At 37.9% G+C, this 57,671-nt stretch carries 56 protein-coding genes, 8 tRNA genes and 1 pseudogene (2 of these 65 running past the window's edge); 42 read left to right on the top strand and 23 right to left on the bottom strand.

Features of this window, described 5'->3' with window-relative positions:
- The 5 genes from BUB03_RS15795 to BUB03_RS15775 form a co-directional block, all read right to left on the bottom strand.
- On the bottom strand, positions 1-450 hold the 5' end (the start) of the coding sequence (locus tag BUB03_RS15795; RefSeq protein ID WP_073064910.1) for an NAD(P)/FAD-dependent oxidoreductase. Its footprint begins 819 nt before the window's first position; only the first 450 of its 1,269 coding nucleotides appear in the window; the start codon lies at positions 448-450; the stop codon falls past the left edge of the window.
- A gap of 252 nt (positions 451-702) precedes the next feature.
- Positions 703-1,527 carry a GLPGLI family protein gene (locus BUB03_RS15790; RefSeq protein ID WP_073064908.1) on the bottom strand — a complete coding sequence of 275 codons (825 nt, stop codon included), beginning with the start codon at positions 1,525-1,527 and terminating at the stop codon, positions 703-705.
- Positions 1,528-1,662: 135 nt separating this feature from the next.
- Positions 1,663-1,935 carry a hypothetical protein gene (locus tag BUB03_RS15785; RefSeq protein ID WP_073064905.1) on the bottom strand — a complete coding sequence of 91 codons (273 nt, stop codon included), beginning with the start codon at positions 1,933-1,935 and terminating at the stop codon, positions 1,663-1,665.
- 343 nt (positions 1,936-2,278) lie between these two features.
- Positions 2,279-2,352: transfer RNA gene (locus BUB03_RS15780), tRNA-Arg, on the bottom strand.
- 31 nt (positions 2,353-2,383) lie between these two features.
- A tRNA-Pro gene (locus tag BUB03_RS15775) sits at positions 2,384-2,458 on the bottom strand.
- Positions 2,459-2,792: 334 nt separating this feature from the next.
- Here BUB03_RS15775 and BUB03_RS15770 point away from each other — a divergent pair.
- From BUB03_RS15770 to BUB03_RS15745, 6 genes are all read left to right on the top strand, one after another.
- Positions 2,793-3,380 (top strand): Crp/Fnr family transcriptional regulator, encoded by a 588-nt coding sequence (locus tag BUB03_RS15770; protein WP_073064902.1) that lies wholly within the window; start codon positions 2,793-2,795, stop codon positions 3,378-3,380.
- A 54-nt stretch (positions 3,381-3,434) separates the two neighbouring features.
- On the top strand, positions 3,435-4,121 hold the full coding sequence (locus BUB03_RS15765) for an MBL fold metallo-hydrolase (protein WP_073064900.1): 687 nt from the start codon (positions 3,435-3,437) through the stop codon (positions 4,119-4,121).
- Positions 4,122-4,373: 252 nt separating this feature from the next.
- A complete protein-coding gene (locus tag BUB03_RS15760; RefSeq protein ID WP_073064897.1) occupies positions 4,374-5,048 on the top strand; it encodes a hypothetical protein in 675 nt (224 codons plus the stop codon).
- Between the two features lie 64 nt (positions 5,049-5,112).
- Positions 5,113-5,784 (top strand): hypothetical protein, encoded by a 672-nt coding sequence (locus BUB03_RS15755; RefSeq protein ID WP_073064895.1) that lies wholly within the window; start codon positions 5,113-5,115, stop codon positions 5,782-5,784.
- Between the two features lie 235 nt (positions 5,785-6,019).
- The gene (locus BUB03_RS15750) at positions 6,020-7,852 is read left to right on the top strand and encodes an HsdM family class I SAM-dependent methyltransferase (RefSeq protein ID WP_073065324.1); all 1,833 of its coding nucleotides are present in this window, start codon (positions 6,020-6,022) and stop codon (positions 7,850-7,852) included.
- The gene (locus BUB03_RS15745; protein WP_073064892.1) at positions 7,849-8,916 is read left to right on the top strand and encodes a BsuBI/PstI family type II restriction endonuclease; all 1,068 of its coding nucleotides are present in this window, start codon (positions 7,849-7,851) and stop codon (positions 8,914-8,916) included. The genes BUB03_RS15750 and BUB03_RS15745 overlap by 4 nt, the downstream gene beginning before the upstream one ends.
- Before the next feature lie 347 nt (positions 8,917-9,263).
- Here BUB03_RS15745 and BUB03_RS15740 read toward each other — a convergent pair whose 3' ends face one another.
- Positions 9,264-9,512, bottom strand: a complete 249-nt coding sequence (locus BUB03_RS15740; protein WP_073064889.1) for a hypothetical protein — start codon at positions 9,510-9,512, stop codon at positions 9,264-9,266.
- Between the two features lie 634 nt (positions 9,513-10,146).
- Here BUB03_RS15740 and BUB03_RS15735 point away from each other — a divergent pair.
- From BUB03_RS15735 to BUB03_RS15710, 7 genes are all read left to right on the top strand, one after another.
- Positions 10,147-10,692, top strand: a complete 546-nt coding sequence (locus BUB03_RS15735) for a hypothetical protein (RefSeq protein ID WP_073064886.1) — start codon at positions 10,147-10,149, stop codon at positions 10,690-10,692.
- Between the two features lie 125 nt (positions 10,693-10,817).
- Entirely contained in the window at positions 10,818-11,429 is a 612-nt protein-coding gene (locus tag BUB03_RS15730; RefSeq protein WP_073064883.1) for a DUF4142 domain-containing protein, read from the top strand.
- Between the two features lie 27 nt (positions 11,430-11,456).
- Positions 11,457-11,582 carry a hypothetical protein gene (locus BUB03_RS22195; RefSeq protein ID WP_262484340.1) on the top strand — a complete coding sequence of 42 codons (126 nt, stop codon included), beginning with the start codon at positions 11,457-11,459 and terminating at the stop codon, positions 11,580-11,582.
- 153 nt (positions 11,583-11,735) lie between these two features.
- Positions 11,736-12,254 carry a DUF2911 domain-containing protein gene (locus tag BUB03_RS15725; RefSeq protein WP_040999809.1) on the top strand — a complete coding sequence of 173 codons (519 nt, stop codon included), beginning with the start codon at positions 11,736-11,738 and terminating at the stop codon, positions 12,252-12,254.
- A gap of 159 nt (positions 12,255-12,413) precedes the next feature.
- The gene (locus BUB03_RS15720; RefSeq protein WP_073064880.1) at positions 12,414-12,983 is read left to right on the top strand and encodes a Crp/Fnr family transcriptional regulator; all 570 of its coding nucleotides are present in this window, start codon (positions 12,414-12,416) and stop codon (positions 12,981-12,983) included.
- A 75-nt stretch (positions 12,984-13,058) separates the two neighbouring features.
- On the top strand, positions 13,059-13,919 hold the full coding sequence (locus BUB03_RS15715) for an SDR family oxidoreductase (protein WP_073064877.1): 861 nt from the start codon (positions 13,059-13,061) through the stop codon (positions 13,917-13,919).
- A 312-nt stretch (positions 13,920-14,231) separates the two neighbouring features.
- On the top strand, positions 14,232-15,233 hold the full coding sequence (locus tag BUB03_RS15710) for an SDR family oxidoreductase (RefSeq protein ID WP_228417906.1): 1,002 nt from the start codon (positions 14,232-14,234) through the stop codon (positions 15,231-15,233).
- Positions 15,234-15,578: 345 nt separating this feature from the next.
- Here BUB03_RS15710 and BUB03_RS15705 read toward each other — a convergent pair whose 3' ends face one another.
- The 6 genes and pseudogenes from BUB03_RS15705 to BUB03_RS15675 form a co-directional block, all read right to left on the bottom strand.
- Positions 15,579-16,262 (bottom strand): GNAT family N-acetyltransferase, encoded by a 684-nt coding sequence (locus BUB03_RS15705; protein WP_073064872.1) that lies wholly within the window; start codon positions 16,260-16,262, stop codon positions 15,579-15,581.
- A 14-nt stretch (positions 16,263-16,276) separates the two neighbouring features.
- Positions 16,277-17,158 carry an AraC family transcriptional regulator gene (locus tag BUB03_RS15700; RefSeq protein WP_073064869.1) on the bottom strand — a complete coding sequence of 294 codons (882 nt, stop codon included), beginning with the start codon at positions 17,156-17,158 and terminating at the stop codon, positions 16,277-16,279.
- 38 nt (positions 17,159-17,196) lie between these two features.
- Positions 17,197-17,937 (bottom strand): annotated as a pseudogene (locus BUB03_RS22135) (MBL fold metallo-hydrolase).
- Positions 17,938-18,395: 458 nt separating this feature from the next.
- Positions 18,396-18,469, bottom strand: a tRNA-Arg gene (locus BUB03_RS15685).
- A gap of 32 nt (positions 18,470-18,501) precedes the next feature.
- Positions 18,502-18,576, bottom strand: a tRNA-Pro gene (locus BUB03_RS15680).
- A gap of 28 nt (positions 18,577-18,604) precedes the next feature.
- A tRNA-Ser gene (locus BUB03_RS15675) sits at positions 18,605-18,689 on the bottom strand.
- A 135-nt stretch (positions 18,690-18,824) separates the two neighbouring features.
- On the opposite strand from BUB03_RS15675, the gene BUB03_RS15670 reads away from it, so the two are divergent.
- From BUB03_RS15670 to BUB03_RS15655, 4 genes are all read left to right on the top strand, one after another.
- The gene (locus BUB03_RS15670; RefSeq protein ID WP_073064860.1) at positions 18,825-19,850 is read left to right on the top strand and encodes an N-acetylmuramoyl-L-alanine amidase; all 1,026 of its coding nucleotides are present in this window, start codon (positions 18,825-18,827) and stop codon (positions 19,848-19,850) included.
- Between the two features lie 67 nt (positions 19,851-19,917).
- Complete coding sequence (aspA, locus tag BUB03_RS15665; RefSeq protein WP_073064857.1) at positions 19,918-21,318, top strand: aspartate ammonia-lyase; 1,401 nt, start codon at positions 19,918-19,920, stop codon at positions 21,316-21,318.
- 100 nt (positions 21,319-21,418) lie between these two features.
- Positions 21,419-22,273 (top strand): glycosyltransferase family 2 protein, encoded by an 855-nt coding sequence (locus tag BUB03_RS15660; RefSeq protein WP_073064855.1) that lies wholly within the window; start codon positions 21,419-21,421, stop codon positions 22,271-22,273.
- Positions 22,274-22,414: 141 nt separating this feature from the next.
- Positions 22,415-23,461 carry a hypothetical protein gene (locus tag BUB03_RS15655; protein WP_073064854.1) on the top strand — a complete coding sequence of 349 codons (1,047 nt, stop codon included), beginning with the start codon at positions 22,415-22,417 and terminating at the stop codon, positions 23,459-23,461.
- Here the strand turns inward: BUB03_RS15655 and BUB03_RS15650 are convergent.
- The 5 genes from BUB03_RS15650 to BUB03_RS15630 all read right to left on the bottom strand — a co-directional run bounded on the left by BUB03_RS15650 (position 23,454) and on the right by BUB03_RS15630 (position 30,626).
- The gene (locus BUB03_RS15650) at positions 23,454-24,932 is read right to left on the bottom strand and encodes a lipopolysaccharide biosynthesis protein (protein ID WP_073064852.1); all 1,479 of its coding nucleotides are present in this window, start codon (positions 24,930-24,932) and stop codon (positions 23,454-23,456) included. The two genes, BUB03_RS15655 and BUB03_RS15650, sit on opposite strands and share 8 nt — an antisense overlap.
- Before the next feature lie 9 nt (positions 24,933-24,941).
- Positions 24,942-25,736, bottom strand: a complete 795-nt coding sequence (locus BUB03_RS15645) for an FkbM family methyltransferase (RefSeq protein WP_073064850.1) — start codon at positions 25,734-25,736, stop codon at positions 24,942-24,944.
- 344 nt (positions 25,737-26,080) lie between these two features.
- Positions 26,081-26,908: an N-acetylmuramidase domain-containing protein gene (locus tag BUB03_RS15640; RefSeq protein ID WP_073064847.1), complete on the bottom strand. Its 828-nt coding sequence runs from the start codon at positions 26,906-26,908 to the stop codon at positions 26,081-26,083.
- 119 nt (positions 26,909-27,027) lie between these two features.
- On the bottom strand, positions 27,028-28,932 hold the full coding sequence (locus tag BUB03_RS15635) for a hypothetical protein (protein WP_073064845.1): 1,905 nt from the start codon (positions 28,930-28,932) through the stop codon (positions 27,028-27,030).
- Positions 28,933-29,024: 92 nt separating this feature from the next.
- Entirely contained in the window at positions 29,025-30,626 is a 1,602-nt protein-coding gene (locus BUB03_RS15630) for a hypothetical protein (protein ID WP_139258883.1), read from the bottom strand.
- Positions 30,627-31,007: 381 nt separating this feature from the next.
- Here BUB03_RS15630 and BUB03_RS15625 point away from each other — a divergent pair, with 381 nt between their 5' ends.
- The 21 genes from BUB03_RS15625 (at position 31,008) to BUB03_RS15525 (ending at position 47,443) form a co-directional block, all read left to right on the top strand.
- Positions 31,008-31,847, top strand: coding sequence for a hypothetical protein (locus tag BUB03_RS15625; RefSeq protein ID WP_073064841.1), 840 nt, complete (start codon positions 31,008-31,010; stop codon positions 31,845-31,847).
- 166 nt (positions 31,848-32,013) lie between these two features.
- Positions 32,014-32,787 (top strand): ParA family protein, encoded by a 774-nt coding sequence (locus tag BUB03_RS15620; RefSeq protein WP_040995517.1) that lies wholly within the window; start codon positions 32,014-32,016, stop codon positions 32,785-32,787.
- A gap of 70 nt (positions 32,788-32,857) precedes the next feature.
- Complete coding sequence (locus BUB03_RS15615) at positions 32,858-33,748, top strand: ParB/RepB/Spo0J family partition protein (RefSeq protein ID WP_040995519.1); 891 nt, start codon at positions 32,858-32,860, stop codon at positions 33,746-33,748.
- On the top strand, positions 33,748-34,407 hold the full coding sequence (locus BUB03_RS15610) for a DUF5683 domain-containing protein (protein ID WP_073064838.1): 660 nt from the start codon (positions 33,748-33,750) through the stop codon (positions 34,405-34,407). The genes BUB03_RS15615 and BUB03_RS15610 overlap by 1 nt, the downstream gene beginning before the upstream one ends.
- A 58-nt stretch (positions 34,408-34,465) precedes the next feature.
- The gene (dapB, locus tag BUB03_RS15605; RefSeq protein WP_040995523.1) at positions 34,466-35,167 is read left to right on the top strand and encodes a 4-hydroxy-tetrahydrodipicolinate reductase; all 702 of its coding nucleotides are present in this window, start codon (positions 34,466-34,468) and stop codon (positions 35,165-35,167) included.
- 131 nt (positions 35,168-35,298) lie between these two features.
- Entirely contained in the window at positions 35,299-36,939 is a 1,641-nt protein-coding gene (gene lepB, locus BUB03_RS15600) for a signal peptidase I (RefSeq protein ID WP_073064835.1), read from the top strand.
- A complete protein-coding gene (gene lepB / locus BUB03_RS15595; protein WP_073064833.1) occupies positions 36,939-37,613 on the top strand; it encodes a signal peptidase I in 675 nt (224 codons plus the stop codon). The genes lepB (BUB03_RS15600) and lepB (BUB03_RS15595) overlap by 1 nt, the downstream gene beginning before the upstream one ends.
- A 5-nt stretch (positions 37,614-37,618) precedes the next feature.
- On the top strand, positions 37,619-38,233 hold the full coding sequence (locus BUB03_RS15590) for a WbqC family protein (protein WP_073064830.1): 615 nt from the start codon (positions 37,619-37,621) through the stop codon (positions 38,231-38,233).
- A gap of 75 nt (positions 38,234-38,308) precedes the next feature.
- Complete coding sequence (locus tag BUB03_RS15585) at positions 38,309-39,994, top strand: S8 family serine peptidase (RefSeq protein WP_073064827.1); 1,686 nt, start codon at positions 38,309-38,311, stop codon at positions 39,992-39,994.
- A 125-nt stretch (positions 39,995-40,119) separates the two neighbouring features.
- On the top strand, positions 40,120-40,611 hold the full coding sequence (locus BUB03_RS15580) for a lipocalin family protein (protein WP_040995527.1): 492 nt from the start codon (positions 40,120-40,122) through the stop codon (positions 40,609-40,611).
- Between the two features lie 26 nt (positions 40,612-40,637).
- Positions 40,638-41,327 (top strand): YiaD family glycine zipper/OmpA-like lipoprotein, encoded by a 690-nt coding sequence (locus tag BUB03_RS15575; protein WP_040995529.1) that lies wholly within the window; start codon positions 40,638-40,640, stop codon positions 41,325-41,327.
- A 106-nt stretch (positions 41,328-41,433) separates the two neighbouring features.
- A complete protein-coding gene (locus tag BUB03_RS15570; protein ID WP_073064824.1) occupies positions 41,434-42,321 on the top strand; it encodes a decaprenyl-phosphate phosphoribosyltransferase in 888 nt (295 codons plus the stop codon).
- A complete protein-coding gene (locus tag BUB03_RS15565) occupies positions 42,318-43,637 on the top strand; it encodes an FAD-binding oxidoreductase (protein ID WP_073064822.1) in 1,320 nt (439 codons plus the stop codon). Before BUB03_RS15570 ends, BUB03_RS15565 begins: the two co-directional genes overlap by 4 nt.
- Positions 43,637-44,362, top strand: coding sequence for an SDR family NAD(P)-dependent oxidoreductase (locus BUB03_RS15560; protein WP_040995535.1), 726 nt, complete (start codon positions 43,637-43,639; stop codon positions 44,360-44,362). Before BUB03_RS15565 ends, BUB03_RS15560 begins: the two co-directional genes overlap by 1 nt.
- A 4-nt stretch (positions 44,363-44,366) precedes the next feature.
- A complete protein-coding gene (locus BUB03_RS15555; protein ID WP_040995537.1) occupies positions 44,367-44,954 on the top strand; it encodes an HAD-IB family hydrolase in 588 nt (195 codons plus the stop codon).
- 23 nt (positions 44,955-44,977) lie between these two features.
- Positions 44,978-45,442 carry a hypothetical protein gene (locus BUB03_RS15550; RefSeq protein WP_073064820.1) on the top strand — a complete coding sequence of 155 codons (465 nt, stop codon included), beginning with the start codon at positions 44,978-44,980 and terminating at the stop codon, positions 45,440-45,442.
- A gap of 1 nt (position 45,443) precedes the next feature.
- A complete protein-coding gene (locus BUB03_RS15545; RefSeq protein WP_073064817.1) occupies positions 45,444-46,619 on the top strand; it encodes a cysteine desulfurase family protein in 1,176 nt (391 codons plus the stop codon).
- Positions 46,620-46,704: 85 nt separating this feature from the next.
- Complete coding sequence (trxA, locus tag BUB03_RS15540) at positions 46,705-47,022, top strand: thioredoxin (RefSeq protein ID WP_040995543.1); 318 nt, start codon at positions 46,705-46,707, stop codon at positions 47,020-47,022.
- Between the two features lie 134 nt (positions 47,023-47,156).
- A tRNA-Asp gene (locus BUB03_RS15535) sits at positions 47,157-47,230 on the top strand.
- Positions 47,231-47,263: 33 nt separating this feature from the next.
- Positions 47,264-47,337 (top strand) — tRNA-Asp (locus BUB03_RS15530).
- A gap of 32 nt (positions 47,338-47,369) precedes the next feature.
- A tRNA-Asp gene (locus tag BUB03_RS15525) sits at positions 47,370-47,443 on the top strand.
- A 95-nt stretch (positions 47,444-47,538) separates the two neighbouring features.
- On the opposite strand, the gene BUB03_RS15520 is transcribed toward BUB03_RS15525, so the two are convergent.
- On the bottom strand, positions 47,539-48,219 hold the full coding sequence (locus BUB03_RS15520) for an aspartate/glutamate racemase family protein (RefSeq protein ID WP_073064815.1): 681 nt from the start codon (positions 48,217-48,219) through the stop codon (positions 47,539-47,541).
- 218 nt (positions 48,220-48,437) lie between these two features.
- Here BUB03_RS15520 and BUB03_RS15515 point away from each other — a divergent pair, with 218 nt between their 5' ends.
- The 3 genes from BUB03_RS15515 to BUB03_RS15505 all read left to right on the top strand — a co-directional run bounded on the left by BUB03_RS15515 (position 48,438) and on the right by BUB03_RS15505 (position 53,044).
- On the top strand, positions 48,438-50,570 hold the full coding sequence (locus BUB03_RS15515) for a hypothetical protein (RefSeq protein WP_073064812.1): 2,133 nt from the start codon (positions 48,438-48,440) through the stop codon (positions 50,568-50,570).
- A 567-nt stretch (positions 50,571-51,137) separates the two neighbouring features.
- A complete protein-coding gene (locus BUB03_RS15510) occupies positions 51,138-51,896 on the top strand; it encodes a response regulator transcription factor (protein ID WP_040995618.1) in 759 nt (252 codons plus the stop codon).
- 113 nt (positions 51,897-52,009) lie between these two features.
- Complete coding sequence (locus tag BUB03_RS15505) at positions 52,010-53,044, top strand: L,D-transpeptidase (RefSeq protein WP_083538962.1); 1,035 nt, start codon at positions 52,010-52,012, stop codon at positions 53,042-53,044.
- On the opposite strand, the gene BUB03_RS15500 is transcribed toward BUB03_RS15505, so the two are convergent.
- The 3 genes from BUB03_RS15500 to BUB03_RS15490 all read right to left on the bottom strand — a co-directional run bounded on the left by BUB03_RS15500 (position 53,037) and on the right by BUB03_RS15490 (position 55,647).
- The gene (locus tag BUB03_RS15500; protein WP_040995620.1) at positions 53,037-53,564 is read right to left on the bottom strand and encodes a hypothetical protein; all 528 of its coding nucleotides are present in this window, start codon (positions 53,562-53,564) and stop codon (positions 53,037-53,039) included. The two genes, BUB03_RS15505 and BUB03_RS15500, sit on opposite strands and share 8 nt — an antisense overlap.
- 2 nt (positions 53,565-53,566) lie before the next feature.
- Positions 53,567-54,889: a retropepsin-like aspartic protease gene (locus tag BUB03_RS15495; protein ID WP_073064809.1), complete on the bottom strand. Its 1,323-nt coding sequence runs from the start codon at positions 54,887-54,889 to the stop codon at positions 53,567-53,569.
- A 119-nt stretch (positions 54,890-55,008) separates the two neighbouring features.
- Positions 55,009-55,647 (bottom strand): alpha/beta hydrolase, encoded by a 639-nt coding sequence (locus BUB03_RS15490; protein ID WP_040995624.1) that lies wholly within the window; start codon positions 55,645-55,647, stop codon positions 55,009-55,011.
- Positions 55,648-55,874: 227 nt separating this feature from the next.
- Here BUB03_RS15490 and BUB03_RS15485 point away from each other — a divergent pair, with 227 nt between their 5' ends.
- Positions 55,875-56,297 (top strand): hypothetical protein, encoded by a 423-nt coding sequence (locus BUB03_RS15485; protein WP_073064806.1) that lies wholly within the window; start codon positions 55,875-55,877, stop codon positions 56,295-56,297.
- 103 nt (positions 56,298-56,400) lie between these two features.
- Here BUB03_RS15485 and BUB03_RS15480 read toward each other — a convergent pair whose 3' ends face one another.
- Both BUB03_RS15480 and BUB03_RS15475 read right to left on the bottom strand, forming a co-directional pair.
- Positions 56,401-57,039: a response regulator gene (locus BUB03_RS15480; RefSeq protein WP_073064803.1), complete on the bottom strand. Its 639-nt coding sequence runs from the start codon at positions 57,037-57,039 to the stop codon at positions 56,401-56,403.
- A protein-coding gene (locus BUB03_RS15475; protein ID WP_073064800.1) for an ATP-binding protein crosses the window boundary here: on the bottom strand, positions 57,026-57,671 show its 3' portion. It continues 1,358 nt past the right edge of the window; 646 of the gene's 2,004 nt are visible here — the last part of the coding sequence; its start codon lies beyond the right edge, outside the window — the gene reads right to left on this strand; its stop codon occupies positions 57,026-57,028. Before BUB03_RS15475 ends, BUB03_RS15480 begins: the two co-directional genes overlap by 14 nt.

Here is a 57,671-nt window from a genome sequence, read left to right as displayed (position 1 = left end):
GGTTACATCTTTGTTACGGGCAGCTTCTTCAAGATTCAGCAGCATATGATTTCTAAGATAAAGGGCTTCTTCAATACTCTTCATAGGTAATGAACACCTTTGTACATTCTCCATTCCGAAGAAATTGGATTCTGTTCCCAGAGCAACTACCAGATAGTCGTAAGTTAAGCTTCCTGTGTCTGTTTCGATCGTTTTGCTTTCCGGAATTACCTTAAGAAGGCTTCCCATATGGAAATTCACGTTTTTATAATTAGAAAATAATCTTCTGAACGGATAGCTTATATTGGAAGCCTGGATAAAAGAAGTGGCTACCTGATAAATAAGTGGCGGAAAAAAATGATAGTTGTTTTTATCTACCAATGTAATGCGAAATCTTTTGTCGTTTTTTAAAGATTTGATCAGATTGATTCCGGCAAAACCTCCTCCGACAATTACAATGTGCTTTTTCATATGAATTGGTATTGGTGACCATTCATATTATTCAATAATAAGACCAAAAAAGCCTTTTTTATTTATAAATTTTAATATTATGTGAATGAAATTGGATTTTAAACCCAGGTAAAATAATAATTATTGTAATTGTTAGTTAAATGGAGTTTCTGGGCTGGAATTTAAAGAGGAAGATAACTGCGGATTTATGGTATAAAAAGGAGACGACTATCCTATAGCGCCCCCTTAATTAACTGTTATCTTTTACTGGTTTTACTCTAATTCTATTGGATTGTATCCTTTTTTTTCTGTTTCACTTATTTTTTGCTTGTTCTGATCATCTGAAAATACAGTACCCATCCTTTCTAACTCATATTTGGCATTTTCTCTGAAATTTTTTGTTGCCTGAATTAATTCTTCTTTTGTAACCAATTTAGCATTGTGATAGCGGGCTTCATTTATTCTTACCACCTTTCCCTTCAATTTGGAACTTGATACTGATTTGACCAATTCAAAATCATAATCTCCTGTTTTATCTGTTATTTTCACAATTAAGCCTGGCAGGCCGCTGAATTTGTATGGACCATAAGGAAATGGGATTTCGGTTGAATACCAGGCTGTCCATTCTCTTCCTTTATAACTCACTACCGCTTTTTTACAATTAATAGAATTAATTACTTTTGTCTCATCAATTAGCTTCCAATCACGAATTACAGGATTGTTATAGGATAGAAGAGTCATTCCTACTGCCTCATAAAATTGTGAATTATCATTTGTTTGGATTATTAAAAATTTAAATTTTGATGGTGGCAGCCCTCTCATATCAATATTAAAACCATTCCTTTTGCTGTTAAACTGTTCTGCAAAAATAGAGTCAAATTTCAATTTATTTTCGCTGGTAAAAAAGGCACGTTTATCACTGATCTGCAAGGAAAAAAGTTCCTTAGAAACATTCTCACGGCTTAGAGTATTTGGCCTGTACTGAAGTAAATAAGTAAATTCACCCCGTAACGAATCACTCGAAGTTGTTTGAGAAAATGAAATAGAGAAAAAGAATACAAATATAAATGCTAAAGTTTGTTTTTTTCTGAAATTCATAATTGTTTTTTTTATAAAATAGCAAATCGTCCAAACAAAAAATTATTATTTGAACGATTTCTTTATTGTTGATTAATAATAATCAGAGCTTATTCTGTTAGCTTAAAGCAATGATTAAGTTACAATACATAACAATTACAGTTGACAATAGTTTTCTTGGATTTGTTCCATCCAATGATACCATTGAGAAGGAGTCCAGTCCTGACAAGTATATGCTGATGTGCAGCTTGCCTGAAACACTCCACATTCCACTTGCTTTATTTTGGCTATTTTCTTAGCCTTTTTAGTGTTTTTAGTAACTGCAACTTCTTTTGCTTTAGGATTTACTTCTTTTTCTACATTTCCATTTCCATTTGCACTTGCTAAACCTGCTACACCAAGCGCAGCAATAAATAAGATTTTTTTCATGATTGTAATATTTTGAATTGGATAGCTAATATAAAAATATAAATCAATTGAATGGGAAAAATTTTATTATGTTAAACGCTTTCTGTATTGGGTAATATGAATGCCAAACTTCAAAACCGGGCAGAAAAATAGCTGTAAAGACTTAATTCGTGAACTTGCTAAAATTATTCAAACCCCATATGGATTTTATATTTTTTTATGGGAATATTTTCTGATTTTTCTCAAAAACTTGCAGCTATTTGTAGAAAAAAATCAACTTTAAATGTTCCGATAGTAAAGTTTGGATTACAGATTTTTATGGAGATAAAAAAAGGAGACAACTATTAAATAGTGTCTCCTTAAGTGAGCGCGAAAGGATTCGAACCTTTGACCGTCTGCTTAGAAGGCAGATGCTCTATCCAGCTGAGCTACGCACCCATTAAATAATTTTGAAAAATTACTAAAAAAGTCGGGGCGGCAGGATTCGAACCTGCGACCTCCTGGTCCCAAACCAGGCGCGATGACCGGACTACGCTACGCCCCGATTGATGGTCATCTAAGCGAATTTTACTTCGTTTTTGCGAGTGCAAAGATAGAAATTTATTTTTAATAAAAAAGAGAAAACTGAAAAAAATATTAAATTATTATTGAGTCTTATCAGCGATGATGAACTTATAAAATATAAAATTTTAAGATTCAATGGATATTGTCCTTTAGATATCAGTGTTTTAGATGATGAAATAGTTTATCGGTTGAGTTTTTGTCCCGATTAATATTATTTACCTTTTTTTGATATATAATAATTGTTAGATTTGAGCGCTGGATTGGGTATTTAGTCCACAGACGGTTAAAAAATTAAAGAACGAAAAGGTTGCGAAATGACTAATGTATTTGAAAATTACCTGTCCTCAACAGGAGGACTAACAACGGAGGAGATCAATTTTTCTTCGCAGTTCTTCAAACCTGTTCAATTAAAAAAAGGTGAATTTTTTATTCGTGAAGATGAATTGTGCGATCATATTGGGTTTATCGCTGGTGGTGGTGTAAAAGCTTACGCCATAGATGAAGAAGGAAAGGAAAATGTAACCTGTTTCAAGTTTGAAAATGAATTTGTGACCTCGTTTCCGGAATTTGTGGCGCAGGAAAAATCCAGAAGGAGTATCAGGACTATAGAAGATACTGTGATTTATAGGATAAACTATCCGGACTATCGGCATCTGCTTGGTCAGGTAACTGCTTGGAACAGTGTTATCAGATCTGTGATGGAGCAGGAATATAGCCAAAAGGAACAATATCTGCTGAATTATAATAATAAGTCGGCTGTGGATAAATACCGTCATGTCTTATCCAGCGAACCGATGCTCGTCAGGCGTATAGCGACGCAGGATCTGGCATCATACCTGGGCATCACACAGCGGTCGCTTACACGGGCGAAAGGACAAATACATAGACCCGGTGTATTATAGGACAAATGTCCTTATGGGGTCCGGATCAGCGGGGTAGATTTGCACAAAAAAATTATGCTACGTCAAATTGCTCCCGAAGTGTTCCAGATTTCACTGATGCCGCGAAACAGCATCAACTGCTATATCATCGAAGGTGTTTTGGTAGATTCCGGAATAAGAAGTTCATATACCACTATAAAGAAAGCTCTCCGGAAAATCCCTGTTTACCAGCATGTACTTACGCATGCGCATGCAGATCACCAGGGCTGCAGCGATCAGGTATGTGATGAGTTCGCAATACCCTTGCTCTGCCATCCTGACGAAGTTTTCAGGACCGAAACGGGAATGGTAACCAAAGACTATCCAACGCCGCAACATTGGGTGGCAAAGCTTCAACAAAAGTATTGGGCAGGTCAGGGGCATAAAGTCGATCGTACCATTGTTGAAAACGATAAGGTTGGAAGCTTTAGGGTAGTAGAGACGCCGGGACATTCGGCAGGTCATATTTCTTTATTCCGTGAGCGGGATGGCGTACTGATCATCGGGGATGTGGCAACAAATATGAACGTGATCACAACAGCAACCGGTCTGCGGCTTCCGCCCAATATGTTCACCTCGGATCAGCGGCGCAACATCCAATCGCTTCAGAAGCTGGCAAAACTGAACCCAGCCATTATCTGTTTCGGCCACGGACCGGTCCTGCGAAATACAGATCGCCAGTTTGAGCAATTTGTGGATGAATGCAGTGCGGCTATTAAATAGATTGACAATAACGTTTACTCCCAGGATTTATCATTTACTGAACAATATTTCTGTAGATGCGTAGAGGTTATTTTGTCAGATGTTTATATACCAGCTTCTTAATAAATTTTAAAACGGTAATACTGCGGCAGAGCATTATTATTAACAATACTATTTCCTATTTTTATAATAAGAAATAGAACACCAATATAAATTTATATATTAGAGGGGACTTCATTTCAATATAGCAATACACTTTAGCCAATATTAATCATGGAAAAAATCATCCTTATTTTAATCTGTTTGCTTTTTCTGACAAGCTGTGAAAAGGAAAAGGCCATAGAATTGCAGGATTTCAACTTTAATAATAAAACGTCAGCCTATTTTTCAGATAAAGATAAATACAAAACGTATGCCAACTATTATCAGATAAAGTCTGAGGTTATAGGTGTTGATACTATTGCTGACGGAGAGTTTATAGGAAGTGAAAAACCCATACGGATTGAATACAGGCAGGAAATTTTTTCTTATGAAGATGTTCTGGCGAGATTTGACGATTTTGATTTTAATGCCATCAATTTCGCCACCACTGTAGATGGCAGGATGATGGTTTTTAATGCGGTTGCGGGGAAGATTTCTTTAGAGGAAACTAAAAAGTTTGTAGAGCTGTTGGATGGAAAATATGGAAAGTCCAAAGTGAGCAAAGAAACCTTTATTAAGCCGTATGATATCTATACCTGGCATTTAGGAGACCGGATCATTAAATATTGTATAGTAGGCGACGATGGCAGCAATACCTTGAAAATTGAAGCCCGGCAGGCAAATAAGAATAGTAATAGCGGAGAAAAGGAATCTCATGTAAGAGCTTTCCTTTATCTTATTAAAAATGAGTATGCCAATCAGGTGATAGGGAAGATGAATTCCGGCGACCTTTTGTATTGCAAATGATCCTGGTAAGTTGAGGAAAAATTATATTAATAAGAAGTAATCAGTATATAACATAAAAAAGACAATGCCGATACCCCCAATACCTCCGGACGGAGGCATGTTATACAAAGAAACAGATATGGCTCAGTTGTTCCCTGAGCCGTTAAATGCTGTTACTGCCACATTTTTTTTAGCTATAGCCATTTTCTGGACTATCAAATTGAAGGGGAATTTTAAAGAATATCCCTTTTTAACTTACTGCCTGATTTTATTATATATCGGGGCCATAGGGGGAACTGTTTACCATGCATTCAGACAATGGCCGGTGTTTATCATGATGGATTGGCTGCCCATTATGTTACTCTGCCTGTCTGCCGGATTTTATTTTGTAGCCCAAAGTACCAGATGGTACTATGCGGTTGCAATGGTGCTGGGATATCTGGTTCTTATGTTCGCTTTGAGGAACTGGATTCTGGCAGATAACATTTCTCTCTTTATTAACGTCAATTATGCAATCATGGCCTCGTTTGTCCTTTTCTCGGTACTAAGGTATTTAATCTATACAAAATGGAAAGCCGGCCAATGGGTAGGCTTTGCTTTATTGTCGTTTGTTTTTGCACTGATCTTCCGTATCGCTGATCAATGGGGATGGTTCAGTTTCGGAACCCACTTTTTATGGCATACGTTTGGAGCGGCAGCGACGTTTTGTATGTTTAATTATATTAGTCTTACGGGGAATGTAATTTGGAAGAGATAGGTGGTTTATTTTCCTTTAAAATTGCTCCGAAGTTGGGAGTCTTCTTTAAGGGAAATCTTTTTATTTCAATATTGAAATCAAAAAATTAATTACATTAAAATTTAATACGACAAGATTTGTCGCATATAAGAAATAGCTTTGTTAAAAACAATTGTGACGAAGATTTTGCGTAAAAATTATAGTTTAATTATATTTGGGATATATTATGAGTACGACAATAAGTCATAAACGATCGATGGCAAAATCAACTATAACAAAAGAGATTTTAGCCGTTTTAAATAGCAAAGATACGGATCCTTCTAAAACTTTGCTTAGTGGTCGCATAATGGCAAAAGCTTGGGCAAAACAATTCAATGATGAAATAAGATTACATACAGTACAGTATTTTATGCATTGTGTGATTAGTTCTTATTGGAATTCTTCTCAGATTTTTTCTTTTGTGTCTTTTCCTTTACAACCTTATAATATTGAGCTATCTTATATAGAATTAGATGAAAGTATCATAGCTGTTGCGAGCGTTATTGGAAAAGCTGCTGCTGAGTTAGATGTGATAACAGCATCATATGAATTAGGAAATTTATATACCAGCATTCTTCCAGAGAAACTCAGATCAGATAATGGTGTATTTTATACTCCGCCAGCGCTTACAGATCGATTACTAAACTCTGTAGAAAATGCTGGAGTTGATTGGTCTACTGTTTCTGTAGCAGACCCTGCCTGTGGAGGAGGTGCTTTTTTAGCGCCAATAGCTCATCGAATAATTTCATCAATTCATTTTCTGTCACCTGAAGAACAATTACAACATCTGGAACACAATCTGAAGGGGTATGAAATTGATCCATTTTCTGCATGGCTAACAGAAGTGTTTTTACAAGTCGCAGTTAAGGATGTTATGAGCTTAGCTGGGCGTCGTATTAAATCTATGGTAACAATATGTGATACAATCGCATATTTTTCAGATAAAAAGAATCATAGAGAATTTGATGTTATCATCGGAAATCCTCCTTATGGTAAATTGACATTAACTAAAGAAATCAGAGAAGAATACGAAGAAAGCTTATTTGGGCATGCGAATCTATATGGATTGTTTACTCATTTGGCTATCAAGCTTGTTAAATCTGATGGGATTATTGGCTATCTAACACCTACTAGCTTTCTTTCTGGTGAATATTTTAAAAAATTGAGAATGTTCATCCGAAAAGAAACAAATCCTTTAACGATTGACTTTGTTGCCGGTAGGAAAGGCGTATTTGAAGATGTTCTTCAGGAAACTCTATTGGCAGTCTATAAAAAGAAGAATAAGCTATCATCAGAAAACAATGAAATAGAAATTAACGAAATTCATACATTAACCAACGGCAAATTAAAAATTTCTTCAGCTGGCAAATATAGATTGGCAGACGACACAAGCTCACCATGGATATTACCACGAGATATTAAGCATGCTAAAATTGTAGCATCAATGTCGAATATGAAAGATAATCTTATTACTTATGGCTATAGGATCAGTACTGGGCAGTTGGTTTGGAATAGACATAAGGAACAGCTTTCTGATAAACGAACTAGAAATTCTTATCCAATAATCTGGGCTGAAGCTGTTTCAAAAGATGGTACTTTTCAATTAAAGGCAGATAAGAAAAATCATAAAAAATGGTTCCAATTTAAAGAAGCTAATGATTTTTTATTGACCACGAAACCTTGTGTCTTATTACAGCGAACCACTTCGAAGGAGCAGAAAAAAAGGCTGATCACAACCGTACTTCCTGACGAATTGTTTAAAGAATATACATCGGCTGTTATTGAAAATCATTTGAATATGATTATTCCTACGAGCACTAATTCAAAAGTAAGTCTTGAACTGCTTTCAACTTTTCTTAATAGCAAAATAGTTAATGATGCATTCAGGACTATTAGCGGAAGTGTTGCAGTATCAGCTTATGAACTTGAATCACTGCCATTACCCAAGCCATCAAAATTAAAACGTTTACAAACATTAATTAACGAAAATGCAAGTCCTGATCTTATTGAGAAGGAGTGTACAAAAATTTATACGAAAACTAATCCATGAGTAAATTGCCTCCCTATGTAACAAGAGAGTTAATCCACGAACGCCTTCCAATAATATTCCCTGAAGGTACTACAAATAGAAATTATATTATTAGAGAGATGGCTGCTAGTACCATCTTTACTATGCTTTATATTGGTGCTGTTGAAGGGGAAGAAACTTTTATTGGACCAGTTCATGTCTATAGAATGACAACTGAACAGTCAACCTTGGCTGATGACGAAAGTCGTAAGGATTATGGAAAAAAAGCAATGTCTAAAGGTTTTCAGCCTGAAGGTAAGAGATGGTATGCTGATAACACTAGAGAACCCATCAGAGATGAAACTTTAAGAGAGGGGCTTATACAGGTGGGAGCTGTTATATCAAAAGTTGGTCTCCCAACTACGTCAAGCCGTCCAAGATATGCATTACAGAAAGACTTTGCTAAATTATTTGATCCTGATTTGTTGGATGAGGAGCTTGATAAAGCAATTAAAGACTGGCAGGATAAAAACTTATCTGCGGCTGCAAGAACAAGAATTTCCCTTGCATCAAGAACTGCTGATGAAAATTCTGAACGTGTTTTGGTAACCTTTCCGAACGGGGAAGCACGTAATCTCAGTGCAGGTCTTAGTTCAATAATTTCAAAGGCTGTGGTGGAAGTGTTTGCTCATAAGTTTCTTAAAAGGCCAGCTGTATTGTGGTTAAGTACCAGCGATGCAAAAGTTACTTTTGTCGATGATGTGGTAGCCAAAGCTATTGGTTTAGATATTGAAGCGGATAAAAACCTGCCGGATGTTATTTTAGCTGATCTTGGAACTCCTGAGCCTCTTTTAATTTTTATTGAGGTTGTGGCAACAGACGGTCCTATTTCTGAAAGAAGAAAATCTGCTTTATATGAAATAAGTGATAAAGCAGGATTTGATCGTAAACATATAGTATTTGTTACCGCTTATAGGGAACGACAGGTACAGCCATTCCGGAAAACGATTCCTGATTTGGCCTGGGGAAGCTTTGCGTGGTTTATGTCTGAGCCGGAGCATTTGATTTTCTTAAGTAATGATGACAGGAAATTGTTTGAATTTTAAGAGCGAGTGGTAATATTTAGTTTAATAAAGAACACTAGCCCACGAAGTGTGTAAGTTAAAAAGTTAGATTTGGATTTTATAATCTGAGCCTTTATTTTCCTTTTAAAACAATTCTGTTTAGTAAGTTTTTTAACTTTTTATCATGTTGCAATTTGCTGTCACAACTACTGCTTTCGTCTTTTATTTTTTTTGGACTTTCCCCTCATTGCCTTTAAAAAACTCTAAATCAAAACAGCCTTGAGATTTTCTTATTGATTTTAGGGTAAAATTCATTTTCCCAACTTTACAATTCCATTCTTAAAGGTTTCAAAAATTTCGGCATAAAAAATCCCAACTCTCGTCAGGATTTATTTTTTTATTTTTCCAAAAAATTCTTCTAAAGTGATTTCTTTCTTTCGACAAATTTTCGCCAGTGTTTTTATAGACATATTGTACTCCGTCTTTGCAGTTCCTAAGGCAATATTTTTAATTTTCCTAACTGTACTTTCTTCTATTTCGCATTTAGATGCAAAGTCTCTCTGCGATTTTGCTTTCGAAACCCAGTTTGTGTAAATGTATTTGCAGATGGCAATAGTTACTTCGTTTTCTTCGTTCATTAAAACAAATTACGAGAAAGAGGAAAAAATAATGCGGTTTTCTGTGCGCAATAATGAAATTATTATTACATTTGTACAATAAGCTACAAATAAAGTAGCTTTGCGATACTTCAAAGAATAATAGAAGCTATTGCTTAGAATCTTGTCATTGAAAACTGGTAATTTTTAGACACACAAGATGATAAGCAGGAAGCTCACGACCTAGGCGTGGGCTCTCTTATCTGTGTGCAAGGTATACCAGTGCCTCAATGACGGATATTGTAGAGTCTCATGCCGTTTTTATTTCATGTTGTTCTGCCTTTCTACAATCATTTGTCTAAGCCGCTTCACCACATAAAGTATCATGTACGATACAATGGAGTGTACAATCCATTGCGGCTTCAGGGCTTCCACGGGAACACAGATTTATTTCTATTAAAACTCAGCATATCTCATATGCTGAAAACTTTATTGTGAATAAAGGAGAAATATAAACCATTAAGAAAAATGAAGGTTTTAAGGAAAGTTAAGATCCATCAAAGATGGATTAAGCAGTTCGCTGAATAAATAGCTTCAGCTATGATCTTAATGTGTCTTAATCGCTTAAAAAATCTTAATGTTTAAGCAAAATTTCAACAATAAAAGATACAAACGCATGAAAAAGATAAAAACAGATTTCGATACCCGGCTTTTGGCAGGTAAGTGCTCCGGGTTGCAGCTGATAGAGACTTTCTTTCAGTTCAATGAGCTGGATGTTTCCAAAGAAAGGCTCAGCAACATGATGAATTATGCGGTAAAGAGAAATAGCTGGATTCATGAAGATCAGGCGGTTATCTTCCAGTTTCATCAATCGATGAGGTCGCTGATCCGGGCGGGATATCTCATGATGCTGAAGGACAGAAAATGGACGGTTGATACCCGGCCGGAGAAGATTTCCCCGTGGGTTCTTGGCCTGCTTTCGGAGAAGGAATACCGGAATCCTCTGCTGGTTTTCAGAAAAGCCTTCAGGGAATACACCCTCAAAGAGTTTGATTATTTTATGTCCGGAATCGTCTATTTTTCAATGGGCACCTATGAAAATCTGCCAGAAAGAAATATCGTGATGCCTTACATTCACACGGTGAAAATGCTGGATGCCGCACACCTTATTCTTCAGAGAAAAAGAGAAAAGAAGACAGCTGATACAAAATTCAGTGATTAAGCTGAGTTAAGGGGTAAGAGGGTAGACAAAAGTACATCTGTTACAATTTTGGCAAATAAATTGTTGTAATCACAGCGGGGGATAAAAATATATGCAATTTTACATTAACCATTTAAATTATATTTATGAAAAATTCAATTTTAGCCCTTTTAGCAATTGCTGCTATTGTGGCATGCAAAAAAAATGAAACGACGGCTGTTGATCGGAATACTGATAGTACTGAAATGGCAACCCCGGTTGATTCTGCCAGGAAAACCAGTGATTCTGCTACAATGTCCAATACTGCAAATGCAGCAAATTCTTTAAGCGATCAGGATAAAAAATTTGCAGACGCCGCCGCTCGTGGCGGATTGATGGAAGTAATGATGGGACAGCTTGCTGCAACCAATGCTTCCAATGCCAAAGTAAAAGCACTAGGCGAAATGATGGTTAAAGATCATAGCAAAGCCAACGATGAGCTTAAAAAATGGGCATCTGCCATAGGCTATACTTTACCTACCGGTTTAGACGCTGAAAAACAGAAAGAATACGACGATCTGAAAGCTAAAAAAGAAGCAGAATTTGATCGTAGCTACACTGACCTTATGGTGAGTGATCATAAAAAAGATATTGAAGAGTTCAAAAAAGAAGCTGCCGAAGGTAAAGAAACGTCATTGAAATCCTTTGCAAGCGGTACGCTACCAACTTTACAACATCATTTAATGGAATCTGAAAAAGCAAAAGCTGCCATAAAATAGCAGGGTAGAGTATAACAGTAATTTTTTATGAAAAAAATGCAAACAGCGGATAATGCATCCTTTGTTTCATTTTTACCATATAAAGCCATTGCTTTGCAATGGCTTTATAATTTATTAGGGGTTGCAATTTTAAATCCTTTTGATTTTATATAAATCTATTTTGTTCTTCCGAGAAAGAAAAGGACAGGGCTGACATCAATTCAGATGGGGGGGTAGAGGCATTCATTATATTTTCGGTAACCGGTTTAGTGTTTTATAAGTCAAAAGCAGTAAATTCGTAAACAAACAACAACAAACAAAAATAGTATGAAAACCATCATTAAATCTGCTGCCGTCCTTGTTGCAACCATGACGATCTCCCTGAATGCCTTTGCACAGGAAACTAAAAAACCTGCCAGTCCTCCGGCCACTGCTACAGGAAAAATTAAAGATGCCACTATTACAATAGCCTATAGCAGCCCTTCTGTAAAAGGGCGTACCATATGGGGCGGTTTAGAAGCTTATAATAAAGTTTGGCGTGCGGGGGCCAATGAAGCCACTACTTTTGAAACGGATAAAGACATTACCGTTCAGGGTAAACCGCTGCCTGCAGGTAAATACAGCTTTTTCCTGATCCCTAAGGAATCCGGAACCTGGACAGCTATTTTTAATAAGGAGCCAAAGCAATGGGGTGCTTTTAAATACGAAGAAGCAAAAGATGCTTTACGCGTTGATGTAAAAACAAAAGCTTTACCAACCAGACAGGAAAATTTAGTGTATAAAATAAACAATAACGGATTCACAATGGATTGGGATAAAATCTCAGTTCCTGTGGAGATAAAATAAATTTAAATTTAGAAATTAAATCCCGGTTAATCCGGGTTTTTTTGTTTGTTATATGCGGTTATATGTCAGAAAAACTGATACATGATGTTATTAAAATGAAAGATTTCTGTTTTTAACATTTGGTAATTGAGGGCTTTGCACTTTACACTATATTTACGTATGGAAGCGCTGATAAATTTTATCCTGCAATTTGGTGACCTGAACAAACAGCAGATCGATTTTTTGCTGAGCAAGGTTGAAATGCTCGAATTCAAAAAAAATGACTACCTGTCGGAAGCCGGGAAGGTACCCCGCTATGTGGCATTTGTGTTGGAAGGTGTGTTCCGGTTTTGTTATTATAACAACAAGAGTGAAGAGATTACTAATTATTTTGTGGACGAAGGGAATTTTGTAGTTGATAACGAGAGGTTCGAATCACAGATCGTGGCCTCGGAATATGTACAGGCTGTAACCGACTGCAAAGTTCTTGCTTTTAACAAAAAAGATTGGGACGAAATATCTGATACCATTGTAGGTTGGGAAATGATGAAGGCAAAAATGGTTAAAAAATGCCTTACGCTGGCTATGGAACGGCGCAGTCCGCTGGTTTCAGAAGATGCTACCACACGTTACCTATCGTTCATTGAGGCGTTCCCTAACCTTATTAACCGCATCCCGCTTTCATATGTGGCTTCTTATCTTGGAGTCACTCAGCAATCATTGAGCCGTATACGCCGTAATATCCGTTAACGTACTTTTTACCATTTGGTAAATGTTTTTTTGCTGCCATTTTCAATATTTGCATATTCATTAAATAATAAAAAGATGAGCAAAAAGATCGTATTAATAACCGGAACAAATAGCGGCTTTGGCTGGCTTACCGCCCACAGCGTGGCGGCTCTCGGACACAAAGTATATGCCACGATGCGCGACACTCAGGGGCGTAATGCTGATAAAGCTGCAGCGCTTTCGGCTGTAGAAAACATAACCGTTTTGGATGTTACCCTGACAGACGATGAAAGTGTAAAACAGGCAGTTGACACCATTGTAGAAAAAGAAGGAACTATTGATGTATTGGTAAACAACGCGGGCTACGGCATGACCGGCGTAGCGGAAAGCTTTACCGTGGCTGATGTTCATACCACTTTTGATATCAATGTTTATGCCCCTTGGCGACTGATGAAACAGGTGTTACCCGCCATGCGTAAGCAAGCTGACGGACTGATTATTAACGTAACCAGCGGCTTTGGAAGGGTATCATTCCCGTTTGCTACCATGTATGCAGCCTCCAAGTTTGCCCTGGAAGGAATAAGTGAGGGTCTGCATTACGAGGTCAAGCGTTTAGGCATTGATGTTGCCATTGTGGAGCCGGGTGCTTTCCCTACCGAAATGCAGCAGAAGAATAACCCTGCATCTGATCAGGGAGTATTTGAGGGGTACAGCGCTATTGCCGATATCCCAAACAAAATGGTAACCGCATTGGGTGGAGAGATGCATGCTAAAAAGCCTAACCCGCAGGACGTTGCCGATGCCATTGTAAAACTTATCGGCACCCCAAAAGGCACCCGGCCTTTACGCACCGTGGTAGACCCTATAACCGGTCAATATATTGAGGCCGCCAACCAGGCCGTAGCCGAACAATTTGCCAAAGGATTGACAGTGTTCGGAATGGGAGAGTTACTGTAACAAAATAGACTTAATGAGAACGGCAGGAGCGTGGGCTACTGCCGTTTTTTTGTTTGTTGTCGGCTCGTAGCTGGTCTGATGAAACTTTAGGAACGCGAGGGGCAAATCATAACAGTTAATTATGATCTGTATCATAAACTTTTGTTGAGCAGTCCAGTAACTTTACAAATGTTACTCATTAACAGATCCGGCTTATAGCCTGGTTTACAATATTTGAACAATCAGTAATGTGTTCAGTAATCGGCACTTACACAGACTTGTTGATCGTTTTATAATTTCAGAATTCTTAAACACCAAATAAATCATATGAATATGGAAAGTAAAATAACAAGGAGAGATGCTATCGGTAAAATAGCCGCAACCGTTGCCGTGGCAGCGGTTGCTCCAGGCGCTTTGGCGCAGTCACAGAACAGCAGTACAAAAAAAGCAAATGCAGAGCTTACTGATCCGCGTAACAAATATCCAAAACCGCCCTTTAATAAGCAATCACAACCTTTTCCCGGGTTGGCAGGCAAAATGACGCCGGTGCCGGATCATGGAGAGAAGAGCTATGTAGGTTCAGCAAGACTGCAGGGAAGAAAAGCATTGATCACCGGCGGTGATTCCGGTATAGGCCGGGCTGCAGCTATTGCGTATGCGAGAGAAGGAGCGGATGTAGCCATTAATTACCTGCCTGCTGAAGAAGAAGACGCCAGACAGGTGATCGAGCTCATCAGGAAAGAAGGTCGTAAAGGTATTGCCATTCCAGGGGATATCCGTAGCGAAGACTTCTGCAAAAAACTGGTTAGTCAGGCTGTACAGCAACTTGGAGGTTTGGATATTCTCATCAATAATGCAGGACATCAGAAAGCCAATGAATCTATACTCGATCTTAGCTCCGAAGACTTCGACTGGACCATGAAAACAAATATTTATGCACCTTTTTGGATCACAAAAGCTGCTTTGCCCCATATGAAACCCGGATCTTCTATTATCGGGCTGTCGTCCATTCAGGCTTACGATCCTTCTGCTGATCTTTATGATTATGCGCAAACCAAAGCAGCAACCACCAACTATGTAAAATCTCTTGCCAAGCAACTGGGTCCGAAGGGCATAAGGGTCAACGGAGTTGCACCCGGACCTGTCTGGACACCTCTTCAGGTAAGCGGAGGGCAAACACAGGAAAACCTGGTGAAATTTGGCGGTGATACACCTCTGGGACGGCCGGGACAGCCTGCAGAATTGGCTTCTATATTTGTTCAGTTAGCAGCTGACGATGCCAGTTTCGCGACAGGGCAGATCTACGGAGCAGCCGGTGGTAAAGGGCAGCCGTAGGGCCCTAAAGATTATATTGATTGGAATCTTAAATAAAGAATAATTAATTTGTATTGGTGATAATTTATAGACATTACATATTAAACCATATGAGTAATTTAAATGTAATGAGAATCTGTGGATTAGGAATAAAAAACCGACATCAGAGAAAAAATCTTCAGATGTCGGTTTTGTGAACCTCCTGATACAAAACTCGAACCTTTTATTAACAGATTTAAGGAAAAATTTATAACGGGGCAAATAATTACAGTTGACGGAGGCGGAGTTTTGATATAAGCAGAATTAGTAAACGAAAAATCCCGGTTGTGAAAATAGCCGGGATTTTCTTTTAGCAGAAATTGATCGTTACGTTTTGCTAATTACATAAACATACATTTCTTTCCTTTTCCTGAAACCTAATGCTTCGTAAATCTTTATGGCACCTACGTTATCAACAGCCACATGCAAAAAGGGAATTTCCCCATTTCCAATAATACGTTTAATCTGGCTTGCCATTAGCTGTATTGCATACCCACGACCTCTAAAATCGGGATGCGTACAAACTGCGCTTATTTCGGCGTAAGGAGGGACGTGCATGCGTTGCCCCGCTATCGCCACCAGTCGATTTTCATAAAATATCCCCTGATAATGCTGAAAATCAATTGTTCTTTCTTCAAACGGTCCGGGATTGGTCAGCTTTGCCAATTCGATCATTTGCGGTATATATTCTTCCGTAAGGTCAGTAATTGTCTCCTTGATTTCTTTGGGGACAATCGCATCATCGAACACCATCTGAAAAAGGGGAATTATGTGATTGACTTTCCACGGTTCCGATATATCCATTTTATTTTCAGAAACTAGTGCAAAAGATTCTGACTCTTTGCCAAGAAATCCATGTAAGGCAATTAAGTTTTCCTGTCTATTTTCGCGAAAACCTGCGAAGGGAGAAATATTTGGGCAATAATACTTTACTTGGTCATTCCCTTTTCCCAATTCTTTGTTTGCTGTATTTAATGCGTTCCATACAGGATTATCTAGAATATGTGTCATATTAATATAATTTGTCAATTTAATTCTGCCTTTCCAAAACCTACCGAATCCCTATACATTTGCGGTGATATATCAGTATTGGCTTTAAAAAAGCGGCTAAAATAATGCTCATCGCTGTATCCTAATTCCCAGGAGATTTCCTTTATTGATTTGTTCGTCAGGTAAAGTTCTCTTTTAGCCTCGATAATTATGCGCTCATTGATGAGATTGGTCAACGTTTTATTGAAATGAGATTTCACAATTTTAGCTAGTGCATTGGGAGAAATATTTAATAATGCTGCATAATCTCCAGGGGAATGTTTTTCTCTGAAATTTTCCTCGATAGCATTTTTTAGCTTGCGCAGAACAAATGGAGTGTTTGTTTCGGTATATATAGGTTCTTTGTTTTTAATTTTAGCTTTTTTACGTGCGATCGTTACAAGAAAAATAATTAAGGTAGGAACCAAAAGTTTATATGCCCCATCGGCACTTTCGGAAAACTCATCCTTAAACTGCTCAATAAGCTGTTCCAATTTGTTGGATGTTACATCATCCAGATATATGAAAGGTTGTTCGTAAATATTATTAAAGACCAGTTTGTCACAGTTCGTTTCTTGAGATATTTTATGAATGCAATAGAAATCGGAGTGAAACTGAATGGCTACACCGGAAAAAGTCTCATCGGTAGAAAACATAAACGGCTGATAAGGTGAAAATGCAAAAAGTGCATTTTCACTGAACAAGTATTCGTTGCAATCAGACCTTAATAATCCCCTTCCCTCCCTTACCCAGATCACTGTGTAGAAGTTATTATACGAAATATGGTCGAAAGAACTATTGTCGTCAAAATAAAACAGCTTAAACGCAAGATTTCCATTCTGCTTGTTTATAAGCGTATATGCACTATCTTTTTTCATTATATAAAAATATAATTTTTATCGGCAGCCAGCTTTGCTTACTTGTTAATTTTTGCACCCTCTATTGCAAGATTTACTGCATCTTCCATATCACCGGTCCAAGGCTTTCCGTGCCCTGTCAACAGTGTTACGCTTCCAATTTCACGAAGTAAATCAAGTGAACGGATGTTTTCTTGATAATCTTCCGATAGCCAGGGATTGGCGACCTGCGGTTTACCATACACGCCTGTTAACAAATTTCTTGTGTTAATTGTATCTCCGGCCAGCAGTATATTTCTATCTTCTAATAACAAGCATATCTCTCCAGAAGTATGTCCCGGAGTGTGAAGGATTTGAGGTCTTCCCGGAATATCAAGTGTTTATCCATGCTCAACTGAATTTACTTTGGTGAGGTGTGGCAGTGTAAATACTCCGTTTACAATGGCATGCCCTAGTACATTGACAAATGTGTTAGGACGCCAGGCATTTATAAAGAGTCCGAACCAAGGTAGCTGCAACGGCTTTTTGACCATTTCGGCATCATTTTTATGGACAAATACAGGAACACCTGTTTCTTTTCTTAAGCGCTCCGCAAACCCGGTATGGTCTCCGTGACCATGGGTAAGTACAATAGCCTCAAGATCCTTGCTCGTTTTGCCTAAAGTTTTGAGCCCTTCCTTATAAACTTTGTAATGTCCGGGAAATCCCGCATCTACCAGCGTTAAGCGACCGCTTTCTTCAATAAGGTACCAATTGAATGCTCCACAATCGAAATGATGAACTCCTTTTGCTATTTCCATAAGATTGTCTTATTAAGTTACCAATTATTGATACAAAATTCTGACAATTAATTTGAATATAAATTGGACGATTAATGCTTTTAGGTGGACTATTTTATATTGGTTCCTCCAATTTTTATTTCGAATTCCTATACGCACCAGTTCCTGTCGATCTTTAAGGCATAATCTAGTATAGTTGAATGTTGGTAAGTCTTCACTTAGATTTGAATGAAGTTTGAAAAATACTTAATAAACTTTGGAATGCATCAATTAGATAATTATAAAAAAGGTTAATTGCCGAAATTTTTTTTTACTTGAAAAATCTAATAAATTGGATAAATATTTGAATTTCAGACCAATGTATTATTGTTTATGGGAGAGTAGAATAAAATAAATAAAAATGAAAAAATACCGATAACCCAATGTTATAAAGAAAAATGACACCATTTGGCGTAAATTGTCCTAATGGTGTCATTAAGTGAGCGCGAAAGGATTCGAACCTTTGACCGTCTGCTTAGAAGGCAGATGCTCTATCCAGCTGAGCTACGCACCCATTAAATAATTTTGAGAAAATTAATAAAACAGTCGGGGCGGCAGGATTCGAACCTGCGACCTCCTGGTCCCAAACCAGGCGCGATGACCGGACTACGCTACGCCCCGAAGTATATTTTGATGTAAGAAAAAAATGCGGAGGGTAAGGGATTCGAACCCTTGCGACACTTTCGCGTCGACAGTTTAGCAAACTGCTCCATTAACCACTCTGGCAACCCTCCTTTTTTCTTATTTTTTAATGATCGTTGTTCCGTTATTGCGAGTGCAAATATAGAATAGATTTCTTTATTTACCAAATAAAATTCAAGAAAAATTTGTGTATTTTTGAGGTGATAAATGATTAAAAAATTAAACGGATGCGTAAGACATTATATATCATCGGATTAAGTACTTTTGTTTTTTCATGTACTTCCCAGCAAAATGTAAAGAAAAATACTTACAAGCCAAAAATCCCGGTATCACAGGCTAAACCGGCAGTTAAAACCCCGGTAGCCGAAACTCCGAAACCTAAAATCACCAACGATCACGGGGTGGAGTTTTTTACAACCAATATAGCTGATGCGACTAAAAATGATAATACTGTAAGCTACGGTTCTATTGTGTCAGCAAAACCGGCAGGATATAAAGTGGTAAAGACCTATTTTCCTGCGATAGGGCAGAATTTCAGACAGCGTTATCTTATACTGCATTATACAGCACTTCCGGACGATAAATCCATCACTGTTCTTACCCAGCAGGGGGTAAGTGCCCATTACCTGGTAAATAATACGGGTGATAACGAGATTTATCAGCTGGTGGACGAGAACAAACGTTCTTACCATGCCGGAGTAAGTAACTGGAGAAATGATAAAAACCTTAACGATACTTCTATAGGTATTGAAATCGTTAATGCAGGATATACATCAGACGCTACCGGAAAAAAGATATTTGCAGGTTTCAGTGATGAGCAGATTAGAAAAGTTGCGGCACTGGCGAAAGATATTGTCAACAGATATCAGATCCCGGCAACCAATGTACTCGCTCATTCAGATATTGCACCCACCAGAAAGCAGGACCCGGGACCAATGTTTCCCTGGAAAAAGCTTTATGATGAATACCAGCTGGGTATGTGGTATGATGAGGCAGTTAAACAGAATTTCCAGGCTTTAGCAGAGGAAGAAGTACCTTTAAAATATAATGATCCTTCCTTCATCTTTGCTATTCAGACAGCATTGCAAAAATTCGGGTACTATCTTGATCTGAGCGGAAAGTGGGATGATGGAACCAAAAGAACCATCGAAGCCTTACAGTACCATTTCCGTCCGCAGAATTATGACGGGATCATGGATGCTGAAACCTGGGCCATCCTTCAGGCTCTAAATCAGAAATATCCAGCGAAATAATAAATTAAAACGCATCGGTAAAGGTGCGTTTTGCTATATTTAAAAAATAAAAGTTAAACAATCTGTAATGGAAAATTTCAGAAAAGAAAGTGATCTGCTGGGTGAGCTTAATGTACCTGCAGATGCTTATTATGGAGTGCAGACGCAAAGAGCGATCGATAACTTCAAGATCTCAGGACAGCTTCTGTCAGCATATCCGGACTTTATTAAAGGCCTTGCCTTTGTAAAAAAAGCTGCGGCAAAAACCAATTATGAACTGGGACTGCTTGATGAGAATTTATATTTCAAAATAGCGGAAGCCTGTGATGAGATTGTAGCAGGAAAATACCACGATCAGTTTCCTGTAGATATGATCCAGGGAGGAGCCGGAACATCAATCAATATGAATGCAAATGAAGTAATTGCCAATATTGTCCTGGAAAAATTAGGAAAGAATAAAGGCGAATACGAATTCTGTTCACCAAACGATCATGTTAATCTTTCCCAATCGACCAATGATGCCTATCCTACAGCCATCAAAATGGGACTTTTGCAGATGAATACCGGACTTGTTGACCGGCTTGAGAAAATTGTTGAAGCTTTCCGCGCCAAGGGAAGAGAATTTCACGATGTGATCAAAATGGGACGTACCCAGCTTCAGGATGCGGTTCCGATGACTTTAGGCCAGGAATTTGAAGCTTATGCTGCTACTTTGGAAGAAGATATTTCCAAACTGAATAACAATGCTAGTCTTTTCGTAGAAGTTAATATGGGAGCCACTGCTATCGGGACAGGACTGAACGCTCCGGTAGGCTATGCAAGCCTTTGTGCGAAAAACCTCGCTCAGATTACAGGTTTTCCGGTTGTTTCCGCACCGGATCTTGTTGAAGCGACACCAGATACAGGTTCTTATGTGATCTATTCCTCTGCGACAAAACGTCTTGCTGTAAAGCTTTCCAAGATCTGTAATGACCTGAGGCTGCTTTCTTCAGGACCAAGAGCCGGATTGTTCGAGATCAATCTTCCGCCAATGCAGCCGGGATCATCCATTATGCCAGGAAAAGTAAATCCTGTTATCCCGGAAGTGGTGAACCAGGTATGTTTTAAAGTATTCGGAAATGATTTGACGGTAACTTTTGCAGCAGAAGCCGGACAGTTGCAGCTTAACGTAATGGAACCTGTGCTTTCCCATGCCATCATGGAAAATATCAATTTCCTTTGCAATGCCCTGGATACCCTTCGTGAAAAATGTGTAGTGGGAATCACGGCCAACAAAGAGATCTGCCTGAATATGGTGAAGCACAGCATAGGAATTGTAACAGCACTTAACCCATACATCGGCTACAAAAAGTCTACAGAAATTGCAAAAGAAGCGTTAGAAACCGGAAACAGTGTTTACAATCTTGTTCTGGAAAAAGGAGTTCTTTCCCAGGAAAAACTGGATGAAATTCTGGATCCTAAAAACATGCTGAAACCGCATAACAAATAGATCAAAATTGACAGATGATAAGTGATGAATGATGATTTCGTATCAATAGTTTATCACTTATCATTTCATTACCTATTAATATCTTACTCATAATAAAAGCTTGAGGTTTTTAATTATCATTCCTGCCCATAACGAAGAAGAAAATCTTCCGTTCACCCTGGATTCTTTACAGCAGCAGAGCTTTAAAGATTTCAAGATCGTTGTGGTTAATGACGGTTCTACGGACCAGACGCAGGAGATTATCAGGAAATATACAGATAGTGACCCTCGTTTTGAAACGGTGGATCTGCAGAAATCTGCCCACCAGCCGGGATCTAAAGTGGTAAATGCTTTCAAAAACGGATTGAGAACACAAAATACAAATGAATTTGATATCATCTGTAAATTTGATGCCGATATCATCCTGCCGGAAAATTATCTGGAAACAGTACGGAATGCTTTTAAAAACAACCCTGAATATGGACTTGTTGGAGGCTTGCTGTACGTAGAAAAGGAGGGAAGCTGGGTGTATGAAGGGAATTCAAACAAACATCATGTACGGGGACCTTTGAAGGCTTACCGTAGAGAATGTTTTGTTCAAATCGGAGGGCTGAGGGAAACCCTGGGCTGGGATAATATAGATTCCATTCTGCTGGAAAACCTTGGCTGGAAAGAAATTGTTCTTCCTGAACTGCATGTGAAACTGATCAAAGTGAAAGGAGCAGACTACACCATAAGGCCTGCGGATTACTACGGCAGGTATTTTTACTTTTTGGGTCTGAACCGTTTTCTGGCCTATGTTGCCTCTGCCAAAGAAGCGGCAAAAAGCAAATCCATTCCTTTTTTCTTTAAAATCATCAAAGCCTACGAAGCTTGTAAAGCTAATCAACTTGAGCTTAAAATCTCAAAAGAAGAACAGAAAGCCATCAACGACAAGCGATGGAAAATGCTGAAGAAGAAATGGCTCAAAATGTAGAAAGAAAAGGGCATTACAAAAAACAAAACTGAAAAAAGAATAGTAAAAAAACTAAAAAAACAGTTCTATTCAACCACACCCTTTACCTTTGTAAACCCGAAACCCGAAACCCGAAACCCGAAACCCGAAACCCGAAACCCGTTGAAAAAAATCGCCTACATAGAAATAGATACCCATGCCGAAATTGCACAGGCTTTCATGGATATTATGAAGGATTCTTCAGAATTCAGTGTAGATTATTATTTTTCGAAGAAGATAAAGGATCTGGTTCAGGAAAATGGGGAAACGGTGTTTTTATCGGATAGTTCTATGCTCCTGGAACAACTGAAGTTAAAGAAATATGACCTGATTATTATCGGAACGGTTCACCGGTATTTCAATACTTTTCATGCTGTCGTTCAGAAATATAAGTCATCTGTCATTGTTCACAATATCAATTTTTCAAAATCTTCAAAGGGAGCCTTGATGAAGAGTGTTTTTAAAGGCGATGTGATCTACAGATTAAAACTTTGGTGGAAAGAAGGATTGTTTTACAGTTCCAAAGTCTATAGGAATGCCCAAAAACTATGGGTGCTGGATGAAGAGATTTCATCAGAAAAATATCAGTTTTTGCCTCTGTTTTACAATAAATATTTTGAAAACCGGTCTAAAGACAGCCTTACCGTCGTTATTCCGGGAGGTGTTTCTCAGAAAAGGAGGGATTATCATCACGTTTTTAAAGCAATTGAGCATTTAAAAACAGAAGAAAAATGCGAATTCATATTCCTTGGAAAAGCTAAAGATAATGAGCTGAAACAGCTTGAAAGATTAGCTAAGAAACTTCCTGAAAATGTTTCCATCCAGTATTTTTCAGACAGGGTTTCGAATGATGATTTTGAAAAAGGGATGCAGATAGCAGATGTGCTGTGGTGCCCGATTCAGCAGAAAACAGAATTTTTCAGCAGGGAAGAAATTTATGGCCTTACAAAAATGACCGGAAACTTCGGAGATGCTGTGAAATATGGGAAGGCAGCCGTTTTTCCCAAAGATTATCCCTCAAAGTCAGAATTTATTATTCCTGAGAAAGAAGATATCCTTGAGCAGTTTAAAGCGCTTAAAAACACCCGTTTTGACTTCCAGAAAGACTACGGCAGGAAGTCAGTCCTCAAAAGGCTGGAAGACGCTCTTTCTGATGTTATTTCTATTTAAACTTAAAGATACTTTTAATAAACTTTACATTCAGGTAATCCTCGAGCGGGAATACTTTTGTGAAATGATTCCCAATATAGATCAGTATCAGGACCACAGCAGGTTTATACACCAGGTTGATAAAATTACTGTTGAAATTAGGCAGTACGATAGCTACTGTTATCGCTAAAGTACAGATAATAGATACAAAAATCATTTCAATCGTCAATGGAGAAACTTTAAAGACAAAGTAATTGAAAGCAATCTTGATCACATTATAAGTGGTGAGTGAAATCGCTGTGGATAAAGCAATTCCTATCAGTTTAAGATCCGTATTTTTAATGAAGTAATAATTCAGGCAGATGGTAAGCCCGGCCAGGAGAAGCATGATCAGGATATTAAACCTGTAATATTTGGAAAGCGAAATAATATTTCCGTTAAATCCGGTCGCCAGGTCAATAAGAACTGCAGATCCCCAGATCCATACAACAGGCTCATATTCTCTTAGCATGGTCCCGTTTTTAGGCATAAACTGAGTCAGATAAGGAAACCCGACCATGATGCATGAAAATAATACGGCTCCTAAAAAATATAGAGATAAAGAAGTCTTCTTGTGAAACCTGTCAAGTTCCTCCATATCACCGTCGGCCAGTGTTTTATTAATGATAGGGGCGGAAATATTGAACAACCCCAGCTGCGGAATAGAAATCAGAGAAATCAGAGCATAAAGAACCGAGTAAATTCCCACTTCCTCCATTCCCAGAAACTCGCCGATCATGAAGCTGTTAATGGCTAAATAATTTCCGAAAGTTCCCAGAAATCCAAAAAAGCTGTAATTGAAAAACTCTTTCCAGAAACCATCCTTTTTGAAATAATCCGTATTGAAATCAAGTTCTATCCTTTCAAGTTTATTCGTATAGTAAATGTATCCGAAAAGCATTAAAGCAAACATCCCGAAAAAGAAAGCAAACGCAATCTCCTGGGAAAGTAAAAAATAAGCAAAAAGGCAGAATGCCCCCAGGTTGGCTATTTTAGGAAAAAGATTGTCAAAGATATTGGAAACTACAATCCTCTTGTAATTGGAGGTATATTTATTAAAAATAGCACAGAAAGAAAGGATAAGGATCAGCGGGAGAATCATTTCCTTTAATTTCCACGCCTCAGAATACCTGAATTTAGGGAAAATATAGGGGAGTATAAAAAATACGCCCATAAAAATGATGAAATTAATGAAGACCGTAAGTAAAGACAGCGACAGCATGTTCTGCTTCTTGCCGTCCTTTTCCACTTTATGGAAAAACTTCACATTGGAATAGGAGATCCCCAGCACTACGGCAGGGACCAGCATTTCGGCAGTAGGAAGGATATACCGCAGCTTGCCATAAAATTCAAAATTGTATGGAAAAATAAAAATGGCGGATATGGTACCCAGCAGAAAACCAATATAACCTATGATGGAATATTTGAAGCCCTGTCTCGCTACTACACTCATACTGTTCTTTTAATGGTTTTTTGGCGTAAAAATAATATTGTTTATATAGCTGGTCTTGTTTTTTTCATCGTTGGTGTTATGTACTAAGATCTCTTCCGTCAGGAGTTCCAGCTTAAAACTGTCGCGGTTAAGATATTTTGCTTCGTAGCCCCAGCTTTTAACTTCAGAAATGTCTTTCCAGATAGGACTTTCATGATGTCTCTGCTCCATTTCGACCATCAGTGTCGGAAGGAACCTTCTGATGATATTCTGGGCTCCGGATAAAGTCTTCATTTCATTGCCTTCCACATCTATTTTGATAAAATCCAGCCGGTCAAAATGTTCTATAGCAGCCCACTCGTCCAGCTTGATCACTTTTACTTTTTCCGTATAGCTTCTCTCTTCGCCTTTTTCTTTATAAGACGTATTTAAAGTTCCGCGGGAAGCAATCAGTTTGCCATTAATGATCGGGACCTTAAATTCAGCGGTCGTGTTTTCGTCAGATAGAGCCAGGGGAAGTATCCTCATTCTCGGGAAAAGTCTTTTCAGCCGGCGGTAAAGCTTCTTATTAGGTTCAAAACCATAAATATGCTCATGGTTCAGCTTTTGCTCCAACTGATAAAGAAAAGTTCCCACATTAGCTCCTATATCAAGTATTACAGCATTTTTGGGAAGGTATTCCTTAATCCATACCAATTCCGGTTCTACATTACGTGCCGAAAAATTATCCTTAGTAAGATTGTTTAAATTCTTAAAATACCTTTTTTTGTAAAAACTCGGACTTATATATTGTAGTTTTTCTGCAATTTTTTGATATAAAGACATTCTTGGGTATTTGACGAAAAGCAAAGATAAACAAAAATGTTAAACTAATGTTAAAAAATAATAAATATAACCGTTTGATTATCAATATATAACTTTTGAATGCTGTTTTTAAGAAAAACCGAATTCCGGCATATTGATATGATGGTTACCATACGGAAGAGTTCTCCCTGAAGCCAATATAAACGGGAAAAGATTTGTCGGTCCGGAATTCCCCTCCTTTGGAGGGGTGGCAAAAATTCAAAGAATTTTTGACGGAGTGGTTTTATAGGCGTACAAAAATCCCACAAACTACACAGAATTCTCTCAAATCCATGCTGTCTGTGGGAATTGTAAAAACAACTTGTTTAGTTTTGCGAGTATTTTGCATAAGCCTTCGCCAGCTTTTCATCGTATTTATTTTCCTTATAGCCAGCGCCGTTATAAAGTCTGGCAAAGCCCGCCCAGTTCTTGCTTCTCAGATGAACCAGACAGCCGTTTTTCTCCAGGAATTTTCCAAATGCCTTTAAATGTTCGGCTTCATTCAGTTCCATTTTCGAAACAAACTCATCTACATCAGCATATCCTAAGCTTTTGGCATGATAACCCATGATCTGGAAACTTCCCCATGAGGCAGAAGACAGTGCTGCTTCTTTGAATTCAGGATTGGTATCCAGGCTGATGGCTTCATTAAGCCTGTCGTATTCTTTCACACCACCTTCATAGTATGCCCTGGTCCATTTCGGGTAAAGAACGTTCCGGCTTTCCGAATTGTAGTAAGAATTGGGATCAATCCCTCTTTTTTTAAGCTCATTCCAGAAAACATGACCTTCGAACAATATTTTAGGTTTATTATTGATCAAAAATCCCTTTCCGCTGCTTTCAATTTCATTAACTGCTTTTACTGCTGCCAATTCAAGGCTGTATTCATCCGCGAATTGCACAAGATCTGCTTCCTGCAGGAATTTTTGAGTCTGGCTTTCCGGTCTTTCATCCTTTTCAAGAAGAACAGCCCAGGTTTTTACCCCTACAATTCCATCTACGACCAAAGAATTTTTTCGTTGAAAATCTTTCACGGCTGCATCCACTTCCTGAGTGAACGAATCTGTAATTTTAAGGTCATATCCCAGCTTGTAAAGGATCTCGCATAATGTAAGCACTTCCGGTGCTTTGGTGTAATATTTTAAAAGTTTCATGACGATAGTTTTATAAATGATGAATGATATTTTTAATAAAGTACGATGAGTATTTATCTGGCATTTGAGCCTAATATCTGAGGTCTTACTCTTGGTTCTTGGTTCTTTTCTCTTATCAATTACTGATTAACCGGTATCTGCGGCATTCTCTCACAGATCATTCCGATCAGGAAAAATGATTTGAATTTCACTTCTTCCCTCTGGAGTTTGTATTCCAGATTAAGAGGCATGGCACTGTTAACACTGAAATTCTGATTTAAGACCGCATAATCATCAATTCTCAGCTCAATGCTGTATTCTCCAATTGGGATTGCCTGACTGACAATGCCTGCTTCATTGCTTTCAATCTCAAAAATCCTGTTATTGTTAGTTCCCTTAATGGAAATAGCACATTTATAGACAGGTTCGTTATTGATCTTATCAGAGATCCGGAACTGTACAACAGCATCTGTAGGTGGCTGCGGAACAGGGACTGGAATTGGTGTGGGAACGGGAGTAGGTACAGGGGTTGGAGTAGGAGTGGGAATAGTCGGAAACTTCGGACCCCATGATCCCCACGGTGTTTTAATAGGGTTGGCAGGCTGAGGAGCAGGCTGTACCGGGCTGGCTCCGTGTGGCACTAGATTCAGTGGGCTTAAATTCTTAATATTATTCAGAATATTTCCCATATTCGTTTTTCCGGCAAATGATGCATTGGCTGCAGTCTTTATATTTTCTGCCGGTTCAGGCTCAAGTGCTGTTCTGGCTGAAAAGTTATTGATGATATTTGCTTTTTGGGTCTCTGCAATAACTGTTTTTTTGGCTAAGTAATTCAGTTGGTCGGATTTGATCGTTTTTACATTGGTGATGGCTTTCAGGAACTTCTGGTTATTGTTTTTATTCACAAAAACCTGTTGCTTCATGACCATGGGCCCGAAATAAATCAGCTGTTCGGTATTGCTCACATTGGCGCTGTTGATGGAAGGATCCAGGATTACTTTCAGGTTTTTAATCAGGATCATTGTTTTCGGGAACGCAGGAAGTTTGAAATCGTTGGAAATGGTCTGCCCGTCCGATATTTTTTTAGGTTCTTTCCATTCAAAATAATCAGACAGCATAAAATTTTTATTGAACCAGTTTCTTTTGAGATGAACAAATGAATAATCCATTTCCACGGCCTGGATCATGCTTTCGTTATAATCTATCGATAAAATCTCTGAAGGAATGTTTTCATTGCTGTTTTTTGCCTCGGAGTGAAGTCCTTCGAGTTCGGATTTTTCAATGCGCATGCTGTTCCAGCCTGATTCATTTTCCATGAAATCATACGGAATAAAATTGATGTCGTGAATGGAAGAATTGCTTACCACGTCAGTTTTTTCTGCGGCTTCAAAAGTCTGTTTTGCATTTTGTGCCATGGCGAGATACAGGTCGGCATCGGAAGATTTATTGATCCTTGCCAGTTCTTTTTCAATATTATCCTTGCTGCCTTTCACCTTCCATTCAGAAAAGGCCAGTTCTTTCAGATTATTTAAAGTGATCAGCCGGTCGTTCCAGTTGCTTTTTTCCTCATCAGTTTCAAGGCTGTCGAACAGAAGCAGGTGATCTGTCACTTTATTCACGGCATCTTCGTGCAGTATTCTGTATTTTTTATAAGCTTTGAACTCCTTGGTGTCGCTGTTTTTGGCATCAAAAAGGATCGTGCTTTTGGTTTCAAGGACTTTATCAAGATTTTCTTCCAGGTCCTTCAGGTTATTTTTATCCAGGATATCCCTGTAAATATCAAACAGGGAATTATTGGGATTCAAATCCCAGAAGTTAGGCGAAATAGGAACTGAATTCAGCTCATACGCAACATTTTGCTTTTTAATGATCGAAAGGGCTTTCTTCTGCTCATCGTTCAGTAAGCTCTGGGGCTTCAGAAGCTCCAGTTCCTCATTGTCGTAGATGCGCAGGGAAGGGCAGATCATAGGAAGGTCATTTTCCATTGAGCTTTGGGACATATAAATGTTCTTCAGCTTCTGGTAGACGGCTACAAAATATTTCATGGTTATTGTTTTTAGTTTAGGTGAATAACCGGCAGAAAAGTCTTCCACCGGTTATTCTATTGAGAAGGATATAAGTAATCTAAGTTATCTGCCTATGATTTTCCGTCTGCCCACTTTTTAATTTCAGGGTTCGGGTTCGGAGACTTAGGTACGATGTGGCACTTGTAACCGATGATGTAAATTCCTTTTGAAACCAGCTTTTTACCGTCCCACTCGTAGCTGGATTTTACATTCTGATTATCGTAGCTGTAGTTTCCGCCGATGACGAAAGGTCCTATTCCTACGGCACCTCCTGCGGATACGGAATTTTTAACATCTGTATAAGCAGAGCTGCTGTCCTTGAAGTCCAGGGAAACGTCTTTGGCAATAATCAGTTCTGTGATGATGGATGGCATTAATCCTTTTCCGTTTCCATCGCTGATCATGTCACCGTTCAGTGTCTGTGGAGATTGCTCATGAAGCTTCCAGTATTTAGATTCTATAAACTGCTGGTTGAACCAGCCTCTTTCTACTTTTACCTTTCCGATTTTGAAAGAGATATTCATACTGGAATAATCAGAGTTGATCTGGGTTTTCTCATTTTTTCCTCCTCCTTTTGCTCCGATAGAGAATAGCCCCATGCTGAAACCTCCTGCGGCACTCCAGTTATGAATGGTTTTAGAATAATCGTAATTCGATTTTCCCTGTGATATGGAGATTTCCGGCCACCCTTTTGATTCTCTTAATGCATTGGCTGCTACCGGAATACATGGGGAATAGTTGGTGTAATCTAAAATTCTTGTTCTCTGGCTGTTTCTGAACTCTGCCTGGATTCTTTTCTTGATCACCAGCATATGCTTTTCTTCAATCTCGCTCAGGTAATTCTGAATTCTTTCTACAGCTTCTTTATAACCCAAAGATTGCCAAGCCTTTAAAGCAGCATCTTCACGCTTCTTCATATTTTTTCCGTCAATGGATATTTTGGCCATTGCATCGGTATCCCCATTGTCCGCAGCAGTTCGGATTTCATTATTGGCATCCACAATATCGTAATACTTCATCTGGTACTCTACATATTTTGCATAAGTAGGTGCTACAAACGTATGGATCAGTTCCGGCTTGTTTAGATCATCTACCGGAGCATTTTCATCAAAATCAGGATTTTTTACCTTTTTTATTTTGAATAATTTGTCTCTCAGGGAGTCCAGTTTCTTTTCTACTTTCTTATCGAAATCTGTGTCCACTACTACAGACCACTGCAAAAGATCCTCATATACTTTAGAAACCCTTTTTTCGGAATCGGTCATAATGGTAATGGCTCTTCCTTTTCCGTCTTCAGTAAGCGGCGGCAAATGAGAAGGTACTGAATCTACCATGGCGGCAAATTGTTCCATCTGAAGATATTTTTTGAATTTGCTGTTGGATAGGGCAGTCTGGTAGGCTTCCATGTCTATTTTAGGATTTCCGTTGGCATCCAGGATAGGTTTTCCTGTTCCGTCCAGCATGGGTTTTGGCGAAGGGGCATCACCGAACAATCCGTTCAGTGCATAATCGAAAGTGTCTTCCGATAATGTAATCCCTACCGGATCAAATGCTATAAAATCATTAGTTCCCAGGTACTCAGGATTTCCCCCGTTGGTTAATGTGTCATAAACCTGCTTTAAAAGCATGCTCATTAATGAAGTTGATTTTGCTTCTTGTGTTAAAGTTGGCATAATTATAAGTTTTTTTTAGTTGCTTACTCTTTATGGTTTTCAGCATCCCCGATTTTCTATGGTACAAATGTATTCTGGTTTTTAAATTAATTCATCAGTGATTTTCCTGTTTTTGGGTGGGGTTTTCACTGTTTTTAATTTTATGGTGCGTATTTTACAATTTAAAACTGATTTTTTGAGAATAATAAAATGAAATATAGTTTCCTTTTAAATATTTCTGCCTGATTAGAATGTTAAAGTTTTTATTTTCTTATAATATTTTTTAAAATATTGTTGTTTTGATAAAATTCTGGCAAATATTTTGATATCGAAACAATACTTATCGATAAGAACACAAAAACTAATAATCACTGATTTTAACAGTTTAAATATTTAATAGTGATGAAACACCTAAATCAAAACCAGGAATTTCGCTTCAACGAAGTTCTTTTTGAGCACCGTAACAAAGAATATGGTGCCTATGTATTAAGAAATGAATCAGATAAAATACTGACCAAAGCCCTTTTTGTAGGGGTTAGTTTATTGGCCGCTATTTCTATAACGCCTTTTGTGATTTCAGCATTTAGAAGCGAGCCTTCTGTACATGTGCCTAAGGACGGACCTCCATTAGTAATGAAATTAAAAAAAGTTGACCAGATAGAGAAGCCTCCTGTAGTAATTGTAAAGCCGATTCAGCCCGTTACACCTCCACATACGAAACAGGTTGATACTTCTGTCCCAACACCTGTCAAGGATGCGATAGAACCGATTAAGCAAACTAAACCTAAGGATGCCACACCAGGTCTAATAGACGACTTTAAAGGAGATCCGGTAAAACATGAAACATATCTTCCGCCGGCTCCGACAATAGTAAGCGGCCCGGTAACTACTGTTCCAACAACACCCACTGTTGATAAAAGTAAAATTGTCAGTGGGGGAGATTTGGCTGTAGAAGCTGCTTATGAAGGAGGAATTAACTCTTTCAGAAACAAAGTGATGAATAATTTTGACGGTTCAGGTTTTGATGGAGAAACCGGCGTGATGAAAACAACGGTTACTTTCGTAGTTGAAATAGACGGAACTATTTCCGGACTAAAAGCAAATGGAGGAAGTGCGGAGTTTAATAATGAAGCAATCAGAACGATCAAGAATATTAAAGGGAAATGGAAACCAGGCTTAAACAAACAAGGTGAAGCCGTAAGAAGTTATTTCAAATTTCCGATCACCATGAACTTTGAATAATTGGGTTTAAAACCAATCTTAAATAGTTATCCACAAAGAATTTTTTTTGTGGATAATTTTTTTAATCGTTAAACCGTTTATTAACAATACTTTAACTCAATTTTGGATTTCGCTACTCATCGGGAGCAAAGAAAAAAGTGTATTTTTGAAACCTAAAGTTCTAATAATGGCAAAAATCATAGGTATCGCTAATCAAAAAGGAGGAGTAGGAAAAACTACCACGGCTGTAAACCTTGCAGCTGCATTGGGGGTATTGGAAAAAAGAATATTGATCATTGATGCTGATCCTCAGGCTAATGCAACCTCAGGTTTGGGGGTGGAAGATGTTCAGTACTCTACATATAATCTTCTGGAGCACAGTGCAGATACAAGAACATGTATCAAAAGAACCGCCAGCCCTAATCTGGATATCATTCCGTCTCATATTGACCTGGTAGCAGCGGAAATTGAGCTCGTGGACAAAGAAAACCGTGAGTATATGCTGAAAAAAGCATTGGCAGAAGTGAGAAATGATTATGATTATATCATTATAGACTGTGCACCGAGTTTAGGACTTATTACGGTGAATGCCCTTACTGCAGCAGATTCTGTGATTATCCCGATTCAATGTGAATATTTTGCACTGGAAGGACTTGGTAAGCTTTTGAATACCATTAAAAATGTACAGAAGATCCACAATAAAGATCTTGGTATAGAAGGTCTGCTTCTTACCATGTATGACAGCAGGTTAAGATTATCCAACCAGGTGGTGGAAGAAGTGAACTCTCACTTCCCTGACATGGTTTTTGAAACCATCATCAGCAGAAACGTAAGGTTGAGCGAAGCACCTAGCTTCGGGGAAAGTATCCTGAATTACGATGCAGAAAGCAAAGGAGCAATTCAGTATATCCAGCTGGCTGAAGAGGTTTTATTGAAAAACGAAAATTTAGTAAAAAATTAATTTAATAATAAATGCACTCATAAGTGAATGAGCACCATCACTTATCAATCATCATTTATCAATTATATATATGAAGGACAAAAAAAGAGCTATGGGACGTGGTTTGGGCGCCATCTTGAGTGCTGAATCCAAAGCGAGTGTCAACTCCGCTACTGATGAAGGAGCAGACAAATTTGTAGGAAATATCGTAGAGGTAGCCCTTGAAGATATTTATCCGAATCCCACCCAGCCGAGAACTTATTTTGACGAAAAAGCGTTAAACGAACTTGCCCTGTCAATTAAAAACCTTGGGGTAATCCAGCCGATTACTTTAAGGAAAGACGGTGAGAAATTCGAAATCATATCAGGGGAAAGACGTTACCGTGCCAGTAAAATTGCAGGTCTTCCTACAGTTCCTGCTTATATCCGTTTAGTAAACGACCAGGAGCTTCTGGAAATGGCTCTTGTTGAAAATATTCAGAGAGAAGATCTTGATGCTATTGAGATTGCCCTGACGTATCAGAGACTTTTGGACGAGATCGGTCTTACCCAGGAAAACCTGAGCCAGAGAGTAGGAAAGGACAGAAGTACCATTACCAATTCCATCAGGCTCCTGAGATTGAATCCTGATATTCAGAATGCCATCAGGAGCGGTGAAATTTCTGCAGGACACGGACGAGCCATCATCAGTCTTGAAAATGAAGAACACCAGCAGACCTTATTCGATCTGATCATCAAAGAAAAACTCAATGTACGTCAGGCCGAGCAGGCTGCTACAGCATTGAAGAATCCTAAATCACCGGCAGCAAAAAAAGTGAAAACTGAGCTTTCCAACAATTATAAGAGAGCACAGAAAACGATTGCTGATATTTTAGATGTAAAAGTAGAAATCAAAACCTCCGGAAACGGAAAAAAAGGTAAAATTCTCCTGGACTTCAAAAATGAAGAAGAACTGGAGTATATTTTATCCCACATTAAATAATGAATAAATTATTTTTCACATTCTTTTTATGCATTTTTGCTTTCACTTATTCGCAGGTTACTCCCGGCGATACGATTCGTGTAGAGCCTCTTCCAAAGGATAGTGCCGTAGTTGCTAAACCAGTAAAGTCTACAGCAAAACCTGTAAAAACGGAAGCTAAGATTGTTGAAGATCTTGAAAATGCAAACGGACCTACGAGGAAAACCATCAAGCTCAATCCTACAAGAGCCGGGCTGTACTCTGCTGTACTTCCTGGTCTGGGACAGTATTACAACAAAAAATACATCAAAATTCCTATTGTATGGGGAGCTGTAGGAGCCGGTATCGGGTATACAATCTGGAGTAACAACCAATACAAAAAATACCGTGAATATTATATTGCAAAACTTAACGGAACTCCTAATGAATTTGTAGACAGTCATCCCTGGCTGGATAAAAAAGCTTTCGGAAACGCGCAGGACAGATACAAAAGACAAAGAGATTACGCCATTGCCATCACGGGTCTCATCTACATTCTGAACATTGTAGATGCTGTAGTAGACGCCCATCTTTACGAAAGCCGCCATGATCCGGATCTCAGCTTCAATCCTACAGTAATCCAGGATCAGTACGGATTTTCTACCCCTAAAACAGGTTTAAGTTTAAGTTACAGATTTTAAAACAGAATAATACATATCATATGAACTGAAAAGTTCATGGATTTAAATAAAATATCATATGAGAATAGCATTAGTTGGATACGGTAAAATGGGGAAGATTATTGATGAAATTGCACAGAAGAGAGGACACGAGATAGTAGCCCGCCTGAAAGAAACGCCAACAGCCGAAAACCTTAATAATGCTGATGTAGCAATCGAGTTCTCACTTCCGGAAGCTGCATATGATAATATCAAAGCATGCCTTGAAAACAAAATTCCGGTAATCTGCGGAACCACAGGATGGCTGGAGAAAAAAGAAGAGGTTGAAAAAATGGCTGTGGACCATAACAGTGCATTCTTATACGGCTCAAATTTCAGTCTGGGTGTCAATTTATTTTTTGCACTGAACGAAAAAGTAGCCGAAATCATGAAAAATGTGGATGAATATTCCTGCCAGCTGGAAGAAATTCATCACATACACAAAAAAGACGCTCCAAGCGGAACCGCAATTTCTATTGCTGAAGGCATTATCAAAAATAACCCTAAATTTAACGCCTGGAAACTGGAAGAAACCAAGGGAAATGAGCTTGGAATCTTTGCTATCCGTGAAGATGAAGTTCCGGGTACCCACAGCGTTTATTATAAAAGCGAAGTAGACGAAATTGAACTAAAACATACGGCATTCAACAGAAACGGATTTGCCCTCGGAGCTGTAGTCGCGGCAGAGTGGATCAAAGACAAAAAAGGAAACTTCACAATGAAGGATGTTTTGGGGCTTTAATTTGTAACAAATTCTTTAAATTGCAGACCAATAAAAGAAAATGATGAATAGTAAATTATAAATAGCAGAAAGCTGTAATCATTTATTACTCATCATTTATCATTTATATATTAGAATAGGCACAAAAAACTATGAATTATTTTTTAACTTATACAGTATATGTTCTCATTTTGTCTTTACTGATGGGGATTTCCACTTGGAAGCTGTTCAAAAAAATGGGGTACAGTCCCTTATTTGCATTTATACCTTTCTATAATTACTTCATTATATTAAAGGAAACAAAACATCCGAAATGGTGGGCTATTTTGTCTTACCTTCCGATAGTAGGACCTATCATGATGTCTGTTTTCCATATTTATTTAATGAAGAAATTCGGAAAAAATCTTTTCCAGAACCAGCTTCTTACAGTGATCCTGCCATTTATTTACATGGCTACAGTGAACTATTCCAAAGATGTGGAAATAGAAGATGAGAATGCTGATGATCTGTTTATGACAGACGAAGAAAAGAATTCAAAAAAGAAAGATACATTCATCGGGTCTATTACTTTTGCGGTTGTATTTGCAACCATCATCCACGTTTTTGTAACGCAGCCTTTCGGGATTCCTACAGGATCTATGGAAAGAACACTTCTTGTAGGTGACTTCCTTTTCGTGAACAAATGGAGCTATGGATACAGAATGCCAATGCGCCCTGTAGCCATACCTTTCCTTCAGGGAACTATTATGGATACCGGCCAGAAAGGTAATCCAAAAGATGATCCCAAATCCTATGTAGATGGTATCAAACTTCCTTATACAAGAATTTTCCAGTTCAATAAACCTCAGAAAAATGATGTGGTGGTTTTCAACTATCCTCAGGATTCTGTACATACAGCAATCGACAGGAAAGATCCTTACGTTAAAAGATGTGTAGCTGTTGCCGGTGATACCTTTGAAATGAAAGCCGGAAGACTTTTCGTTAATGGAAAACCAGAAACAGTATTAGGTGATCAGGAAGTACAGCACAGATATATCGTTAATACCGGAAGTCAGCTGGATATTCCTGCATTATACAATACTTACGGATTCTTACCTGTACAGGAGATTCAGGGCGAAAAAGGATATATTTATGCCTTCCAGGGGCTGACAGATAAAACCGCTCAGGAAATCAAACAGCTTCCCCAGGTAATTGACATGAAGGAAGATGTTACGGCAAAAGGTGAAGCAGCAGTATATTATAAAGACGAAGCAAAAACAAAAATAGATACTACACAGTCTATTTTCCCGATCAACAAACCTTGGAATCAGGATTGGTACGGACCTTTGAAAATTCCTAAAAAAGGAGATGTTGTAACACTTAATCAGGAAACTTTACCGGAATACAGATGGATTATTTCAGAATATGAACATAACAGTCTGGAAAACAAAAACGGGAAAATTTTCATCAATGGTAAAGAAGCCACCCAATATACCATCAAACAGGATTACTATATGATGGTAGGGGATAACAGAGACGCTTCATTGGATGCAAGGTTCTTTGGTTTCGTTCCGGAAGAGAATATCGTAGGGAAACCAATGTTTACTTGGATGAGTCTTCAGGGAGCATTCAAGGACAGCAGCTCTTCTTATCAGGCTCCGTTCAAGATCCGTTGGGAGAGAATGTTCAAAGCAACCAATACAGGTGAAGCCAATAAAACTTCATACTGGTGGATCGCTGCCATGATCCTTATATTATTCTTCGGTTGGGATTATTTCGTAAAACTATTTAGAAAGAAAAATACAGAGGAATAGTGTTTAAAAATAAAATATTTAATGGTATACTTCTTACGGGAAGTGTCATTGTAAGCCTTTTCATTATTGCAAAACTCTCAGGGGTTTTGCAATATGCTTTTGTACCCCAAGCGGGAGGCGAGCCTACAATTAAAAAAAGATCATTTGTTGTAATCACAAATATCCTTCCTAAAGAAAAAAATAAGCTACTGGTTTATTATCAGAATAAAGGATACGAAAAAGGAATGTACATACAGCGTCTTGTGGGTGTTTACAATGATAAAATTCATATTAAAAATGGTGAGTTGTATGTTAATGATATTTTAGTGGACAAAAAATTCAATTTGAAGCATACCTACAAAATAGATCGGGCTTTTGTCAATGATCTAATGTTGAAAGGCTTTTCAGAAAATGACTTTTTTGCAATTGATGAAAATCATTTTATTGCTAACTTAAGTGACAGTGAACTTAATAGTAATTTTTCTTATGAAAGATTTATCAATACTAATTTTGATCGCGATATTTTTAAAATGTATGGTAAAAACTGGACTGCAGATAATTTTGGTCCTATAATTATTCCAAAAGGGAAAGTTTTTTTTCTTGGGGATAATCGTAATGCCAGCTTAGATTCACGATATACAGGATTAATAAATGAAGAAGAAATAAAAGGAAGAGTTATTTATCCAAAAAATTAAAAATTATGCAAAAAATATTATTGCCGGTATTTTATATGCCACCGATTTCATGGTTTTCAGTGTTTTTAAATCCTGAAAATGAGATTATATTTGAACAGTTTGAAAACTTTCCAAAACAGACCTATAGGAACAGAACCAATATCTATGGGGCAAACGGGAAACTTTCCTTAATAATTCCCATCAATCACAACGGGAAAAGAGAAATGAAGGACATTGAAATTTCGTATCGGGAAGACTGGAGAAACCTCCATTGGAAATCCATCAAAACAGCCTATCAGAGTTCCCCTTATTTTGAATATTATGAAGATAAATTCCGGAAGATATATGATCTGAAAGAAAAATTCCTCCTTGATTTCAACCTCAAAGGACTGGAAGTTATTCAGCAGATCCTTAAAACAGAAAAGGCACAGTCTTTGAATGAAGAATATATCAAAAATCCTGAAAGTATTAATTTCAGAGAGAAATTTTCGGCTAAACTTCCTTCCGAATTTCAGATGGAAGAATATTACCAGACCTTCTCCGATAAACTGGGATTTTTGGAAGATTTGTCGGTTTTGGATCTTATTTGTAACAAAGGCCCCGAATCTCTGACTTATATTAAAAGTATTAAACAATTATAATATGGATTGCCATCAAGCGGAAAATATCCCAATCAAGTGGCATTACATACGACCTTAAAAAATAAGTATCAACATATGAAAAAGATATTATTAGCTGCTGTTTTTCTGGCAGGTTTTAGTTTCTCTTACGCTCAGGAATCTCAAGCGAAGAGCATTGATCCTAAAGAAGATAAAGATCTTATGACTTGGTATCATAAAGATTTTTCTACCTCTAAAGTATACGGAGTAAATACGGCGAATGCCTATAAATATTTAGAATCCAAAGGCCTTAAGCCAAAAACTGTAGTAGTAGGGGTTCTGGATAGTGGTGTTCAGGTAGATCACCCGGGTCTTGTGAAAAATATCTGGTCAAATCCCAATGAAGTTCCCGGAAACGGAAAAGATGATGACGGAAACGGATATATCGACGATATACACGGCTGGAACTTTATCGGCGGGAAAAACGGTGATATTGATATCGACAATATGGAGGTAACAAGAGTTGTTGCCAAATATAAACCTGTTTTCGAAGGCGATGACTCTGCAAAAAACAAAGCAAATCAGGCGAAAATGCCGGAAGAATTTGCAATGTACATGAAGTCTAAAGACCTTTTTGCCAAAAAAAGTGTTGAAGCTAAACAAGCTTTGCAGACTTATACCATGATCAACAGTATCATCCCGAATATGGTAAAACTATTGGGTGGTAAGCCTGTTACGGCAGAAACTATTGGAGCTATTAAAACTCCGACAGATCAGAAAGATGCTATTGCCCTTCAGGTTCTTGGACAGGTTTCCCAAAGTCCTGAATTCAAAGGGAAATCTTCAGCAGATTTTGAAAAACTGATGAAAGAACAGATGAAGGAGGCTATAGACCACTACGAGCCACAGTCTAAACAATATGATCTGAGCTATGATCCGAGAAAAGAAATCGTAGGCGATAACTATGATGATTACTCCGAGAAAAACTACGGAAACAATGATTATGAAGGACCTGATGCAGAGCATGGGACACACGTTGCGGGAATCATTGCCGGTCTTCCTCAGGGAAAAGAAATACAGTACGGGGTAGCTTCCAAAGTAGCTAAAATAATGTCTGTAAGAACCGTTCCAAACGGGGATGAAAGAGATAAAGACGTTGCCAACGCCATCAGATATGCAGTTGATAACGGTGCTAAAGTATTAAACATGAGCTTTGGAAAACCGGTTTCTCCTGGTAAAAATGTAGTATGGGATGCTTTCAAATATGCTGAAGACAAAGGAGTTCTTTTGGTAAAAGCAGCCGGTAACGAAAATGAAGATGTGGCTGAGCACCTTGCTTACCCTACCAACTTTAAAAATGCAACAGATGAAAAACCATTTGTAAACAACGTATTGGTTGTAGGAGCAAGTACCAACAGAAATAACGAGCTTAGAGCAAGTTTCTCCAACTACAACAAGAAAATGGTAAACGTTTTTGCACCAGGTGAAGAAATCTATTCTACAGTGCCTAAAAATGAATACAAATACCTTCAGGGAACTTCTATGGCATCGCCGGTAGTAGCTGGAGCGGCAGCTGTGCTATTAGCTTACATGCCTAATCTGAAGCCTTACCAGATCATTGAAGCACTTGTGAAAAGCAGTAATCCGAATGCTGAGAATAAATTTTCAGACTATTCTCAGGCGGGAGGAGTGATCGATCTTCAGAAAGCTGCAGAATATGCTTATACCAACTTTTATGATGGTGGTAAATCATCAAGCAAAACTAAGCCTGCGAAATCCGTAAAAAAGGCTGTTAAAAAATAATATATCTCCCTGTATATAAGGAGAAAGCATTTAAAGTCCGAAATTTTCGGACTTTTTTTATTTTTATTATTCAATTTGGCACGGTTTTTTGTAACTTTATAAATAACAAAATAATAAACAACAAAATGAAAAAGTTACTACTTGCAGGGATGATCGGAACATCACTTTTTGCAGTGTCTTGTTCCTCAGTGAAAAAAGCAGAAACATCACAAAACCAGAGAGCTGAATACCTGAAACTAAAAGGTGACTGGCAAATTGTAAGCGTAGATTATGAAAAAGGGTTTAAGATCAAGCCTTTTGATGAAGGAGCAGATGCTCAGTGTTTTGTAGGAAGTCATTGGAGATTAATTCCAAATAACTACACCGGTGCCTATACTTTGAACGGAGGTGGAGCTTGTCCAAGCCTTACACAGCCAATTAAATTTGAAGTAAAAGACGGCAATACTTTCCTGTTTAAAAAAATCGCTGCGGGAACAAAAGCTAAGCAAAATACTGTAGGATACTCTTTAACGATCACTAATCAGTCTACAGACCAGTTTTCACTTGTACAGAACGTTCCTTTCGACGGAAGCACAGTGCAGGTTGTTTATAACTTCCAGAGAACAGGAATGAAATAATTTATCAATACATAAAGATTAAAAAAATGAAATTTACTAAAACATATATAGGAGCTCTTTTCTTATCGTCAGCATTATTATTAACCAGCTGTGAAGCTGTTCAGAATTCTAACCACCAGCAGAGAGGTACAGCAGTAGGTGTTGCATCAGGAGCTGTAATCGGAGGTATTTTGGGTAATAATGTAGGTAAAGGTAAAAATGCAGCTTTAGGGGCAGTGCTTGGAGGTATTATCGGTGGTGTTGCAGGTAATGTGATCGGTAACAAAATGGATAAGCAGGCTAAAGAGATCAAAGAAACTCTACCGGGAGCTGAAGTAGAAAGAGTAGGAGACGGTATTAAGATTACGATGAACGAAAGCATTGTGAACTTCGCTTTTGACTCTTCAAATCTTACTTCTACCGCTCAGGCTAACCTTGATAAGCTGGCCAAAGTACTTGCTGATAACCCGGATACCAATATCAATATCTATGGTCACACAGACAGCAAAGGTACAGATGCTTACAACCTGTCTCTTTCACAAAGAAGAGCAGATGCTGTAAAAGCTTATCTTTCAGGAAAAGGAATTGCATCCAGCAGAATGATTACTAAAGGAGAAGGAGAAGCTATGCCAGTGGCTAGCAATGATACAGAAGAAGGAAGAGCTAAAAACAGAAGAGTGGAATTTGCCATCACTGCTAATGAGAAAATGATTAACGATGCTCAGCAAGGGCAGTAATTAATTTTATATAAATATTTTCGTAAAAGACCGCTTCGGCGGTTTTTTTTGTATTTTTATGGGTGTAAATTTTGAATTCCCTATTTTTGTAACCGAAATAGCATAAATGAAGAAATATCTTAAACTCCTCCGTGTGGAGCAATGGGTGAAAAACCTGTTTGTTTTTGTCCCCTTGTTCTTTTCCGGAAACATTACAAATTTAGACCTACTTACCAAAAGCATTTTTGCTTTTATTATTTTTTCCCTTGCAGCAAGTGTGGTGTATATCCTGAATGATTATAATGATATAGAGGCAGACAGAAAACACCCTGAAAAAAGAAGACGGCCTCTTGCAAGCGGAGCGATTTCAAAATCCAAAGCCATAGGGATTCTTACGGGGCTTGTTATAATTGATGTTGCACTGGTATTCCTTGCCCGGCTTTATTTTCATGAGCCTTTATGGAAGTTTGCTACCGTTATCGGGCTTTATATTGTAATGAATCTGGCTTATACCTTTAAACTTAAACATGTACCGATTATTGATATTTTTATCATTGCCTTAGGTTTTGTGTTCAGGGTTTTGGCCGGAGGTTACATCACAAAAATTGAGATTTCACAATGGGCAATCTTACTTACTTTTGTGCTGGCCCTTGTTTTAGCTATCGGAAAAAGAAGGGGTGAGCTTATCAATGCCCAGGTTTCCGGTAAAACCAGAAAAGCGCTGGATGGGTATAATGTACAGTTTGCAGATATTGCCTTGTCTATTTCAGTTACATTAGCTATTGTCTGTTATCTGATGTTTACCCTTTCTCCGGAAGTTCAGGCAAGATTCCATGAAAGAGTTTTCTATACGGTAATCTTTGTGGTTTTTGCATTCTTAAGATACCTGCAGCAGACATTAGTATACAACAGAACGGAATCTCCCACTAAAATTGTGTACAGAGACCGATATATTCAGATTACTTTAGTGCTTTGGGTAGCCGCATTTTTAATCCAGATTTATTTTAAAAAATGAAGCCGAATTTCATACAGAAAGTTACCAACTGGGGCAATTTCCCGGTGGTAGAAAAAGAAATGAGATCTGAGGACAGCTTCAAAAAAATAAAAGAATTTGTACTCAGTCATAACGAAATTATTGCAAGAGGGAATGGAAGATGCTATGGTGATGCTTCCCTGGGGGAGACTATATTTTCTACCAAAAAACTGAATAAATTTATCAGTTTCGACCGTCTCAACGGGATTATTGAATGCGAATCCGGTGTTCTGCTTTCAGATGTACTTGAAATCTCGGTTCCGCAAGGGTATTTTCTGTATGTAACGCCCGGGACCAAATTTATTTCGGTAGGAGGTGCCATTGCCTCAGATGTCCACGGTAAAAATCATCATGCAGAAGGCTGTTTTTCCGAATATGTCACAGAATTTAAACTGATGACAGAAGACGGAAACATCATTACCTGTTCCAGAGAGGAAAATTCAGATAAATTCTGGGCAACCATTGGAGGAATGGGACTTACCGGAATTATCCTTACTGTTAAATTTAAACTTAAAAATATACAATCCGCCTACATCCGTCAGGAAAGCATAAAAGCAGAGAATCTGGATGAAATCTTCAGGCTCTTTGAAGAAAGCGAAAACTGGACGTATACTGTCGCGTGGATCGACTGTCTTCAGAAAGGTAAAAATCTGGGGAGAAGTATTTTAATGAGAGGTGAACACGCCTTTCAGCATGAGCTTCCGCAAAATCTTGCCAGACAGCCGCTAAGACTGAAAAAAAAGCTGCAGCCTACAGTTCCTTTTTATTTTCCCGGCTTTGTTTTGAACGCATTGACAGTGAAAATCTTCAACCTGCTGTACTATAAAAAACAGACTAAAAAAGAAGTTAAATCGTTCATTGATTATGAGACCTTTTTCTATCCTCTGGATGCCATCAACGATTGGAATAAGATCTACGGTAAATCAGGATTCATTCAGTATCAGATGGTCATTCCGAAAGAAGCAGGCAAGGAAGGAATGAAGCAGATCCTTGAAACTATTGCGGCAAGCGGAAACGGATCCTTTCTGGCAGTTTTGAAGCTGTTTGGCAAAAACAATCCCGAGGCTTATAATTCATTTCCGTTTGAAGGGTATACGCTCGCCCTGGATTTTAAGGTGAATTCCAAACTGAAAAAACTGGTGGATAAATTGGATGATATCGTACAGCAGTTCGGAGGGAGGATCTACCTTACGAAGGACAGCATGAGCAGGTCTTCACTCACCAATTACCTTAAGAATATTCAAAGTTCAAAATTTGTGTCTTTACAGCACAAAAGAATCATAAACAACAATTCATAATGATAGTTCTGGGAAGTACGTCTGAAGTGGCACAGGCATTTGTGGAAAAAGCCCTGCAGGAAGGCGAAAAATTTGAAAGAATATATCTCTTTACTTCAAATAGGGAAACGACGGAAAGATTCGCAAGACACATTGATGTAAAGTTTCTGCAGCAGTCGGAAGTCATTGAAATTGATCTGATGAAAGAGATTGATTACAATAAATTTGATCATGTCAGTTCAAATGTATTATTTTGTGCTGCAGGATATTTGGGAGATGGTACGGAAGAAGGTCTTTATGACAACAGGAATACAGAAAAGATTATTAATATCAATTATTCAAAACTGGTTCCCGTGATGAACTTTTTTGCACAGAAATTTGAAAGCAGAAGATCAGGAACGATTATCGGGCTTTCATCAGTGGCGGGAGACCGCGGAAGGCAGAGTAACTTTATCTACGGAAGTGCAAAAGCTGCTTTTACAGCTTATCTGAGTGGTCTCCGTAATTATCTTTTTGATAAAAAAGTACATGTTCTTACCGTAAAACCCGGCTTTATGGCCACAAAAATGACGGAAGGACTCCCTTTAAATCCTAAACTGACTGCAACTCCAAAACAGGCGGCAGACTGTATTTATAAAGCTTTTAAAAAGCAGAAAAATGTAGCCTATGTATTGCCGGTCTGGGGCATTATTATGATGATCATCAGGAATATCCCTGAATTTATATTTAAAAAATTAAAGCTTTAGTAAAATGAAAAAATTGTATTGTTTTGATTTTGACGGAACTATTACGTATAAAGATACCATGTTTATGTATCTTAAATTCTATGATTCTACCAAATTCCGGATACAATTTTTAAGACACGTTCCCCTTTTCATCCTGCTGAAGCTAAAGCTTGCCGAAACTGAAAAAGTAAAGAAAAGCTTTATTGGTTCCATCCTGAAAGGCCAAACCCAGGAGAAGATTGAAATGAAATCCAAACAGTTTTTTGAACAGCATTACCCTAAAATCGTAAGAGAAAATGCCCTCGACTTTATAAATAATATCGATAGGAATAATACACAGAGCTTATTGGTGACTGCATCACTGGATATCTGGGTAAAACCTTTTGCCGAAAAACTTCAGATGCAGCTGGTATCCACACGTGCAGAGTTTAAAAATGGTGTTTTTACAGGAAATTTCATTGGCAAAAACTGCAACGGAAAAGAAAAACTTTTAAGAATAAAAGCCGAAATTCACGACTCGAAATACGATAAAATAATTGCTTTCGGAGATACTTCCGGTGACCGCCAGATGCTTAAATGGGCAAATGAAGGACATTACCAATTTTTTCACTAATTTTGGGTGGTAAAAATGTAATAATGAAAAGACTGCTTGTTTTATCTACTGCAATCTTAATGAACTGTACCGCTGCGCCGTCACAAAAAATATCAGACAGGTCTGGAAATGCAGAACTGCTTGTTTCTGAGTCGCAGGGAGGTACAGATGAGGCTGGATTTACAATTATTAAGAATGAAAAGGAATTCCGTAACGCTATTAAAGGCAGTTTCGGTCTTATAGGTTTAAAAAAAGAGCCGTCTGTCAACTATCCGGAATTTCCGCGAAACAAAAAAGTGATTTTGTATCAGATGGGAATTTTCAGATCAGGCAGCCATAGAATTACCAGTATCAAAAATGCTTCCGTGGAAAATAATACCCTTTATGTGGAAGTTCCGGCTGAATCATCGGGCGGGATGGACATTCAGGTGCTTTCTAATCCATGGTTTATTTTTGCCGTTCCTTCAGATTATCAGTTTACCTCAGTAAAATTAAAATATTCCAATTAAAATGAACAAAATATATTTAGATAACGCTGCAACAACCCCTCTTGCCGAAGAAGTCATAGATGCAATGGTGAACACCATGAAGATGAATTTCGGAAATCCTTCTTCTACCCACAGCTTTGGTCAGGAAGCGAAGATTCTTATCGAGAATGTAAGAAGACAGTTGGCAGATTATCTTCATGTAACTCCTGCGGAGATTATCTTTACTTCGTGTGGAACAGAGTCAAACAATATGATCATCAAATCCAGTGTAGAACACCTTGGAGTTGAAAGAATCATCAGTTCTCCGCTGGAACACAAATGTGTTTCGGAGAGCATTTTAGATATGAAGAACAGAAAAGGAGTAGAGGTAGTCTATATCCGTCCTAATGAAAAAGGAGATATTGATCTTAATAAGCTGGAAGAACTTTTAAAATCTTCAGATAAAAAGACTCTGGTAAGCTTAATGCATGCCAATAATGAGATTGGAAATATTGTAGACATTAAAAAAATTGCAGAATTATGCAAAGCAAACAATGCTCTTTACCATTCTGACACGGTGAAGACTATGGCTCATATGAAATTCGATTTTTCAGATATTCCTGTAGATTTTGCTTCCTGCAGTGCCCACAAATTCCACGGCCCGAAAGGAGTAGGTTTTGCTTTTATCAGAAAGTCAACCGGATTGAAAGGAATTATTACCGGTGGTCCTCAGGAAAGAAGCCTGAGAGCGGGAACCGAAAATGTAGCCGGGATCGTAGGTCTTGGAAAGGCTTTAGAGCTTTGTATCAACAATATGGAGGCATATGCTGACCATATAAGAGAAATTAAAAAATACGCTATTGAACAACTATCTGCAAAGGTTCCGAATATTAAATTCAACGGACGAAGCGGCGAGATGGAGAATAGTGTTGACAGTGTCTTGAGTGCATTACTTCCATACAAAGATCCTTTGATCGGGCTTCAGCTGGATATGAAGGGAATTGCAATCTCTCAGGGGAGTGCGTGCTCGTCAGGAGCATCGAAACCATCCATGGTCATGATGATGGTGCTTACAGAGGACGAAATGGAGCATTGTACGCCATTACGTATTTCTTTCAGCCATATGACAACAAAAGCAGATATAGATGCTCTGGCAGAGGCTTTAGCTGAAATTTCAAAAGACTTCGCTATAGAAAAAACAAATGTTGAGCATAGATAGTCTTATTGCTTAAAAAGCGTAATTTTGAATATCCAATTAAGGATTGAAATAATAATATAATATTAATTTAAATAAAAGAAACAAAATGGCTTTAGAAATTACGGACAGCTCATTTCAGGAAACGGTTTTAAAATCAGACAAGCCGGTATTGGTGGACTTTTGGGCAGTATGGTGCGGACCATGCAGAACTTTGGGACCAATCATCGAAGAAGTAGCATCAGATTTTGAAGGAAAAGCAGTAGTAGGAAAAGTGGATGTAGACAACAACCAGGAAATTTCTATGCAGTATGGTATCAGAAATATTCCTACTGTTCTGATTTTTAAGAACGGTGAAGTGGTAGATAAATTAGTTGGTGTGGCTCCAAAAGAGGTGATCGCAGAAAAACTAAGTGCACACTTATAAAAAAAATAACTTTGATAATGAATGCCTTCCATTTTTGGGAGGCTTTTTTTTAACAAATAATTTGCAGGGAATTAAAAAAGGTGTAATTTTGCAATCACAAAAAAGAAACAACGTTCTTTATTACAACAGAAAATGATCCGGTAGTTCAGCTGGTTAGAATGCCGCCCTGTCACGGCGGAGGTCGCGGGTTCGAGTCCCGTCCGGATCGCAAAAGTTTATAATTTACTTTTAAAAAAAATTAGATCCGGTAGTTCAGCTGGTTAGAATGCCGCCCTGTCACGGCGGAGGTCGCGGGTTCGAGTCCCGTCCGGATCGCAGAAGTTTTCTCAATTTCTTTTAAAAAAATTGATCCGGTAGTTCAGCTGGTTAGAATGCCGCCCTGTCACGGCGGAGGTCGCGGGTTCGAGTCCCGTCCGGATCGCAAGATCTTAAATCCCTTCAAGTTATTGAGGGGATTTTTTGTTTGTCTTTATTTGCTTAACCTAAGAACTGAAGAAGATAAGAAATATTGCATTCTTATGAAACAATATACTCCACAATAGCTTCACAGTGTATTTTTGTAGTGTCAAAAACAGGGATTGTAAAATCATTCTGGCTGATTAGTAAAGGAATTTCCGTACAGCCCAGGATAATACATTCTGCACCACGGCCGACAAGATCTTCCACAATGGAAATATAATTAGCTTTGGTTTCAGGATTAATGAATCCAACTCCCAATTCTTCCTTAACAGTATGCTGGATGTAATCTCTCGTTTCCTGCTTTTCCGGGATGAGTACCTCAAGCCCGTATTCTTCAAGTTTACTTCTGTAAAAATCCATTTCCATGGTGAACTTTGTTCCCAGCAATCCGACCTTTTTTAAGCCAGCTTTACGGATTGCTTTTGCAGTTTCTGTTCCGATATGAATAATGGGAAGCTGTAAGGCAGCTTCAAGTTTATCTGCGAAGAGATGCGCTGTGTTTGCACACAGAACAATACAGTCTGTACCACTATTTTTCAAATGTTCACAGGCATTAAATAACAATTCATAAGAATGAACCCATCCTTTTGCCTGAATATCTCCGAAATTCAGAGAATATATCATACATTCGGCAGCATTCAGCCCTCCCAGACTGGCATTCACTCCTTCGTTGATGAATTGATAATAATCTAATGTGGATATCCAGCTTATACCGCCTACCAGTCCTATCTTTTTCATAAACTTTGTTATTTACTGTTGGTACAAATCTAGAGAAAGTTTTCAATGTACTTTATCTGGTTGATCTATTAATTCTTTACCAGCGGATAAAAATTTTTAATTATTCAGTGATTTTTGTTGCGTCAGCTTTTGGCGTTACCCGCTCTTATATTTGCTTCAGAAGATTTCCTGCAGGAATTTCTATTATAACTGATTATTAACAATTAAAAAACGAAATTATGCCTATTGAAACAGAAATTTTTTTTTCAACAAATATACCTTCACAAGATGCTGAGTTGGTACAGTTGATAGATAGCTACACAAAAGAAAATGTTAATTATGTAAAAACGGTTACAGGACTTGATGGATTACCTGTAGATGCAACAGGAAGTAATCTGGATGGTTTTATTTTCAGAAAAAGACCTACTGGGGAATACTATAAAAGAGTATTTGAGAATGGAGTAAATGTATTGTGGTTTAAGGCGAAAACATCTGGTGCAGCAAGTGATTTTGAAGCATTACATATGGCTCACGATTTTGCAACAAAAACCAATTACAAGACCCTGTTATTTCCTGAAACCTGTGATCTGGACCTGGAGAATAACTTACAAGGGTTTTCAAAAGGAATAATATTGAAATTTGAAGGCGGAACCCTTAAAAATGCTCAGCTTTTTGGTGATCATACCATGATACAAGCGGCTCCATATCCTATTTTCCTTGGAACAACCTCTTTATCTGGATCATGGAAAGGTCCAGATGGTTATGCTTATCCGGAATGGTTTGGAACATTACCTTATGAGGAAGGTTCTGTTGACTTAAAAGATAGCCTTGAAAAATTAGAACCATTCTGGAATATTAAATTTGGAAAAGGTGAGTATTATTCGAAGAAAGGAGAAATACCGGTAAGATATTTTGAAGGAACTTCACAGGATCATTCCATTATTAAAATTGAACTTCCGGAAACAGACTCCGGACAAACAGTAAGGTATGGATTATGTCTTGGGAAGTATGAAGGTCTCATATTAGACCCGGCCGATCAAGATGGACCTTCTATCAGAACTTATTTTAATACTTTGAGAGAATTGGCAGTTATAACGACCTCCAAGATAAGAAAAAGAAATTATTCGGGGGTTGTTATGGGAAATGCCCATGGCGGAAAAATTGAAAATGTGATTATTCAGAACCGGGATAATATGAAGATGGACAAGAACGATTTAGAATATATATTGGAAAATATTGAAGAGAGATATAAGGATGCTAATATTGGTCTTGAGTTCCGTGGCTGCTCAGAGCTGTGTGTTATCAATAACTTAGAAACCTCTTCAGATGTAGGTATAGGTTTTAATACAACAATGAATGATTCCCCTCGTAAGCAGGAGCAGGGAGTAGACTGGCCGTCTGTATACAATTTTACCTCGGATTGTAATGAATTTGGATTGGCAAATGTATTTTTTGGAGCACCTAATGTTTATAATTTGGTAATGAACGGAATTCAAAGTTGGAACAGAGGAATGTACGGTTTGTACTCATGTAAGGTTAAACCTAATTACTGGACTTCCTTTAGTCACTGTTCTATCAGTAATGTAAGAATTGAACAGCTTACCGAGCTTAAGAATGCGGACGGTAGTATGAGAACGACAAGTATTTATATTGATGAACAGGATATTATTGAAAATTTTATTTTTGAAAACATAAGGGTTTCCGGTCATTCCAATGGAATTTATGTAAGAGCACAACGAGGATATATTGAATTTAGGAATGTTTCAGGTGGTGTAGATGTTCCGTTGCAATATTTGATCAATACCAACCATGGGCCTAATTCTCCTTTTGAAGTTAGATTGAAAAATATAACCTGTAGTATAAACTATCCGCTGATTCATAACGGTGGAATGGTTATTGACCACCATTACTATGATAAAATCCCAGCTGATAAAAACAAAATCAATTATCATGATGTAAGTATTGTAAGAAAAACTGATGTTATCTATAAAAATGAATTTGACGGTTCAAGGAGTTTTATCCAAAAAAAGATAAGTCCAGACAATTCACTTTGGCTAAAACTTTACTATAGCCATCCAACAGACCCGGAAAATCCTGAAAATAAGTGGAGTGCAGATGAAAAATTTGTCTTTTACGATATTAAAGCATTTTCAAACTCGTATGCACTTAATGCAAATTTAACAGTATTTAGAAATGGAACTTATTATGCCGGAGTATATGATACGTCAAAGATTTTTATTGGTAATACAGCAAATGCACAAATGGGTAAAATCAATATTGTGTACGAGACCTCCACAGGATATTGGTTTTTGATCAATGAATTGGGAGACGGTGAAGTACATTATGAAATTAAAGGATTAATTAAAAAATAAAATAATTAAACCGAAAGGCTTTCCGAAATGGACAGCCTTTTACTTTACACAAAACTGGCAGTATTTTAAGTGCTCCACGTTCAAAACAATAAAAACAAAAATTACTGCCTTAAGACAGTAATAAGATCAGCAGTATGATGTTTCGATCGTTTGTGTGTTTTTTTAGAAATTCGGGGGATGCTGATCATAAGTGCTGCTTTAATTCGGCCGTTGTTGCTTATATTTCAGTCAGAATTAACCTTGCAGGTTGAGTTATTTACGATAAAAACTTGATGATGAATCTATTTAACTTGACCGAATCATTTACATGCAGCTTCTTTATTTCATGGTTATTGATTACATTATTGAAGTAAAATCTATAGGATGAATCAACAGCAGGTTTAAAACCGAATAAAATCAAAGTGTTTCATCTTCAGATTGTTAAATTTCTTTTTTTGATACGAATTGATGGTTATTTTAACAAAATTAGGCCACCGTATTTTGATATCCGCTACACTTTTGTGTAGATTTGCTTATGGATCAGAAATACTACTCTTTTGGGTAGTCATTATCGATTTATAAAATTATATGGAAGAGATCAACAGATTTTTTAATGATAAAAATGAGGTTCGCAGTGATGCTGAAATAGACCGCAGCCAGGCAGGAGAATATCTTGAGGCTGTAAAAGCATTTTCCAGACTTACTTATCAGAGCCTGTACGTCATAGATTATCAGACCAGAGCTTTCGAATATGTCTCGGATAATCCATTATTTTTGTGTGGAAAATCTGCAGAAGAAGTAAAAGAGATGGGGTATGCCTTTTATTTTCAAAATGTAAAACCTGAAGATGTGGAGCTTTTAATTAAGATCAATGAAGCCGGTTTTGATTTTTATGAAAAAATTCCTGTCAATGAACGTAAACTTTATTCCATTTCTTACGACTTTCACCTCATAAACGGCAAGAAAAATATGTTGTTGGTTAATCATAAACTTACACCGATGTTCCTTACGGAAAAAGGTCAGATCTGGAAATCACTGTGTATCGTATCACTTTCCGGCAATACTTCGGCCGGCAATATTGTAGTAAGCAAAGAAGGGTCCGATGAACTCTGGAAATATGATCCTGAAGCAGATCGGTGGGAAAAGGGAGAGAAAATAAAGCTTTCCCAAAGAGAATACGAAATCCTGGGCCTGTATGCCAGCGGACAGACTATTAACGAAATAGGAGAAAAGTTATTTATCTCTGCCGATACTGTAAAATTTCACCGTAAAAAGCTCTTTGAAAAAATTGGAGTAAATAATATTGCAGAGGCTCTTACCTACGCAAAAACCAATAAACTTCTGTAAACCAATATACTTTCATACCGTTTTTTTACGGTATTTTTTATAATGTCTTTCGGGTTTCAATTTTAGGTCTGATATTTGCACAAGATAGCCAAACTAAATAGCCTGTTTTATTTATGAAAAACATATCTGTGAAGAAATCATTTTTATATGCACTTTTTTGTGCTGCCATGCTTATTTCGTGTAAAAAAGAAATAGAAAAAATAAGCGATACTTTTAAAGATACGGTTTCATCATCAGAAGCTCCCGGTGTGGAAAAAGATTCCATAAAGAAAGATTCTGTTGTGAAAAAAGAATCTGTCCCGCCTGCAATGCAGGAAAACGGTTTCTATAATGCCTTTGTTCTTCCCAAAGATAAAAAACTCAGGGATTCTGTATATGCGGAATTCAGTAAAAAATACAATGAGAAAGAACGGTATGCAATTCTTGCACTGAACCGACTGGATTCTAAAAATAAATGGAATGCCGATACATTGGTAGTTCCCGCAAAGATAGACACGACCCTGATGGAATATTCACCTTTCCCAATGCAGCTTGATATATTGAGCGGAGTGAAGAAATTCGTGATTTTCTCTTATCCTATACAGGCTTATGGGGTATACTCCAATGGAAGCCTGGTAAAATGGGGACCAACAAGTATGGGAAAAAAGGCGGCACAGACAACCCGCGGACTTACTTTTGCCAACTGGAAAAAGAAACTTTCAATTTCAACGGTAAGCAGCGAGTGGAAGCTTCCTTATAATTTTAATATTCATAATTCAGGAGGTATCGGATGGCATCAGTATGACCTTCCCGGTTATCCCGCCTCGCATTCATGCCTGCGTCTGTTGATGAAAGACGCCCAGTGGCTATACTCCTATGCAGATACATGGATTCTGAATCCGGGAGGTGCCACTACCAAAGCAAAAGGAACTCCTGTAATGGTGTTTGGTGATTACAAATGGGGCGGCAGAAAACCATGGAGAAAACTTTTAGATGATCCCAATGCAAATAATATTTCTGTGGAAGAAATGACGAAGCTTTTAGAACCTCATATTGACAAAATGATCAAAGAACAGGACAACAGGGAAAAAGTGTCAGATTCTATTAAAGCAGCTAAGGCTATGGCACCTGTTCAGGATGAAAAGCCTGCTGAAGTTCCGGCTAATTAATTTTCTTTTCGAACTGCGAAGTAGATTCTTCGGCGAACCGTCTAAGTTTAAGCATTTCTTCTTTACCCTTATGCTGCCCGAATCTGGCTGCCGCATAAGTAAGAAGAATAAAAAATAACATAACAAATGAAGCGTTGAGAGCCCACGGGAAATCAGCGCTTTTAATTTGTTTTTCTACGTAATACATCGTAAAAAAAGTCATCCACAAGATGGAGAAGGAAAAATAAAGGAACATGAAGAAGGTCCACACCGCAGAGCTGGGACCGAAAACTCCCCGTATAGCTGTTTCCCCGTCTTCTATTTCTATCCGTAAAGACAGTCTCGGTTTCCAGTAATTATCATATTTCGTTTCCACGCATATGGTGGCTACTTCCTTATTGATGTTTCCGGAAAATTCATCTTTATGGTCGGCAAGGTATTTCTTTAAGTTCTCCGCATACTCTTCTTTGGTAAGATGGGTAAACATTTTGAATCTCGGCCGTGTTCTTATTTTATCGATTGTGCTTTCTTCTGTCTTCATATTTATTCTTGGTATGGGATAGGGTCTTCCAGTACAAAATTAAAAGTCATTTCCTTATTCTTTCTCTGGATGACCATCGTGATAGTTCTTCCTTCTTCGGACTTCATCATTTCCATGATCTTTTCCATGGTCATATCGGCGGTGCGGTTTCCGTTAATGGTGATCACACGGTCATCTTTCTTCAATCCTGCTTTAAACCCCGGGGAATCTTTTCTTACACCGGCTATGGAAAAGATAGGTTTTAAAATGAATTTATACTGAAAATTATTGATCACAGAAACTTCAGTATTCGCTTCAGATAATTTTTTAGGTTCAATTTTTACCCGGTCTTCCTGCCATTCAAGGCCATCCTGCTTAAAATCCAGCCCGCTCATATTAAAATGAAAAGGCTCATCAAAGTTCTTATTTTTTTTAAGATACAACTTTCCGCCCGGATAATCGAAAATTACAGAGAACCTTCGCATGATTTCGCCCCCCACAGATCCTTTTCTGTCTTTTACAAGGGTTACATGCTGGATAGAATATTCGTCAGGCATAGCAGTGAGAGGCATTTCGAATTTAAAATCTCCAAGGTAAAAATTGTGAATACGGCTCCTTTTCCCGTAAATATCTCCATTGAATCCGCGACCCAGGTAATCATCAATATTCGGCCTGTTGTATACAAAATCTTTGATAAGAGTAGGGAAGAGCCATATTGCATCGCTGTTGCCGAGATCTATCAGCAGTTTTGAGTTTTTCTTTTCCTTTGTCATTTCTACATCGGCAATGAGGTAAGGCTTATCATTTTCCACGGTCATCGGCATCTGTTCAAACTTCCGGATTTTCTTTTTAAAAACATCATCATCCTGGTAGACGGTGATTTTTTTAGAGATATAATCTATCGAAACCGGATGATTCTTAAAAAAATGATATCCGATAACGCCGTTCACCGGAATCCCTATATGGGATGAAATATTGAACTCTTCATCTATAACAATATACAGGAGCATAGAAGAATTGATGATATGATCACCTATTTTGGCGGTATTACGGTCAGATTTAAAACCGTCAATACTTACATTTCCTCCGAGACCCGAAAACTTGATCTTTTCAATGTTCTGTAGTTTAACCTCTTTATTGTCCAGGCTGAAAAGAATGGTTTCCGCAACGCCCGTATCAAGCATGAAGGTGAGCTCAACACCATTTACATTGATGGGAATGAAAATAAGATTATTGATAAGCTTGAAAGGAATAACCGCTTTTTTGACGTTAACCAGCTCAAAAGAATTCTGTGCATCTATAAAAATGCCGAAGAATAAGGCCAGTAAAAAAAGCTTGAGTTTCATTTACTGAATTTACTGAAATAATCCTGATTATCCATAAAAAAACATTCCAAAAACAGGAATGTTTGTATAAACCGCAATGCAGCAGTGGTATTTGTTGAAATTATTTTAAACGGATAGAGTTATTTCGAGAAGAAATCCATCAGATCCATATAGTTCTTCTGATTCACACCGTGTCCGCTCATATATTCTCTGAAGGTAAAATAGCAGCTCAGATCATAAAGCAGATCTGCGGCTTTTCTTCCCCATTCCATTGGGATAACAGCATCATCAGTTCCGTGTGAAACAAAGAAACGCAGCCTTTCCAGCTTCTTTTTGTCTTTTACGATACCGTCCAGAAGCTTCTCCTCGGGATAGCTGCTGAGGCAGGCTACATAATTGAACAGCTCCGGATGTTTTAAAGCTAAGGCATAGCACAAAATTCCGCCCTGGCTGAAACCGCACAGATGGACCTTGCTTTCTGTAAGTCCGTAATGGTTAATAATTTTTAATATATTTTCCAGCACACTGTCCAGGGATTCTTTAGCCTGGGAAATGTCGATAAAATTTTCCGGATTATTGAAATCTATATCAAACCAGGAATAGCCCTCAAACTGAGTATCCCTTGGTGCTCTGAAACTTACGATAAGCCAGTCGGCGGGAAGGGTTTCCCTGAAGCTGAAAAGATCCTGCTCATTGCTTCCGTAGCCGTGAAGCATAAAAAGAACAGTGGTATTGGGAGTAATATGTTCCGGTTCTCTTACTATATAATCTAAATTCATACAGCAAATATAATTAATAAATCATATTATAAATCCAAAATACAGATGCTCTGTTTTATCCCTGATTACTCAAGAGGAATGCCTGCTCAAAGATAGGCTGTTACTGTTATTATGCTTTTTTGCTGATTTGATATTATTTGGAAAACTTTATTGGAAATTTTTCATAAAAGTTATTTTTATATTAATAAAAAACCTATATTTGAAACATTAAAAATCTATTTGGAGAAATGAAGCAATTTTACAAATCAAAAAGTTTACTTAGACTTTCTTTTTTATTCGTTTTATTATTTTCGGTAATTACTGTAGTTAATTCTTGTAAAAAGGATGACGATGAAGACGAATTCACAGATCACGTTGTTCAGTTTGAAGTAAAAACAACTACCGGAGGAGTGATCAGAGCTATCGTAACACAGGTAGGAACCACAAAAACTGACATTTTTGATCCTGTAGGAACTACATGGGCAAGTGGTGAATTTTTTGTAAATTCAAGCCAGGCTCAATTAAACCTTGATGCTAAAGCAGATCTTCCGGATGCAGACTCAGAACTGGTAGTTAATCTTTGGATAGACGGTGAAATTGTAAGAACCAAAAAGATGGTGGGAGCAGGACCGCTGGTCGCTTCAATTGATTACAGTTTCTTAGAATTATAGAATAACTTTACTTATATATTAAAGAACCGCTTTTTTTAAGCGGTTCTTTGTTTTTATAAACAGATCCTATTGCTTCAAAGTTTTCATTAAAATTTATCAGCATTTATTCCTCTATTAATTGGAGCTGTATGGCACGGTTAATAAGTTCCGTAGAATTTCTCGCCTGGAATTTTTGCAATAAATTTTTACGATGGGTATCTACAGTAAGAGGGCTGAGGAAAAGTTCTTCAGCAATCATGGCACTTGTTTTCCCTTCCGCTACCATCCGGAGGATCTGTTTTTCCCGTTTGGTGATCCTTGGCACAGGAAGATCGTTCTGTGAAGGTCTGCTGATGATCTGCTTTGTTTCTTCACAAAAAACAATATTTCCCGAAAGAGCCCCTTTGATGCACATTACCAGTTCCTCTATTGATGTGTTTTTAAGGATATATCCGCTGGCTCCATTTTGGATTGCCTGCATGATAATGCTTCGTTCCGAACGGTTGCTGAACATAATCACAGAAGTTTGTGGGGATATTTTTTTGATTTCCAAGCAAAGTTCTGTCCCGTTGGCATCCGGGAGTGTGATATCCAGAAGAACGATATCTGTTTCATTGGTCCGGAGAAAGCTGATGAGGTCCGAACCGGATGTAAAAGTTTCTGAAACAGTAAGAAACGATTGGCTTTTCAGCATCATTTTTAATCCTTCTATAACGATGGGATGGTCATCTACGATAACGATATTTATTTTATGAGACTGCATGGGTATTTAATTCAATATTAATAGTGGTTCCTTCGTCATCCGAATTGATCTCCATTTTGCCTTTAAGATAATCCACTCTGTTTTTAAGATTATGAAGGCCCATACTTTGAGATTTCCTGTAATCTTCTTCTTTAAATCCTTTTCCGTTATCTTCTACAGTGATCATGAAGTTTTCATCGGATTGCGAACATTGCAGCAGTATATTGGTAGCTTCCGAATGTTTAACGGAGTTGGCCAGTAATTCCTGTGCAATTCTGTAAATATGAAGCTGTATGGATAAAGGAGTGCTTTTGCTAATGTTGATAGCCTGAAAGTCCACCTTAAGATCTTTCCGGATATAGAACTCACACAGGTCTTTAAGAGCGGTTTCCAGTCCGAAGCTTAAAAGGGATTCCGGCATCAGGTTTCTGGCCACGTGGCGCAGTTCGGTAACGGAGTTATCCAGTTGGTTTAGAATTTTGTAGAAATCTTTATTCCGGTCTGCTTCAAGATGGGTTGAAGACCAGGTAGAAAAATTTATTTTAACCCCGGCAAGCATTCCTCCAAGGCCGTCATGAAGATCTTTGGCAATACGGGCTCTTTCTCTTTCTTCTCCTTCCAGAATAGCCTTTGTAAGAGCTAATTCTTCCCTC

Origin of the sequence: Chryseobacterium oranimense (assembly GCF_900129755.1) — a bacterium.
Classification (GTDB): domain Bacteria; phylum Bacteroidota; class Bacteroidia; order Flavobacteriales; family Weeksellaceae; genus Chryseobacterium; species Chryseobacterium oranimense.
Note: the sequence above shows the minus strand (reverse complement) of the source record. Positions and strands in the feature narration are given on the sequence as shown.

Bases quoted from the DNA above. Each gene is read 5' to 3' on its own strand.
- BUB03_RS15580 (WP_040995527.1), top strand. From the start codon at position 40,120: ATGAAAAAGTTACTACTTGCAGGGATGATCGGAACATCACTTTTTGCA.
- BUB03_RS15705 (WP_073064872.1), bottom strand. From the start codon at position 16,262: ATGACACATATTCTAGATAATCCTGTATGGAACGCATTAAATACAGCA.
- BUB03_RS15710 (WP_228417906.1), top strand. From the start codon at position 14,232: ATGGAAAGTAAAATAACAAGGAGAGATGCTATCGGTAAAATAGCCGCA.
- BUB03_RS15570 (WP_073064824.1), top strand. From the start codon at position 41,434: ATGAAGAAATATCTTAAACTCCTCCGTGTGGAGCAATGGGTGAAAAAC.
- BUB03_RS15490 (WP_040995624.1), bottom strand. From the start codon at position 55,647: ATGAATTTAGATTATATAGTAAGAGAACCGGAACATATTACTCCCAAT.
- BUB03_RS15550 (WP_073064820.1), top strand. From the start codon at position 44,978: ATGAAAAGACTGCTTGTTTTATCTACTGCAATCTTAATGAACTGTACC.
- BUB03_RS15480 (WP_073064803.1), bottom strand. From the start codon at position 57,039: ATGCAGTCTCATAAAATAAATATCGTTATCGTAGATGACCATCCCATC.
- BUB03_RS15545 (WP_073064817.1), top strand. From the start codon at position 45,444: ATGAACAAAATATATTTAGATAACGCTGCAACAACCCCTCTTGCCGAA.
- BUB03_RS15500 (WP_040995620.1), bottom strand. From the start codon at position 53,564: ATGAAGACAGAAGAAAGCACAATCGATAAAATAAGAACACGGCCGAGA.
- BUB03_RS15620 (WP_040995517.1), top strand. From the start codon at position 32,014: ATGGCAAAAATCATAGGTATCGCTAATCAAAAAGGAGGAGTAGGAAAA.
- aspA (WP_073064857.1), top strand. From the start codon at position 19,918: ATGGAAAATTTCAGAAAAGAAAGTGATCTGCTGGGTGAGCTTAATGTA.
- BUB03_RS15495 (WP_073064809.1), bottom strand. From the start codon at position 54,889: ATGAAACTCAAGCTTTTTTTACTGGCCTTATTCTTCGGCATTTTTATA.
- BUB03_RS15555 (WP_040995537.1), top strand. From the start codon at position 44,367: ATGAAAAAATTGTATTGTTTTGATTTTGACGGAACTATTACGTATAAA.
- trxA (WP_040995543.1), top strand. From the start codon at position 46,705: ATGGCTTTAGAAATTACGGACAGCTCATTTCAGGAAACGGTTTTAAAA.
- BUB03_RS15625 (WP_073064841.1), top strand. From the start codon at position 31,008: ATGAAACACCTAAATCAAAACCAGGAATTTCGCTTCAACGAAGTTCTT.
- BUB03_RS15735 (WP_073064886.1), top strand. From the start codon at position 10,147: ATGAAAAAGATAAAAACAGATTTCGATACCCGGCTTTTGGCAGGTAAG.
- BUB03_RS15650 (WP_073064852.1), bottom strand. From the start codon at position 24,932: ATGAGTGTAGTAGCGAGACAGGGCTTCAAATATTCCATCATAGGTTAT.
- BUB03_RS15515 (WP_073064812.1), top strand. From the start codon at position 48,438: ATGCCTATTGAAACAGAAATTTTTTTTTCAACAAATATACCTTCACAA.
- BUB03_RS15730 (WP_073064883.1), top strand. From the start codon at position 10,818: ATGAAAAATTCAATTTTAGCCCTTTTAGCAATTGCTGCTATTGTGGCA.
- BUB03_RS15640 (WP_073064847.1), bottom strand. From the start codon at position 26,908: ATGAAACTTTTAAAATATTACACCAAAGCACCGGAAGTGCTTACATTA.
- BUB03_RS22195 (WP_262484340.1), top strand. From the start codon at position 11,457: ATGAAAAAAATGCAAACAGCGGATAATGCATCCTTTGTTTCATTTTTA.
- BUB03_RS15725 (WP_040999809.1), top strand. From the start codon at position 11,736: ATGAAAACCATCATTAAATCTGCTGCCGTCCTTGTTGCAACCATGACG.
- BUB03_RS15635 (WP_073064845.1), bottom strand. From the start codon at position 28,932: ATGAAATATTTTGTAGCCGTCTACCAGAAGCTGAAGAACATTTATATG.
- BUB03_RS15560 (WP_040995535.1), top strand. From the start codon at position 43,637: ATGATAGTTCTGGGAAGTACGTCTGAAGTGGCACAGGCATTTGTGGAA.
- BUB03_RS15745 (WP_073064892.1), top strand. From the start codon at position 7,849: ATGAGTAAATTGCCTCCCTATGTAACAAGAGAGTTAATCCACGAACGC.
- BUB03_RS15790 (WP_073064908.1), bottom strand. From the start codon at position 1,527: ATGAATTTCAGAAAAAAACAAACTTTAGCATTTATATTTGTATTCTTT.
- BUB03_RS15750 (WP_073065324.1), top strand. From the start codon at position 6,020: ATGGCAAAATCAACTATAACAAAAGAGATTTTAGCCGTTTTAAATAGC.
- BUB03_RS15505 (WP_083538962.1), top strand. From the start codon at position 52,010: ATGAAAAACATATCTGTGAAGAAATCATTTTTATATGCACTTTTTTGT.
- BUB03_RS15645 (WP_073064850.1), bottom strand. From the start codon at position 25,736: ATGTCTTTATATCAAAAAATTGCAGAAAAACTACAATATATAAGTCCG.
- BUB03_RS15610 (WP_073064838.1), top strand. From the start codon at position 33,748: ATGAATAAATTATTTTTCACATTCTTTTTATGCATTTTTGCTTTCACT.
- BUB03_RS15770 (WP_073064902.1), top strand. From the start codon at position 2,793: ATGACTAATGTATTTGAAAATTACCTGTCCTCAACAGGAGGACTAACA.
- BUB03_RS15765 (WP_073064900.1), top strand. From the start codon at position 3,435: ATGCTACGTCAAATTGCTCCCGAAGTGTTCCAGATTTCACTGATGCCG.
- BUB03_RS15740 (WP_073064889.1), bottom strand. From the start codon at position 9,512: ATGAACGAAGAAAACGAAGTAACTATTGCCATCTGCAAATACATTTAC.
- BUB03_RS15575 (WP_040995529.1), top strand. From the start codon at position 40,638: ATGAAATTTACTAAAACATATATAGGAGCTCTTTTCTTATCGTCAGCA.
- BUB03_RS15520 (WP_073064815.1), bottom strand. From the start codon at position 48,219: ATGAAAAAGATAGGACTGGTAGGCGGTATAAGCTGGATATCCACATTA.
- BUB03_RS15565 (WP_073064822.1), top strand. From the start codon at position 42,318: ATGAAGCCGAATTTCATACAGAAAGTTACCAACTGGGGCAATTTCCCG.
- BUB03_RS15720 (WP_073064880.1), top strand. From the start codon at position 12,414: ATGGAAGCGCTGATAAATTTTATCCTGCAATTTGGTGACCTGAACAAA.
- BUB03_RS15715 (WP_073064877.1), top strand. From the start codon at position 13,059: ATGAGCAAAAAGATCGTATTAATAACCGGAACAAATAGCGGCTTTGGC.
- BUB03_RS15590 (WP_073064830.1), top strand. From the start codon at position 37,619: ATGCAAAAAATATTATTGCCGGTATTTTATATGCCACCGATTTCATGG.
- BUB03_RS15510 (WP_040995618.1), top strand. From the start codon at position 51,138: ATGGAAGAGATCAACAGATTTTTTAATGATAAAAATGAGGTTCGCAGT.
- BUB03_RS15760 (WP_073064897.1), top strand. From the start codon at position 4,374: ATGGAAAAAATCATCCTTATTTTAATCTGTTTGCTTTTTCTGACAAGC.
- lepB (WP_073064835.1), top strand. From the start codon at position 35,299: ATGAATTATTTTTTAACTTATACAGTATATGTTCTCATTTTGTCTTTA.
- BUB03_RS15485 (WP_073064806.1), top strand. From the start codon at position 55,875: ATGAAGCAATTTTACAAATCAAAAAGTTTACTTAGACTTTCTTTTTTA.
- BUB03_RS15785 (WP_073064905.1), bottom strand. From the start codon at position 1,935: ATGAAAAAAATCTTATTTATTGCTGCGCTTGGTGTAGCAGGTTTAGCA.
- BUB03_RS15630 (WP_139258883.1), bottom strand. From the start codon at position 30,626: ATGCCAACTTTAACACAAGAAGCAAAATCAACTTCATTAATGAGCATG.
- BUB03_RS15615 (WP_040995519.1), top strand. From the start codon at position 32,858: ATGAAGGACAAAAAAAGAGCTATGGGACGTGGTTTGGGCGCCATCTTG.
- BUB03_RS15700 (WP_073064869.1), bottom strand. From the start codon at position 17,158: ATGAAAAAAGATAGTGCATATACGCTTATAAACAAGCAGAATGGAAAT.
- dapB (WP_040995523.1), top strand. From the start codon at position 34,466: ATGAGAATAGCATTAGTTGGATACGGTAAAATGGGGAAGATTATTGAT.
- BUB03_RS15670 (WP_073064860.1), top strand. From the start codon at position 18,825: ATGCGTAAGACATTATATATCATCGGATTAAGTACTTTTGTTTTTTCA.
- BUB03_RS15755 (WP_073064895.1), top strand. From the start codon at position 5,113: ATGCCGATACCCCCAATACCTCCGGACGGAGGCATGTTATACAAAGAA.
- BUB03_RS15585 (WP_073064827.1), top strand. From the start codon at position 38,309: ATGAAAAAGATATTATTAGCTGCTGTTTTTCTGGCAGGTTTTAGTTTC.